This is a genomic window from Paraburkholderia sp. USG1 (genome assembly GCF_031570135.1).
In the GTDB taxonomy this organism is placed as follows: Bacteria; Pseudomonadota; Gammaproteobacteria; order Burkholderiales; family Burkholderiaceae; genus Paraburkholderia; species Paraburkholderia dioscoreae.
Genome location: NZ_JAMWXW010000014.1, coordinates 111,938 through 169,608, shown reverse-complemented (window position 1 = coordinate 169,608; position 57,671 = coordinate 111,938). Strand labels below are relative to the sequence as shown.

Below are 57,671 nucleotides of genomic sequence, written 5' to 3'. Positions count from 1 at the left end.
GGCCGCGGGATCGGCGGCCGGAGCGGGTGGTATGTCGAACTCGGGCAACCGCTGGGTGGCCCAGTGCCAGTCTTCGGTGAACACGAACTGGATGCTGGCGACCGCCGGGCCGCGCACTTCGATATGCGTATCGCGCCACGGCGAAAGCGGCGGCTTGCCGCCCAGATATTCCACGCCCACGTTGTGTCCGCCGACAAACGCGCGTTCGCCGTCCACCGAAACGATCTTGCGGTGATTGCGGAAATTCACTTGCAGACGGTTGACGAAGCGGCGATGGGTAGCGAACGGATGCGTCTCCACGCCCGCCGCGCGCAGTGCTGCCACATAGCGGTGGGGCAGATCGAAGCTGCCGATGCTGTCGTACAGGAAGTAGACGCGCACCCCTTGCTGTGCTTTTGCGATCAGCGTGTCTTTGAGCATTTCGCCGAGCGCGTCGTCGCGCACGATGAAGAACTGCACGATGACGTAGCGGCGCGCGCCCTCGATCGCCTGGAAGATGGCCTCGAAGGTTGCCGCGCCGTTGACCAGCGTGCGCACCGTGTTGCCGGGCAGAAACGGCATGCCGCCGAGGCGCGTGAGCGAATGCACGAGCCTGCCGCCGAGCTCCTGCGTGGGCAGCCTTTCCGACGAAGCCTGCGTGTCCCATTCCGGCGGATGCGCGCGCGTGCGCAGCAGTTCGTTCTCGACCCGGCGCGCGTCCGCGTAGCCGGCAAACTTGCTGCGGCCGAGGAACAGATACGGCACCAGCGTCAGATAAGGCATCGCGACCAGCGACACGGCCCACGCAATCGCACCTTGCGACGTGCGGGTGTTGAGAATCGCATGACACGCCGCGACCACGCCGAGAATGTGGCAGAGGGCGACCAGCGTGCCGATGTGAAGCAGGTCGAATTGCATAGGTGGACGAAGGGTTGGCGAAGCGCTACCCGGGCCGGTTCGATGAGCGCCGGGTAGCTGACCGCGCCTATCTTACCGAACGTGCGTGCTTTGGGGGCGCGTTCCGGTCAGGCTTCGTGGTTTCGTGCGCGAATGCAGCAAAACTTCAGACCGGCAAATCAGCCGCCTGGATCAGGAACACGTTGTCGTCGCCGGCACTGGTCGACAGCCAGACCAGATCGAGGCCGCCAAACGCCGCTTCCACGTGCTGACGCTCATTGCCGATTTCAACGACCAGCACGCCGTCGTCGGTGAGCCAGTTGCGCGCATCGGCGATGATCCGGCGCACGATGTCCATGCCGTCGGCGCCGCCCGCCAGCGCCATATCCGGCTCGTGCCGGTATTCGGCGGGCAGTTCCTGCATCGACGCCGCGTTCACGTACGGCGGATTGGTAATGATCACGTCGTAGCGGCGCTCGGCGAGCGGCGCGTACAGATCGCCTTCGAACAGCGCGATGCGGTCGTCGAGTTTGTAGTCCGTGACGTTGCGCATGGCGACTTCCAGCGCGGGCGCGGACAGATCCACCGCGTCGATGTCCGCGTTCGGAAACGCGTGGGCCGCGAGAATCGCGAGGCAGCCCGAGCCGGTGCACAACTCCAGCACGGCGCTTACCTGCTCGGGATCTTCCACGTAGGGCTGCAAACCGTCCTGCAGCAATTCGCCGATGAACGAGCGCGGCACGATCACGCGCTCATCCACATAGAAGCGGAAGCCGTGCATCCAGGCTTCCTGCGTGATGTAAGCGGCCGGCACGCGCTCGGTGGCGCGGCGCTCGATCACGTTCAGCACGGCGTCTATTTCAGCGGCGCTCAAACGCGCGTCGAGAAACGGCTCCAGCAGATCGAGCGGCAGATGCAGCGTGTGCAGGACCAGATAGGCGGCTTCGTCGTAAGCATTGGCCGAACCGTGGCCGAACGACAGATCGGCCTGGTTGAAGCGCGAGACCGCGAAACGCAGCAGGTCGCGAACGGTGGAAAACGGGAGCGTCATCGCAAATAGTCCTTGGGTCACGCAATCAGTTGTTCGAGCACGCGGCGATACACGTTTTTCAGCGGCTCGATGTGTGCGACTTCGATATGTTCGTCGATCTTGTGGATGCTGGCGTTCAGCGGGCCGAATTCGATCACCTGCGGGCAGATGCGCGCGATGAAGCGGCCGTCCGAGGTGCCGCCGGTGGTCGACAGTTCGGTGGTAACGCCGGTTTCGTCCTTGATCGCCGTGGCGAGCGCGTTCGACAGATCGCCGCGCGGCGTGAGGAACGGCAGGCCGCTCACGGTCCATTGCAGGTCGTAGTCGAGCTCGTGTTTGTCGAGGATCGCGTGGACGCGGGCCTGCAAACCTTCCACCGTGCTTGCCGTCGAGAAGCGGAAGTTGAACATCACGTCCGCATGGCCGGCAATCACGTTGGTCGCGCCGGTGCCGCTGTGAATGTTCGACACCTGCCACGTGGTGGGCGGGAAATATTCGTTGCCGTCGTCCCAGCGTTCGGCCACCAGTTCGGCGAGCGCTGGCGCGAGCAGATGCACCGGGTTTTTCGCCAGATGCGGGTAGGCGATATGGCCTTGCACGCCTTTGACGATCAGCTTGCCCGACATCGAACCGCGCCGGCCGTTCTTCACCATGTCGCCGAGCTGCGCGCTCGAAGTCGGTTCGCCGACGATGCAGTAGTCCATGCGCTCGCCGCGCGCCTGCAAGGCCTCGACGACCTTGATGGTGCCGTCGGTGGCGGGGCCTTCTTCGTCGCTCGTGATCAGGAAGGCGATCGAGCCGCGGTGCGCCGGGTGCGCGGCGACGAACTCCTCGCTCGCCACCACGAAGCCCGCGATCGACGCTTTCATGTCCGCCGCGCCGCGGCCGTACAGCTTGCCGTCACGATGGGTCGGCTCGAACGGCGCCGAGTGCCATTGTTCGAGCGGGCCGGTCGGCACCACGTCGGTATGGCCGGCGAACGCGAGCAGCTTGCCAGCAGTGCCGTCGACGCCGCGTTTGACGGCCCACAGGTTGGTGACGCCGTTCGATTCGATCGTCTCGTGCTCGAAGCCGAGCGCGGCCAGGCGTTCGATCAGGAGGCGCTGGCAATGCTGGTCGTCGGGCGTGACGGAGGCGCGCGCGATCAGTTGTTCGGTAAGGGCGAGGGTGCCGGACATGGATTCGATACAAGCCACTTTGAAATGAAAAAATGCCGGCTGGCGGTCGAACACCGCAGCCGGCAACTGCTTTTGAGCCACGCGGCCAAGGCCGCGTTTCACTGCGGTTTCACTACGTATTGCGTTTGCGTTTGCGGCGCCGGCGCCAGGATTCGCACCAGACGACTACCAGATCCGGCGCTGCGCTCTGCGCGCGCCGGATCTGACGAACCGTGCTGCTCTTACGCAAACAGCGCTGCGTACTCGTCCGCAGAAAAACCGAGCGACTTGACGCGCCCGTTGACCACCAGCACAGGCCGTTTGATCACCGACGGCTTGTGGATCATCAACGCGATCGCACCCGACTGCGTGTCCGCGGCCGCTTTCATGTCGTCGGACAAAGCGCGCCATGTGGTGCCGCGACGGTTCAGCAAGGTGTCGAGCTTCACGTCCTTCAGCCAGTCCTGCACGAGCGGTTCGGTCACGCCGTGTTTCTTGAAGTCGTGGAATTCGAACTCGACGCCGTGCTCTTCCAGCCACACGCGGGCTTTTTTCACGGTGTCGCAGTTCGGAATGCCGTAGACGACGGTTTTGGTGCCGCGTGCCATCAGTCGCCTCGCAGCAGCTCGTTCAGGCCGACCTTCGCACGCGTCTTGGCGTCCACCTTCTTGACGATCACGGCGCAGTACAGGCTGTGCGTGCCGTCTTTGGACGGCAGGTTGCCCGCCACCACCACCGAACCCGCCGGAATGCGGCCGTACGTGACTTCGCCGGTTTCGCGGTCGTAAATCCTGGTGCTCTGGCCGAGGTACACGCCCATCGAGATCACCGAGTTTTCTTCGACGATCACGCCTTCCACCACTTCCGAGCGCGCGCCGATAAAGCAGTTGTCTTCGATGATGACCGGGTTCGCCTGCAGCGGCTCCAGCACGCCGCCGATGCCCACGCCACCCGACAGGTGCACGTTCTTGCCGATCTGCGCGCACGAACCGACGGTGGCCCACGTGTCGACCATCGTGCCTTCGTCCACGTAGGCGCCGATGTTGGTGTACGACGGCATCAGCACGACGTTCTTCGCGATGAACGAGCCGCGGCGCGCAATGGCGGGCGGCACCACGCGGAAGCCGCCGGCGGCGAAGTCTTCAGCGGTGTAGCTGGCGAACTTCGACGGCACCTTGTCGTAGAACTGCGAGTAACCGCCGGCCGGCATCGGCGCGTTGTCTTCCAGGCGGAACGACAGCAGCACGGCTTTCTTCAGCCACTGATTGACGACCCAGTCGCCGTCTTTCTTCTCGGCGACGCGCAGCAGGCCCTTGTCCAGTTGCTCGATGGCGTGGGCGACGGCTTGGCGCACGTCGGCCGGAGCGGCCTTCGGCGACAGCTCGGCGCGGTTTTCCCAGGCGGTGTCAATGATCTGCTGAAGTTGTTGCGACATATGCGTGCTTTATCGAAGAGAGTTGAAGTCTGAAGAAGGGGATGCGGTGCGCAGCGGCCGTTGACGAACCCTAACCCGCCAGCGCATGGCAAAAATCGACGATCCGCTGCGCGCCCTGCGTGCATTCGTCGACGTCGGCGACCAGCGCCATGCGCACGAAATTGCGGCCGGGGTTCACGCCGTGCGCAGTGCGCGCGAGGAACGAGCCCGGCAGAACCGTCACATTATAGTCGGCGTAGAGGCGCTGGGCGAACACGGTATCCGTGAGGCCCGTGCGCGAGACGTCCGCCCACAGGTAGAACGCGGCGTCCGGCAGGCGCACGTCGAGTATCTCGGCGAGCATAGGCGTGACGGTGGAAAACTTCTGCAGGTACTTCGCGCGGTTCTCGCGCACGTGCGCTTCGTCGTTCCAGGCCGCGATGCTGGCATTCTGGAACACCGTCGACAAGGCCGTGCCGTGGTAGGTCCGGTAGAGCAGGAAGTCCTTGAGAATCGCCGCGTCGCCCGCGACGAAACCCGAGCGCATGCCCGGCACGTTCGAGCGCTTGGACAGGCTCGACAGCATGACGAGCCGCTCGAAACCGCGGCCGAGTTGGTGCGCCGCTTCCAGGCCGCCGAGCGGCGGGTTGGCCTCGTCGAAGTAAATTTCGGAGTAGCACTCGTCCGAGGCGATCACGAAGCCGTAGCGGTCCGACAGCGCGAACAGTTCGCGCCAGTCGTCGAGCGTGAGCACCGCGCCGGTCGGATTGCCGGGCGAGCAGACATAGAGCAGTTGCGTGCGCGCCCAGATGTCGGCCGGCACCGCCGAGTAGTCGCAGGCGAAGTTGCGCGCCGGGTCGCTATTCACGAAATACGGCTGCGCGCCGGCCAGAATCGCCGCGCCTTCGTAGATTTGGTAGAACGGGTTCGGACAGAGTACGATCGCAGGCTCGCCGCCGGCATTCTTTTTCGGGTCGAGCACCGTTTGGGCGAGGGAAAACAGCGCCTCGCGCGAACCCGATACCGGCAGCACCTGGGTGGCCGGATCGACCGGTGGCAGGTTGTAGCGCTGCGTGACCCACTTCGCGATCGACTCGCGCAAGGCGGGCGATCCGATCGTGGCCGGATACGCGGACAAGCCGCCGAGCGAGGCCACCACGGCGTCGCGGATCAGCGCGGGCGTGGGATGTTTCGGCTCGCCGATGCCGAAGCTGATATGCGCGTGGTCGGCGTTCGGCGTGACGTCCTTGAAAAGCGCGCGCAGCTTTTCGAACGGGTAGGGCTGAAGGGAGTCGAGTAGCGGGTTCACTGGGCGGATCGAGCCTGATCGAAGATGAGCGCTGATGGAAGCAGGAAAAGCGAAGCACGCATGCCGGCGTTGAGTGCACGAGGCGGACCAAGGCACCCAGGCAACAAAGGCGCCGGACAGACGGCAGCGGCGAGCAGATGATTATAGCGTGGTGAGCAGGGCGCGTCGGGCATGTCGCGGCGCGTAGCCACCCGCGCAATGGACCAGCAACAGCGCGCCGGCGAATCACGGCGCAACCCGCCAGGCGGCGCAGGCAATGCGCTGCAGCGGGAACAACGCGAACCGTAGGCGGTTCGCGCAAGAAAGTAGCAGGAGCAGCAATGTACGCAGCAGTCCTGGAGAAATCCGCACAGAACAGGCGCAGGAGCGCCGCAGTGCTCGGCCTGAACTTCGCCGGCGCTTTTGCGAGAGACGCCGCAGCCCTTGGTCTGAACTTCACCGGCGCTTTGGCGAGACACGCCGCGGTGCTCGGCCCGAACTTCACCAGCGCCTTTGCAACGAGCACCGCGGTCCGCGACGGAAACACGCCGAACGCCGCTGCAAGGAGCCCCGCACCATGACCAGCTGGCTTCGCAACAGTTGGCCGACGCTCGCGATCATGCTCGGCGCGTCCGTGTGGGGAATGATCTGGTATCCATTGCGTATGCTGGCGGCCCTCGGCGTGACCGGCACGGCCGCCAGTGCGCTGACGAGCGGCGCCGGCTGCCTGTTTGTGCTGCTGGTGCGCTATCGAACGCTCAGGACCGTGCGCTGGCACTGGCTGCTGCCGGCGCTCGCGCTGGCGGCGGGCATCACCAACCTCGGTTTCGTGTGGGGCTCGATTCACGGCCAGGTGATGCGCGTGCTCCTGCTGTTCTATCTCACCCCGGCGTGGACCGCGCTCTTCGCGCACTTCATCCTGCATGAGCGGCTCACCTGGGCGGGCGCGGGTCTCGCCGCGCTGTCGCTCGTCGGTGCGATGACCATGCTGTGGTCGCCGCAACTGGGCATTCCGGTGCCCGGCAATCTCGCCGAATGGGCGGGCCTCGCGGGCGGCATGGGCTTCGCCATGAGCAACGTGCTGATTCTCAAGACGAGCCGCGTGCTGCCTGACATGAAGCCGGAAATGCGCACCGCGACGATCTTCGGCGGCGCGGCGATTTTCAGCGCCTGTGCTTCGCTGTTCGAGGCGATGCCCGCGCCGCCCACCGGCGCGCATCTCGGCACGGCCGCGTGGCTGGTGCTCGGCCTCGGTTTTCTGCTGGCGTCGAACAATATGCTGGTGCAGTACGGGCTCGCGCGTGTGCCGGCCAACCGGGCGTCGATCATCATGCTGTTCGAGATCGTGGTCACGGCGTTGTCGGCCTGGCTCTTCGCCGGCGAGACGCCCGGGCCGCGCGAATGGGCGGGCGGCGTGTGCATCGTGCTGGCCTCGGCGCTCTCCAGTTGGGTGCATCGGACCAAGGCCATGCCGCCCGATCCGGCCATTCAGGACGCGAGCCTCGCCGGCGAGCGCGGTGCCGACCCCGGCGAGCGCGTGGACGGCAAGAACCGTCCACGCGCGATGGTATGATTGCCCCTCATTGGCCGACGCATGCTTCACCGCATGAAGCCGGCACCCGAGGCCCGAGGGTTCGCGGGCCGTGTCGCTCTATCGGCGAACGGCTGGCGCGGCCTTCACGAGCCACCCATTTTTTCCCTTTTCAAACAGCGAAATCGCCGTGCGTCTGACCTCGATCAAACTCGCTGGCTTCAAGTCATTCGTCGATCCCACGCATTTCCAGGTTCCGGGCCAGCTAGTCGGTGTGGTCGGACCGAACGGGTGCGGCAAGTCCAACATCATCGACGCCGTGCGCTGGGTGCTCGGCGAATCGCGCGCCTCCGAGCTGCGCGGCGAGTCGATGCAGGACGTGATCTTCAATGGCTCGACCGCGCGCAAGCCCGGTAGCCGCGCCAGCGTCGAACTGGTGTTCGACAACGCCGACGGCCGGGCCGCGGGCCAGTGGGGCCAGTATGCCGAAATCGCCGTGAAGCGCGTGCTCACGCGCGACGGCACCTCGAGCTACTACATCAACAATCTGCCGGCGCGCCGCCGCGACATTCAGGACATTTTTCTCGGCACCGGTCTTGGGCCGCGCGCGTACGCGATCATCGGGCAGGGCATGATCGCGCGCCTGATCGAGGCGAAGCCGGAAGAGCTGCGCGTGTTCCTCGAAGAAGCCGCGGGCGTATCGAAGTACAAGGAACGCCGCCGCGAAACCGAGAACCGTCTGCACGACACGCGCGAGAACCTGACGCGGGTCGAGGACATCGTCCGCGAACTGGGCGCGAACCTCGAGAAGCTGGAAACGCAGGCCGTGGTCGCCACGCGCTACAAGGAACTGCAGGCCGACGGCGAAGAAAAGCAGCGTCTCTTGTGGCTGTTGCGCAAGAACGAAGCCGGCGGCGAGCAGGAGCGCCAGCAACGCGCGATCGAACAGGCCCAGATCGACCTCGAAGCGCACACAGCGAAGCTGCGCGAAGTCGAGGCGCAACTCGAAACGCTGCGCGTCGCGCATTACTCCGCCAGCGACGCGATGCAGGGCGCGCAAGGCGCGCTCTACGAGGCGAATTCGGAAGTCAGCCGGCTCGAAGCCGAGATCAAGTTCATCGTCGAATCGCGCAATCGGGTTCAGGCGCAGATCGCCGCGCTGAATGCGCAGCGCGAGCAATGGCAGTCGCAGGCGCAAAAAGCGCAGGACGATCTCGCGGACGCTGAAGAACAACTGGCGGTGGCCGAAGAAAAAGCCGCGCTGGCCGAAGACGAAGCCGCCGCCAAACACGACGCCATGCCCGCGCTCGAAGCGCGCTGGCGCGACGCGCAGACGGAGCTGAACGCGGAGCGCGGCGGGATCGCGCAGACCGAACAGGCGCTCAAGCTTGAAGCTGCGCATCAGCGCAATGCCGACCAGCAGTTGCAGCAACTGCAGGCGCGTCATGAGCGCTTGAAATCGGAAGCGGGCGGTCTCGACGCACCCGACGAAGCGCAGCTCGAAGACTTGCGCATGCAACTCGCCGAGCATGAAGAAATTCTGCACGACGCGCAAACGCGTCTCGCCGACGCGCAGGAAACGCTGCCGCGCCTCGACGGCGAGCGCCGCGCCGCGCAGGAGCGCGTGCAGGCGGAAAGCTCGCAGATTCATCAGCTCGACGCGCGCCTTGCCGCGCTCAAGCAGTTGCAGGAAAACGTCCAGACTGAAGGCAAGATCCAGCCGTGGCTCGAAAAGCACGAGCTGAACGGCCTGCCGCGTCTGTGGAAGAAACTGCATGTCGAAGCCGGTTGGGAAGCCGCGCTCGAAGCCGTGCTGCGCGAGCGGCTCGCCGCGCTGGAAGTGTCGAACCTCGACTGGGTCAAGGCATTCGCCACCGACGCACCGCCCGCCAAGCTCGCCTTCTACGCGCCGCCCGCGGCCGGCCAGCCGGTTGCGACGCCGCCCGCGCTGCGGCCGCTGCTGTCGCTGGTGCGGATCGACGACGCGGGCATCCGCGCGGTGCTGAACGACTGGCTCGGCCTTTCGTTCGTCGCCGACGATCTGCAGCAGGCGCTCGCCATGCGCTCGCAGTTGCCGGACGGCGGCTCGTTCGTCGTCAAGGCGGGGCATGTGGTGACGCGCGTCGGCGTGCAACTGTATGCCGCCGACTCCGAACAGGCCGGCATGCTGGCCCGTCAGCAGGAAATCGAAAATCTGGCGCGTCAGGTTCGCGCGCAGGCCTTGCTCGCGGACGAAGCGAAAGCCGCCGCGATCCGCGCCGAAGCCGCGCATACGCAGGCCGCCCAGGCATTGACCGATGTGCGTCAGCAGGCGGAGCGCGCCACGCAGCGCGTGCACGCGTTGCAAATGGACGTGCTCAAGCTCACCCAGGCGCACGAGCGTTACACCCAGCGCAGTACACAGATTCGCGAGGAACTCGAAGAGATCACCGCGCAGATCGAAGAGCAGCGCGCCATGCGTGCGGAGTCGGAAGCGAACTTCGAGCGTCACGACGGCGAGCTTGCCGAATTGCAGGCGCGTTTCGAAGATCATCAACTGGCCTTCGAAGCGCTCGACGAAGAACTCACCGCCGCGCGCGGCCAGGCGCGCGATCTGGACCGCGCCGCTACCGACGCGCGCTTTGCCGCGCGCAACATGGCGAACCGCATCGACGAACTGAAGCGCAGCATTCAGGTCGCGCACGAGCAGAGCGAGCGTGTAGCGGCGTCGCTGGAAGATGCGCGCGCCGAGCTGGAAACCATCAACGAGCAGACCGCGCACACCGGCTTGCAGGACGCGCTCGACATCCGCGCGGTCAAGGAAGAAGCGCTGCACGCCGCGCGCCTCGAACTGGACGATCTCACCGCCAAGCTGCGTGCCGCCGACGAAACGCGTCTCACCGCCGAGCGCGCGTTGCAGCCGCTGCGCGACCGCATCAACGAATTGCAGCTGAAGGAACAGGCGGCGCGCCTGAACGGCGAGCAATTCATCGAGCAACTCGCCGCAGCCGGCGTCGATGAGGCGCAATTGCAAGCCAAGCTCACGCCGGACATGAAGCCGTCGTACCTGCAGGGCGAGGTCACGCGCATCAACAACGCCATTACCGCGCTCGGTCCGGTCAACATGGCCGCGCTCGACGAACTGAAGGCGGCGACCGAGCGCAAGTCGTTCCTCGACGCGCAATCCACCGACCTGAACAGCGCGATCGAAACGCTCGAAGACGCCATCCGCAAGATCGACGCGGAAACGCGCACACTGCTGCAAGGCACCTTCGACCAGGTGAACCAGCATTTCGGCGAACTGTTCCCGCGTCTCTTCGGCGGCGGCCAGGCACGGCTGATCATGACGGGCGACGAAATTCTCGACGCCGGCGTGCAGGTGATGGCGCAGCCGCCGGGTAAGAAGAATTCGACGATTCACCTGCTGTCGGGCGGCGAAAAAGCGCTGACGGCCACCGCACTGGTGTTCGCGATGTTCCAGCTGAATCCCGCGCCGTTCTGTCTGCTCGACGAAGTGGACGCGCCGCTCGACGACGCCAACACGGAACGTTTCGCGAACCTCGTGCGTGCGATGTCGGACAAAACCCAGTTCCTTTTCATCTCGCACAACAAGATCGCGATGGAAATGGCGCAGCAATTGATCGGCGTGACCATGCAGGAGCAGGGCGTGTCGCGCATCGTTGCCGTCGACATGGAAACGGCTGCGGGTTTCGCCCAGAATATCGTTTGAGTTTCGCTTGAGTTGAGTTTGAGTCGGGAATCGCGGGTGTCCGCGTTCAGCGCAGCGGCCGGTGGCCGCGCGACACGTGGGGCGGGCGCTAAGCCGCGCAGATAAAAGAATTGCTGATGGAGCATGCATGGACGAGTTGACACTCGGTTTGATCGGCGCGGGTGCCGTGGTGGTCGGGGGCGTGGTCGTGTACAACGCGTGGCAGGGCGCGAAGGTGCGTCGCAAGATGCCGCGGCCAATGCCGGCCGATGCCGCGGAAAACTTCGCGCGGGACGATCAGGAGGAACAGAGCCCGTTCATCGAGCCGGCCCGGCCCACCATGCGCCGCGAACCGGTGGTGGGCACCGAAGCGGCGGAGCAAACCACGGCGGCGCGCGTCGAGCCGACGTTCGGCAGCCCCGCGGCGACGGCTGCGCCACTCGATACGCCGGCCGATATCCAGGCCGAGACGACCACGCCGAACGGCTACCCGGAAGCCGAGGGCGTCGCTCAAGCCGAAGGCGGCGATCACGCGGAGGCCGGCAAGACCGCGCCAGCCGCCCGCCAGGACGACGAGCCGGTCGAACCGATTCTGCCTGCCGCCACGACGATTTCATCGGCGCCGCCGGCTATCGTCGATCGCCGCATCGACTGTATCGTGCCGATCCGCCTGAACGGCCCGGTCGCCGGCGACAAGGTGATTCCGCTCGCGCAGCGTCTGCGCCGCGCGGGCAGCAAGCCGGTGCATATTGAGGGCAAACTCGAAGGCGGCGCGTGGGAACTGCTGCAAAACGGCGCGCGTTATGAAGAGTTGCGCGCGGCCGCGCAATTGGCGAACCGCAGCGGCGCGCTCAACGAACTGGAGTTTTCCGAATTCGTGACCGGCGTGCAGCAATTTGCCGACGCGCTGGATGCATCGCCGGAATTCCCGGACATGCTCGAAACGGTCGCGATGGCGCGCGAACTCGACGGCTTTGCCGCGCAGTGCGACGCGCAGCTGTCGATCAACGTGCTCTCCGACGGTGCGCCGTGGTCCGCCAACTACGTGCAGGCAATCGCCTCGCAGGACGGCCTGCTGCTGTCGCGCGACGGTACGCGTTTCGTCAAGCTCGACGCGCGGCAAAGCCCGGTGTTCATGCTGCAATTCGGCGACACCAACTTCCTGCGCGACGACCTCACCTACAAGGGCGGCCAGATGATCACGCTGGTGCTCGACGTGCCGGTGGCCGACGAAGACATCCTGCCGTTCCGCTTGATGTGCGACTACGCGAAATCGTTGGCCGAGCGCATTGGCGGCCGGGTGGTCGACGACGGCCGCCGTCCGTTGCCGGAAACCGCGTTGCTCGCAATCGAAAAGCAACTGATGACCCTCTACGCGAAGCTCGAACAGGCGGGCATCCCGGCGGGTTCGCCGGCCACGCGCCGGTTGTTCAGCCAGTAATTTCTACGTTTTACCGGTGTCTGCAGCGGCCGCACGATGTGCGGCCGCTGTCGTTTCAGGCGGCGAGTTCGCGCGCACCTTTCGAGCGGACGCACAACGCGCCGAAACTGGCCATTCGGCCGATGTAAAGGGGCACGCTTCCTGCGATAATCCAATGTCTGAATTTCACTGAAGAACCTTCCGACAGCATGGCCCGAACCCCCGTCTCACCCCCCGCAACCAGCGCCCCGGCAGAGCGTGCCGCGTGGCTGCGCGCGGAACTCGAACGCGCCAATTACGCGTACTACGTGCTCGACCAGCCGGATCTGCCCGACGCGGAATACGACCGGCTGTTCAAGGAACTCGAGAGCATCGAGACGGAACATCCCGACCTGATCGTGCCGGATTCGCCCACCCAGCGGGTGGGCGGCGAGGCGGCAAGCGGTTTCGAGCCGGTCGTGCACGAGCAGCCCATGCTGTCGCTGAACAACGGTTTCGCGGACGAGGACATCGTCGCGTTCGACAAGCGCGTTGGCGACGCGCTCGGCAAGAATGCGAGCGAGCCCCCGGTGCCGGTCGAATACGCGGCCGAGCTGAAGTTCGACGGTCTCGCCATTTCGCTGCGTTATGTCGACGGCGTGTTCGTCCAGGCGTCCACGCGCGGCGACGGCACGACCGGCGAGAACGTTACCGAAAACGTCCGCACCATCCGCTCCATTCCGCTCAGGCTCAAAGGCAAACGCGTGCCGCAGGTGCTCGACGTGCGCGGCGAAGTGCTGATGTTCAAGCGCGATTTCGAACGCCTGAACGAACGCCAGCGGGCCGCGGAACAGAAGGAATTCGCCAATCCGCGCAATGCGGCGGCGGGCAGCTTGCGGCAGCTCGATTCGAAGATCACCGCGCAGCGGCCGCTGTCGTTTTTCTCTTACGGGATCGGCGTGCTCGAAGGCATGGACATGCCGGCCACGCATAGCGAACTGCTCGACTGGTACAAGGAACTCGGCTTGCCGGTGAATGGCGAACGGGCGGTGGTGCACGGCGCGGAGGGTTTGCTGGGCTTTTTCCACGCCGTGGGCGAAAAGCGCGAGAAGCTGCCGTACGACATCGACGGTGTGGTCTACAAGGTCAACCGGCGCGATGAGCAGGAGGCGCTCGGCTTCGTGTCGCGCGCGCCGCGTTTTGCGCTGGCGCACAAATTCCCCGCGCAGGAAGCGCTCACGCGGCTCGTCGCGATCGACGTGCAGGTCGGCCGCACCGGTGCGATCACGCCGGTGGCGCGGTTGGAACCGGTGTTCGTGGGCGGCGCGACGGTCACGAATGCCACGCTGCACAACGAAGACGAAGTGCGGCGCAAGGATATTCGCATCGGTGACACCGTGATCGTGCGGCGTGCCGGCGACGTGATTCCCGAAGTAGTGAGCGCGCTGCTCGACCGGCGTCCCGACGACGCCCGCGAATTCGTGATGCCCACGCATTGCCCGGTATGCGGCTCGAACATCGAGCGGCTGCCGGACGAGGCGATTGCGCGCTGTACCGGCGGCCTGTTCTGTCCCGCGCAGCGCAAGCAGGCCTTGTGGCATTTCGCGCAGCGGCGCGCGCTGGATATCGACGGCCTCGGCGAAAAGATCATCGATCAACTGGTCGAGCAGAATCTGGTGCGTACACCGGCCGATCTATTCAACCTCGGCTTTGCGACGCTCGCCGAACTCGACCGCTTTGCCGAGAAATCCGCGCAGAACCTGCTCGATTCGCTCGAAAAGGCCAAGCACACCACGTTGGCGCGCTTTATTTACGCGCTCGGCATTCGCCATGTGGGCGAGTCCACGGCGAAAGACCTGGCCAAACATTTCGGCTCGCTGGATCCGATCATGGAGGCTTCGGTGGAAGCCTTGCTGGAAGTCAACGACGTCGGGCCGGTAGTGGCCGAGTCGATTCATCAGTTCTTCGCCGAAGAGCACAACCGCACGGTGATCGAGCAACTGCGCGCGCCGGGCCGGGTTACGTGGCCGGAGGGTCCGCCCGCGCCTAGAGCGCCGCAAGGCGTGCTGGCCGGCAAGACGGTCGTGCTGACCGGCACCTTGCCGAGCCTCGCCCGCGAAGAAGCGAAGGAAATGCTGGAAGCCGCAGGCGCGAAAGTGGCGGGATCCGTGTCGAAGAAAACGGATTATGTGGTGGCGGGGGCCGAAGCCGGCAGCAAGTTGGCGAAGGCCGAGGAACTCGGCATCCCCGTACTCGACGAAGATGGTATGCGTAAGCTCCTGGAGGGGCAGTTATGATCCGCGAAATTCTCAAGATGGGCGATCCGCGCCTGTTGCGCATTGCCGATCCGGTCGATCACTTCGACACGCCCGAGCTGCATGAGCTCGTGAAGGACATGTTCGAGACCATGCACGACGCCAATGGCGCGGGCCTTGCCGCACCGCAGATCGGCGTCAATCTGCAGGTGGTGATCTTCGGTTTCGGCCACAACGAACGCTATCCGGACGCACCGCCGGTGCCCGAAACCGTGCTGATCAACCCGACCATCACGCCGGTCTCGCAGGACATGGAAGAGGGCTGGGAGGGCTGCCTGTCGGTGCCGGGCCTGCGCGGCGCGGTGAGCCGGTTTTCGATGATCAAGTATCACGGCTTCGACCAATACGGCAAACCGATCGATCGCGTTGCGGAAGGTTTTCACGCGCGCGTCGTGCAGCATGAATGCGATCACCTGATCGGCAAACTGTATCCAATGCGGATCAATGATTTCGCGAAGTTCGGCTTCACGGAAGTGCTGTTTCCGGATATGGATCCGAATAGCGACGACTGACTTCCTTCGTGCGGTCTGCGATGGGACGGTTGGCGAACGCGCGCATTGCCGTCGTCGTCGTTGCAGCCGCCAAGGCCCCCGCCGCCACCTTCCCCCGGTGGTGGGTTCTCCTGACATCCCGCCTCGATTTTCCCCGCATTTTGCCAAGCCGTGCCACCTTCTCTTAAAGGTAGTGCTGCGCGCCGCATTGTGCTCGTTTTTGCCTGTCGACGACCGTTCTTATTGGGACATTTCCTATCTTTAATTAGGATCGCGCCTTCTCAAATAGGCTTTCTAGATTATTACACTCGCGGCCTCGTGTTTTAATTCTGAAATGTGCAGGTCGCCTTGCGTTATCCAGCGTTCATCCGTTCCATCGTCCACATTGACCGGGCCAGTCAGCCGAGTCTCGCCAGAACAGGCCGCGTACGCAAGAATTTGCCGGCCGTTGCGTCACTAACCTCCGTCGGCACGCTTCTCACAGTTGCTGCCGCGCCGGTATGGGCTATCGAACTTAATACGCCAGTCGATCGGGCGCTGCAGGATCAGCAACAACAACGTCTGCTCGATCAGGCTCGCGAACAACGCGAAAACCTGAGTGCACACGATTCCCCTCCCATCACGCCGCCACGTGCAACTGTCGCGCAGGGGCCAATCGCGCCCGATGGTCAGGCGTGCATCTACGTGGACGGAGTCGAGTTTCGCGGCGCGATGCTTGTGCCCGACTCCATCAGGCAGCAGGTCGCGCGCGAGGTAACCGGACAATGTCTCGACAACGCCGCGCTCGCGCATCTGCTCGACGAAGTGAACGACTGGTACGTCGAAAACGGCTACATCACGAGCCATGCGTGGCTGCCGCAGCAGCAGGGCGCGGGTGGCCCGCTCGTGATTGCATCGGTCGAAGGCAAACTCGGCAAGGTCTCGTTCAAGGACGGTACGACCCGCTCGGATCGAGCGGCGCGCATGGCATTTCCGGTTTCACCCGGCGAGCCGCTCAATTTGCGCGACGTCGAACAGGGCGTCGACCAGCTTGACCGCGTCACGCCGGACGGCGTGAAAGTCGCGCTGCGCGCGGCGCCCGAGGAAGGTTACTCGGACGTGCTCGTGAGTGGCCGCACCGCGCCCTCCATTGGCGTCAACCTGAATGTCGACAACATGGGCGACAGCAACACGGGCGCGGATGAATTCGACGGCGCGGTGACGCTCAACAACCCGTTGGGCTTCGGCGAGCAACTGGGGATGTCGGCAAACAGCACGACGGCACTGCACGGCGACCGTTATCGACGGAGCTTTGGCGCGTCCGCGAGCGTGCCGCTTGGTTACTGGACTTTCAGCTATGCGGGGGCGGCCGGCAATTTCGCGGTACCGATCGATTTTTACGGCAATCTGCGCTACCACGGCAGCAATGTCCAGAATCTGATCAGCGTATCGCGCACGGTCTCGCGCGATTCAATGCGCAAGATCGATATCTTCGGTTCGATTTCCACCTATAACGGCAAGACTTATCTCGAAGATCTGCAACTCGACAGCGGCACCGAACGCGTGAGTGCGGCGCGAATCGGCATCAACTTCGCCAGCCGGGTTGGCAGCAGAAGCTATTTCACTTTCAGTCCGGTGCTCACCGGAGGACTGCCTTTCGCGAGCCGCGACAAGAGCCAGGCGGGCGGGCCTTCCGCAAGCTTTCGCAAGCTCTCGGCGAGTGCGAGTCTGTACACCCTGATTTCGCCCAGCGTGGCGCTCCTCTCGTCCGCTTACGCGCAAGCGAGCGCAAAGCCGCTTTATTCGACCGAGCGCGTGTCGGTCGGCGGCGACACCTCCGTGCGCGGCTTCAAGGACCGCTACCTGTATGGCAACACCGGCGGGTACCTGCGCAACGAGGCCGACTGGACGTTGTCCGCGCCCGTGTTCGGCAGCCGCGTCACGTTGATGGCCGCCATCGACGCCGGGCGCGTCGTGCCCGTTGCCGGTGAGCCGAATTCCGGCGGCAACGTCGTCGGTGCGGCGGTTGGTGCATCCGCAGCGATCAAGCACGTGTCCGCCTCTCTTTCAATTGGCGCTCCGCTGTTTGCTCCCAGGCAGTTGAACGCCGATCCCGTCGTGGTCAACCTCCGGTTGAGCATGGCCTTTTAAACCACTAGGACTCTTTATGATTAAACATCGACTCAAAGCTTTGAACCTCGCCGCCCTGACGGCAATGGCCACTGCCGGCAGCGCAATGGCAGCGGGTGTCGTGGCCAACGGCGGCCAGACCCAGGTCAATGCGGTCGGCAACACCCCCGTGGTCAACATTGCAGGTCCGAATGGCTCGGGTATTTCCCGTAACACCTTCAGCAACTTCGACGTCGACCGGAACGGCGTCGTATTCAATAACCTGACGGCGACGGGCGCGAGCCGCCTTGCCGGCCAGCTCGCCGCCAACGCGAACCTCCAGGGCAACGCTGCCAGAGTGATCGTCGCTGACGTAACCTCGGCTCAAGCTTCGAAGCTCAATGGCGCGATGGAAGTCGCCGGCGCGCCCGCGCACCTGCTGATCGCCAACGCGGCCGGCATCTCGGCCAATGGCGCGACCACCGTCAACGTTCCGATGCTGACGCTGGCTGCCGCCGGTTTCAACCCGCGCGCGGACAGTCCGCTTGCACTGAGCGTCGACAAGACGCGCGCCACGCCCGCGACGATCCAGATCGACGGCGATGGCATCGATGTCGGTGCCGGCCAGTTGAATCTGCTGTCTCGCGCTACCGTCGTGAACGGCGCGGTCAAGGGCTGGAGCATCAACTCGCAGAACGGCACGGATTTCGACGGCGACGCGAACGGCAATTTCGCCGGCAAGCTCACGTACACGTCGGCGACGCCAAGCCAGAAGCCCGGCGTTGCGCTCGATGTGTCGGCGCTCGGCGGGATGTATGCGAACAAGATCGTCCTCGAGGGATCGGAATTCGGTCTTGGCGTGAACAACGCCGGTTTGATCAAAGGCGGTGACGGCGGCGTCGCCATCCAGATGTTCGGCGCGGACATTCAGAATGCGCCGTACAGCGTGGTCGCGACTAATGGTTACAGCGCAGTCGGCCGCGTGAAGGGGAATGACGCATCCTATGTCCTGCAGGACGCTGATCACATGCAACGGGAAATGGTGAATTTCCAGCAACTGAAGCAAGTGTTGAAGACGGGCATGGACAACATGGACGCTGCGCGCGGTTGGACGCCTGAAGTTGAAGCAAAACTGACGGAGAGCCAGAAACTGGCGCGACTCGCGGATCTGGTGAAGCAAGGTCAGCAGCAGTTTGCCGACGAGCCGGCGCGAAACGCTGCTATTGGAGAGGAGCGCGCTAGAGCTGAGGCGGCACGTCAGGCCGCTGAAGCGCAGGCACGTGCGGAGCAGGAAGCGCGCGACCGCGCGCAGCAGCAGGCGGACGCACAGCGTCAGGCGGCTGAGCAGCAAGCTCGCGCGGAGTACGAGGCGCGCATGCAGCAGGAAGCACGCGACCGCGCCCAACAGCAGGCCGACGCAGCGCGCATGGAGCAGGAGGCACGCGACCGCGCGCAGCAGCAGGCGGACGCGCAGCGTCAGGCTGCCGAGCAACAGGCTCGCGCGGAGTACGAAGCACGCATGCAGCAGCAATGGTACGCGGACTATGAGACCCGCATGCTGCAGCAGGCGCGCGATTATGCTGACCAGCAGCAGGTGATGCGCGATAGCGCAGCCCTGTAGGCACAGGGGAATGTTCAGCCTGCGGTGGCAAACGGGCACAAGTTCTAAAAGTGTGTCTTGCCTGCCCGCTGGGCAGGAGGGGCGCGCCCGGTGTCGTCGGGCTGATACATGGCTGGGCGCCTGAAAGGCCGGTTAATTGGCAACAGCCCCACGTTTTCGAAAAAACGTGGGGCTGTTTTTTACGCGGCCAGCTTGCTAAGGACGACGCCGAATATCTGTCGCACCGTCGGCATCCGGCGCACAGCGTCAGAACGATTCATCGGCTGCGAGGTAGCGCCATTGGCCCGGCGGCAACGCGCCCAGCATCACATGGCCCATCCGCACACGCTTCAGGCCAATCACTTCGAGGCCGACCAGTTCGCACATGCGGCGAATCTGACGCTTCTTGCCTTCACGCAGCACAAAACGCAATTGCTCGCCGTTCTGCCAACTGACCTGTGCCGGCTTGAGCGGTACGTCGTCGAGCGAGAGGCCATGCCGCAGCAGCGCGAGGCTTTCCGGCGGGAAGTGGCTTTCGACCTCGGTCGTGTGCTCGCCGAATGCCACGCGCACGAGATACTCCTTGTCGATCTCCGAATGGCCGCCGATCAACTGCTTCGCGATACGGCCGTCCTGCGTCAGCACCAGCAGGCCCGTCGAGTCGATGTCCAGCCGCCCGGCCGGCGCAAGCTGGCGCAAATGCGCAACGGAGAAGCGGATGTTCGAGCGATCGCCTTCCCAGCGGTTTTCCGGCGTGACCAGTGTGATGGCCGGCTGGTAACCGTCTTCCGCCTGACCGGAGACGAAACCCACCGTCTTGTGGATCAGCACGGTCACCTGGCTGGCTTGAGCGGCTTCGGCGGCAGGGTCGATCTCGATACGCTGGTCCGGACGAACCTTGGTGCCGAGCGTGTCGATGCGCTCGCCGTCCACCAGCACCCAGCCTTTCTCGATCCATTCGTCGGCTTCGCGGCGCGAGCACAAGCCGAGTTCGGACATCAGCTTGGACAGGCGCAGGGTGCCGGGTGCGTCTTCGTAATCGCGACGCGGTGTGCGCGGAGCATCGCCGGCAGGGACGTCGCGTTTCTTTGTACGGGCGGCGGGCGATGTGCCGCGAGGCTTGTCGGCGCGTGCTGGCCGGTCGTCTCCGAAGCGGCGCGCGGCGGTCGGCAGCGATCTGTCGAAACTGCGTGCCGGCCGTTCGCCACGTTCCGCGCGCTCGCCGCTGCGGGCCGGGCGATCGCCGAACTCGCGTTTGGCAGACGCGCGTTCGCCACGGTCGTCGCGCGGGGCGCGTGCCGGACGGTCCGAGCGGTCGGCGTACCCGCCTTTGACGGGTTTTGCGAAACTGCGCTCACGGTGCTCCGACGAACCGCGGTCGTTCTCAAAACGGCGCGGCGCGGGATCGCCGCGCGAGCCCCGGTCGCCGCCAGAGCCGGCGCGCGGCCGATCGGTGCTTCCGCTCGCGCTGCGTGCCGGACGCTCGCCGCGGACTCCGCTTTCCGGCGGTCGGCCTGCACCGCCTTCGGCGCGGCGCGGTGCACGTTCGCTACGATCAGCGCTGCCTTCGAAACGACGTGGTGCGCGTTCGCTACGATCGCCGCCACCCTCGAACCGGCGCGGTGCGCGTTCGCTACGATCGCCGCCACCCTCGAACCGGCGCGGTGCACGCTCACCATCGTCCCGACGCGGACCACGATCACCCGCTCCCTCGAAACGCCGCGGCGCGCCGCCGCCACCCTCACGCCGCGGCGGCCGGTCCGACGACGCCCGGCGTGCTGTGCCCGCGCCGCCCGCATCACGCTCGCGTGAGAACGACCCTTCTGCGCGCGGCGCGCGCGCACCGGCACCTGTCGGCTTACCGCCGCTCGGCCGCTTGCCGCCGGCCGGAGCGGCACCAGCCCGCTTGCCCCGCGCGTCGCCGGAATCCGTCGCCGCGGACGGCTTCGGTCCCGCCGGGCGCGTCGGCTTACGCGCCGAGGTGCTTCCGGTACGGACAGGGGCGCGTTCGGACGAAGCCGGCCGCGGGTGCTTGGCTGTTAATTTGACTCGCATGAAATCTCACACTGCAATCGCGCGCAGCAGTTCGGTCTCGACCTGAATTTGCAGACGGCTGTCCGACAGGCCATGTCCATCCAGCAGAAACACGTCTTCGACGCGTTCGCCAAGTGTATTGATCCGCGCCGAAGCGACGCCGACCCGATGCTCGGCCAGCACACGCGCGATCGAATAAAGAAGGCCCGGCCGGTCGTTCGCCGACACGGACAGGATGTAATATTGGCCGCGCTCGTCGGCCCGGAGATCGACGCGCGGCGTAACAGGGAAGGTCCGCGACAGCCGCGACAGACGGCCTTTCGACGGTCCCGGAAGCAGGGTGCCGTCACCGGTGAGGCGGGCGGTCAGTTCCTGTTCGACCAGATTGGCAATATCGCGATAATGCACGTCTTCTTCGGTATGCGCGACGAGGAAATTATCGAGCGCGTACCCGTGACGGGTCGTGCTGACTCGCGCATCGAGCACCGACAGGCCATTGCGGTCGAAATACGCGCAAATGCCGGCGAACAGATCGGGCTGATCCTTCACATAGACCAGCACCTGGAGCGCCTCGCCGATCGGCGACGGGCGGGCCCGCACGATCGGTGTGGGCGTTTCGACGTGGCGATACAGCACGCGCGTTTGCCACGCGATATCCGCCGCGTCGTGACGCAGGAAATAGCCGATGTCGAGCTTGTCCCACAGCGCCTTTTGCGCGCCTTCCGGCACGGTTTCGAGACGCAGGAGCGCCAGCGCTTCTTCCTGGCGGGACTTCAGCTCCGAATGCGCATCCGGCCGCGCGCCGCCGAGTACGGCGAGCGTGGCGCGGTACAGGTCTTCGAGCAGCTTGCCTTTCCATGTGTTCCAGACTTTCGGGCTGGTGCCGCGAATGTCGGCCACGGTCAGCAGGTAGAGCGCCGTGAGGCAGCGCTCGGTGCCGACCAGTTCGGCGAACCGCTTGATGACTTCCGGGTCGCTCGTATCCTGCTTTTGCGCGACCTGGCTCATGGTCAGATGCTGCTGGACCAGCCACACGACCAGTTCGCCGTCTTCACCCAGGATGCCGTGATTGCGGCAGAAGCGCCGCGCGTCGGCCATGCCGAGCGTGGAGTGGTCGCCGCCGCGGCCTTTGGCGATGTCGTGAAACAGCGCCGCCACATACAGCACCCACGGCCGGTCGAAGTTCGCGATCAACTGGCTGCAGAACGGATATTCGTGCGCGTGCTCGGCCACGGCGAAGCGCCGCAGATTGCGCAGCACCATCAGAATGTGCTGATCGACCGTGTAGACGTGATACAGATCGTGCTGCATCTGTCCGACAATGCGCCGGAAGTTCAGCAGATAGCGCCCCAGCACGCTGGTCTGGTTCATCAGGCGCAGCGCATGGGTGATGCCGGCCGGCTGCTTCAGGATGTCCATGAAAAGGCGCCGGTTTTCCGGGTCGCGCCGCCAATGTTGATCCATGACGTCGCGGGCGTTGTAGATCGCGCGCAGCGTGCGCGCCGACAGACCTTTCACGCCGGGCGTCTGTTCATACAGCAGGAAGGCCTCGAGGATCGCGTTCGGCTCGCGCTGGAACACGTCGTCACTGGCGATTTCCAGCATGCCCTGCTTCTCGACGAAGCGGTCCGACAGCACACGCGTGATGCCGCTCGTGCTCGGAAAGAGCTGCGCCTCGATGTTCTGGATCAGGATCGTGGCGAGCTGCGTGACAGCCTTGGCGGACCAGTAATAGCGCCGCATGAGCTGCTCGCTCGCGCGTTTGGTGGCGGTCGGCTTGTAGCCGAAGCTCTCGGCCACCGGCGTTTGCAGGTCGAACACCATGATGTCCTGACGGCGCCCGGCGATCACATGCAGCCGCGCGCGCAGCGCTTTCAGGAATCCTTCGTTGCGGCGCAATTCGCGCGCTTCGCGCTCCGTGATCAGGCCGCGCGCTTCGAGTTCGCGCCAGCTGCTGCCGAAGCCGGCCGCCTGGGTGATCCATAGAATCAGTTGCAGATCGCGCAGGCCGCCCGGGCTTTCCTTGATGTTGGGCTCGAGCGAATAGGGGGTATCCTGGAACTTGGCGTGGCGCTGGCGCATTTCCAGCACTTTTGCCTGAAAAAAAGCCCTCGGGTCGAGCGCCTCGCGGTAACGCCTGGCGAAGTCGTCGAACAACTCGGCGCTGCCGGTAATGCGCCTCGCTTCGAGGAGCGAGGTGCGCACCGTGACGTCGTTGGCGGCTTCTTCTAGGCACTGCGACACGCTGCGTACGCTGCTGCCGAGTTCTAGTCCCAGATCCCAGGCCAGGCTGATAAAGCGCTCGATGCGGGTATCCAGATGTCCCATCGGCGTGTCGGGCAGCAAGACCAGAATGTCGATGTCCGAATGCGGCGCCAGTTCGCCGCGCCCGTAGCCGCCCACCGCGAGCAGGGCCAGTTCGGGCGGTAGCTCGCAGGTGTTCCAGGCGGCGCGCAGGGAGTCGTCCGTGGCGCGCGCGAGCGACGCCATCAACGCGTCGACGTTGGTGGCCGTCCTGAAGCGTTCCAGCAATTGGGCTTTGGCCACTTTGTACTCCGCCTTGAGCGACCTGGCAGGGGATTGGGCGAGGGCTGGAACACTACTCATTGGCAGGCGGGGCGGTGGTTTCGGAGATCGGTCAGGCGGTGGCCGCGACGATTGGCGGACGCGCGGGCGTGCCGGCGGAAACGGTCAGCACGTCATAGCCGGTCTCCGTGACGAGCACGGTATGCTCCCATTGCGCCGAGAGGCTGCGGTCTTTGGTTTTGACGGTCCACTGATCCGGCATGGTGCGGATGTCGCGGCGGCCGGCGTTGATCATCGGCTCGATCGTGAAGATCATGCCGGTCTGCAGTTCGAGCCCGGTGCCGGGACGGCCGTAGTGCAGGATCTGCGGGTCTTCATGGAACACCGTGCCGATGCCGTGGCCGCAGTATTCGCGCACCACGCTGTAGCCCTGGCCTTCCGCGTGCTTCTGGATTGCATAGCCGATATCGCCGAGATGCGCGCCCGGGCGCACCTGGTCGATGCCGAGCCACATGCATTCGAAGGTGGTCTGCACCAGACGTTTGGCCATGATCGAGCCTTCGCCGACGATGAACATGCGGCTGGTGTCGCCGAAATAGCCTTCCTTGATGACGGTGATGTCGATGTTCAGCGCGTCGCCGTTTTTCAGGGTCTTGTCGCCCGGAATGCCGTGGCAGATCACGTCATTGACGGAAATGCAGGTGGCTTTCGGATAGGGCGGGTAGCCGGGCGGCTGATAGTTCAGCGGCGCCGGAATCGTGCCCTGTTCTTTCAGCATGTATTCGTGGCACAGGCGGTCCAGTTCGCCGGTCGTGATGCCGGCCGTGACGAACGGCGTGATGTAGTCGAGCACTTCGCTCGCGAGTTTGCAGGCGACGCGCATCTGCGCGATATCGTGTTCGTTTTTGAGCGTAATAGCCATGAGTCGGGCCTGAAATGCGATTTATTGCGAGATTATCGCACCATATTCCCGCCGCCGCAGGCTTTTGCGCCAACGGAAGCAGCTGTTGTGGGCCCTTATGCGGGCGTGTTCCGGGCAACTGGCGCAAGCGTCGCTGGACATCGGGGGCGTGTCGCGCTGGCGCCGCGCCTTGTCTACTTTAGCCGCGACGGGCGGCCAGTTCGGGCTGGTGGCGAGCAGGCGGGTGCAACCCGGCGCCGGCGAGTGGAGCTACCGGAGCAGGTTGAGTCGTGCAATAGTCGCGTGCTATAATCTTTGGCTAAGTCGATCTCAGTCTTGTTTTGTTGCTTCATATGGGCTTCATATGAGTAAAAAAGCGGCGGGAATGGCTTCTCATGGCGCTGGTTGCCTGCGTCATGGGGTAGGAAAGTATCACAAGGCAGCAGACTCGCAAGCCGGCGCACCCAGGGTGTCCGCCGCGTTCAGCCAGGCAGATGGCGGCGCGGCCGATACGGCAGCCGGCTTAAGACCCAACCCTCGCGGAGATTTTCATGGCAGTTACCATGCGTCAAATGCTGGAAGCCGGTGTCCACTTCGGTCACCAAACGCGCTTCTGGAACCCGAAGATGGCTCCGTTCATTTTCGGTCATCGCAACAAGATTCACATCATCAACCTCGAAAAGACGCTGCCGATGTACAACGACGCGCTGAAGTACGCGCGTCAACTGGCAGCTAATCGCGGCACGATCCTGTTCGTGGGCACGAAGCGTCAATCGCGCGACACGATCGCCGAAGAAGCGCAACGCGCTGGCATGCCGTACGTCAACGCACGCTGGCTCGGCGGCATGCTGACCAACTTCAAGACGCTGAAGGTCTCGATCAAGCGCCTGAAGGACATGGAAGCAGCACTGGAAGCAGGCGAAACCGAGCGCATGAGCAAGAAGGAAGCGCTCCTGTTCGAACGCGAAATGGCCAAGCTGCAAAAGTCGATTGGCGGCGTGAAGGACATGGGCGGCATTCCGGACGCGATCTTCGTGGTCGACGTCGGCTACCACAAGATTGCCGTGACCGAAGCGAACAAGCTCGGCATTCCGGTCATCGCCGTGGTCGACACGAACCACTCGCCGGAAGGCATCGACTACGTGATCCCGGGTAACGACGACGCCTCCAAGGCTGTCGCTCTGTACACGGCTGGCGTGGCTGACGCGATCGTCGAAGGCCGTGCGAACGCGGTCAACGAAGTGGTGCAGGCTGCACGTGGCGGCGACGGCGACGAGTTCGTCGAGGTCAACGCGGAAGCGTAAAGCTGCCCCGTGTCCGGCAAAAAAGGGGGCTTTCTACAGGCCCCCTTTTTTTAAGTCGCGACATTGTAGTGGGGCGCGGCCGGCAGTCTCTCGAGCGGTGCCCCGAGCGTTGTCCGTAAAAAAACTACGCGCAACGCTGAAACGAATTCTTGCCGCCGGCATCGAAATGCGGGCGGCGTGTGACAGACGGAACTCAAGGAGCAAATGATGGCGGCAATTACCGCAAGCATGGTTGCAGAACTGCGCGCAAAGACCGACGCGCCGATGATGGAATGCAAGAAGGCGCTGACGGAAGCCGACGGCGACATGGCGCGCGCTGAAGAGCTGCTGCGCGTGAAGCTGGGCAACAAGGCCAGCAAGGCGGCGTCGCGCGTCACGGCTGAAGGCGTGGTCGCATCGTTCATCGGCGGCAACGCGGGTTCGCTGGTCGAGCTGAATTGCGAAACCGACTTCGTTTCGAAGAACGACGACTTCCTGGCTTTCTCGAAGAAGGTCGCGGAGCTGGTCGCTGCGCAAAACCCGGCTGACGTCGCCGCTCTGTCGGCGCTGCCGCTGGACGGCTCGACGGTCGACGCAGTGCGCCTCGCGCTGGTCGGCAAGATCGGCGAAAACCTGTCGATCCGCCGTTTCGTGCGTTTCGACACCGCCAACAAGCTGGCAGCCTACCTGCACGGCACGCGTATCGGCGTGCTGGTCGAGTACACGGGCGCCGACGAGCAGGTTGGTAAAGACGTGGCAATGCACATCGCCGCAATGAAGCCGGTTTCGCTGTCGTCGGAAGACGTGCCGGCGGAACTGATCGCGAAGGAACGCAGCATTGCCGAGCAGAAGGCCGCGGAATCGGGCAAGCCGGCTGAAATCGTCGCCAAGATGGTCGACGGTAGCGTGCAGAAGTACCTGAAGGAAGTCTCGCTGCTGAATCAGACGTTCGTTAAGAACGACAAGCAGACAATCGAACAGATGCTGAAGGCCGGCAACGCGAGCGTGCAGAAGTTCGCCCTGTTCGTGGTCGGTGAAGGCATCGAGAAAAAGCAGGACGACTTCGCAGCTGAAGTGGCCGCTCAAGTCGCTGCTGCAAAGCAACAATAAGCCTTGCCCAAGCATCACTGTTGTATCGTTGGACCCGCGGCGGAGCAAGACTTTGCCGCGGTCGGCAGTGCCGCAAGGTTGCGCTCGGGTTGACCCCCGCCGCGCAGCCGCCGCTGGCGAACCTGGGGTTCGTCAATTTGGCGACGCTTGCCCGAATCAGCATTTCACCCCTACATTAGTCCCTTGTTGTTGCCCTGTTCTGCGCGATCTGGATACCCCTATGCCCATTGCCTATAAACGCGTCCTGCTCAAACTCTCCGGCGAAGCTCTGATGGGCGACGATGCCTTTGGCATCAATCGCGCGACCATCGAACGAATGGTGGCGGACGTGGCCGAAGTGGTCCGTCTCGGAACGCAACTGGCCGTGGTGATCGGCGGCGGCAATATTTTCCGCGGCGTCGCGGGCGGCGCGGCGGGTATGGATCGCGCCACGGCCGACTACATGGGCATGCTGGCCACCATGATGAACGCCCTGGCGTTGCAGGACGCCATGCGCCACGCCGGCATCGAGGCGCGCGTGCAATCGGCGCTGCGCATGGACCAGGTGGTCGAGCCGTACATCCGGCCCCGCGCGATTCGCCAGCTCGAAGAAGGCAAAGTCGTGATTTTCGCGGCCGGCACAGGCAACCCGTTCTTCACGACCGACACGGCCGCCGCGCTGCGCGGCTCGGAAATCGGCGCGGAAGTCGTGCTGAAAGCCACCAAGGTGGACGGCGTCTATTCCGCCGACCCGAAGAAAGACCCGAGCGCGACCCGCTACACCACGATCAGCTTCGACGAGGCAATCGGCCGCAATCTGCAGGTCATGGACGCCACGGCGTTCGCACTGTGCCGCGACCAGAAGCTGCCGATCCGGGTGTTTTCGATCGTCAAGCCGGGCGCGCTCAAGCGCATCGTACAAGGTGAGGACGAAGGCACTCTCGTCCACGTGTAAACTCTCGTTCACATAACGTGGGCTTTGACGCGAGCCCGGGTCGCCGCATCTTGCGCGCGCCGGCCGGCTCGCACCGTTTTGAAGGTTCGGAGGTTTAAAAATGTCTGTGGCTGATATCAGAAAGGGCGCTGAACAAAAGATGCAGCGCTCCATCGACGCGTTCAAGAACGACCTGTCGAAGATCCGCACGGGCCGTGCGCACACGGGCCTGCTGGATCACATCCAGTGCGACTACTACGGTTCGCCGGTGCCGATTTCGCAAGTGGCGAACCTGACGCTGATCGACGCCCGCACGATCGGCGTGCAGCCGTGGGAAAAGAAGATGGTTCCGGTTGTCGAAAAGGCGATCCGCGAGTCGGATCTGGGCCTGAACCCGGCCACGCAAGGCGACGTGATCCGCGTACCGATGCCCGCGCTGACCGAAGAACGCCGCCGCGAACTGACCAAAGTGGTCAAGAGTGAAGCGGAAACGGCCAAGGTCGCCGTGCGCAACCTGCGCCGTGACGCCAACGAGCAACTGAAGAAGCTCGTGAAAGACAAGGAAATTTCGGAAGACGACGAGCGTCGTGCAGGTGACGACGTTCAGAAGCTGACGGACAGGTTCGTCGCCGAAATCGACAAACTCGTCGTGACGAAAGAAGCCGAGATCATGACGGTCTGAGGCCGGTCGCCTCAACACTGTCACGATTTCCACTTCTTTATTTGCAGTCACTGTCCCGACGGCCATGACCTATACCAGCTCAACCGTGCGCGTGCCTGATGTCGCCGCGGTGCCGCGACATATCGCGATCATCATGGACGGCAACGGCCGTTGGGCCACCCAGCGGCGCCTGCCGCGCGTGGCGGGCCATACACGCGGCGTCGACGCGGTGCGTGCGGCCGTCGAGGCGTGCGCCCTTCGGGGTGTCGAATATCTGACGCTGTTCGCCTTCAGCTCGGAAAACTGGCGCCGTCCCAACGACGAAGTGTCGTTTCTGATGCGCCTGTTCGTGACCGCGCTGGAGCGCGAGATCGGCAAATTGCACGCGAACGGTATCCGTTTGCGGGTGGTGGGCGATCTGTCGCGCTTCGATACGCGCATTCGCGATCTGATCAAGCGTGCGGAGACCAAGACCGCGCGCAATACCCGTCTTACGCTCACGATCGCCGCGAACTACGGCGGCCGCTGGGACATCATGCAGGCCACCCGCAAGCTCGCCGAACAGTCGGCGCTGGCGGGCAAGGCGGTCGAGGTGACCGAGGAATCGTTCGCCGAGCACCTCTCAATGGCTTATGCGCCGGAGCCGGATCTGTTCATCCGCACCGGCGGCGAGCGCCGCGTCAGCAACTTTCTGCTGTGGCAGCTGGCCTATACCGAGTTCTACTTCACCGACACGTTCTGGCCGGATTTCGACGCCGACGCGCTCGGCCACGCCATCGCTTCGTATGCGGAGCGCGAACGCCGCTTCGGCCGCACCAGTGCTCAGCTCGAGCCGCAATCGCAAAACGTCGATTCGCTTCCATGCTAAAAACCCGTGTCATCACGGCGATCATCCTGCTGGCGGTATTCCTGCCGGTCACGTTGTTCGCGCCGGTGGGCGCGTTCGGCGCGCTGATCGCCTTCGTCGTCGTGTTCGCCGCATGGGAATGGGCGCGTCTGCTCAAACTGGGCGGTGCGGGCCCGGTCATTTACGCGCTGGTGACGGCGGTGGCGCTGGTCGCCAGCACGCGCCTCGGCGCCGGCATCGAGCAGGCGAGGCCGCTCTTTCAGGCGGCCGCGATTTTCTGGGTGATCGCCGGTCCGTTCGTGCTGCTGCGCAAGCCCACGTTGTCGCAGGGCGCCTGGCGCTCCTTTCTGTTTCTTGCCGGCATTGTGATATTCGTCGCGTGCTGGCATGCTCTCGTCGCCGCCCGGATGCTGGGCGTGCCGTTCGTGCTGTCGTTGCTGCTATTGGTATGGCTGGCCGATATCGGCGCATACTTCTCCGGAAAAGCATTCGGAAAACACAAGCTGGCGCCTGCCATCAGTCCGGGTAAAACTTGGGAAGGCGCAATTGGCGGCTGGCTGGTGGTGATGATCGTCGCCGCGGCGGCGGTCTTTTTGCATGCGTTCGAGCCGACCCTGTATTCTGCGTTGCTGGCGCATTGGGGCGCCGTGCGCACATTGCTCGCCCTGACCCTGCTGGTCGCGTTCAGCGTGGTGGGCGACCTGTTCGAATCCATGATGAAACGCCAGGCCGGTGTGAAAGATTCAAGCGGCCTGTTGCCGGGGCACGGTGGCGTGCTCGACCGCATCGACGCATTGTTGCCGGTGCTGCCGCTTGCCATGCTGCTGCTCGGCTAGAGAAAGAGATATGCAAAAACGTCTGACACTGCTCGGTTCCACGGGCTCGATTGGAGACAGCACGCTCGACGTCGTCGCGCGTCATCCCGAGCGTTTTTCGGTTTATGCGTTGAGCGCGCATCGCAACGGCGACAAGCTAGTCGAGCAATGCCTGCGCTTTCAGCCCGAAGTCGCGGTGGTCGGCGACGCCGACACGGCCGCGCGCGTCGTGGCGAAACTGCGCGAGGCGGGTTGCAAGACCGAGGTCACATACGGGCCGCAGGCGCTCGTCGACGTGTCGGAGAGCGACGGCTGCGATACGGTGGTGGCGGCGATCGTCGGCGCGGCCGGTCTCGCGCCGAGTCTCGCCGCCGCGCGCGCCGGCAAACGCATCCTGCTCGCCAACAAGGAAGCGCTGGTCATGTCCGGCGCGATCTTCATGGACGCGGTGCGCGACAACGGCGCCGTGCTCCTGCCGGTGGACAGCGAGCACAACGCGATTTTCCAATGCCTGCCGCGCGAAGCCGCGCTGCACGGCGGCGTCTCCAAGATCATCCTGACCGCTTCGGGCGGTCCGTTTCGCACCCGCGAACCGGCCACGCTCGTCGACGTCACGCCGGAAGAAGCCTGTAAGCATCCGAACTGGGTCATGGGCCGCAAGATCTCGGTCGACTCGGCCACCATGATGAACAAGGGCCTCGAGGTGATCGAGGCTCACTGGCTGTTCGATCTGCCGGGCGAGCGCATCGACGTGCTGATTCACCCGCAAAGCGTGATTCACTCGCTGGTTTCTTATGCCGACGGTTCGGTGCTCGCGCAGCTCGGCAACCCCGACATGCGCACGCCGATCGCACATGCGCTGGCCTTCCCGGATCGCGTGGATTCGGGCGTCGCGCAACTCGATCTCGCGCAGATCGCATCGCTCTCGTTCGAAAAGCCGGATTACGCGCGCTTCCCGTGCCTCGCCCTCGCTATGAAGGCGCTGGCCGAGGGCGGTGTGGCGAGCGCGGCTCTGAACGCCGCGAACGAAATCGCGGTGGAAGCGTTCCTGTCGCGGCAGATCGGTTTCATGGCGATTGCCCAGGTGGTCGACGCCGTGCTGAACGCATTGCCGAACCGCAGCGCGCACGCACTCGAAGACGTGCTCGAAGCGGATGCCGCTGCGCGTCGCGCCGCTGCCGAATTCATCGCGCGTCTGCCCGACGGCGCCCGTCGCACGGAACGCGCCGTCCAGTGAGGCGCTCATGAACCTGCTGATCGAACTGCTCGCCTTCGCGGTCGCGATTGGCGTACTCGTGGTCGTTCACGAATACGGGCATTACAGCGTGGCACGCCTGTGCGGCGTCAAGGTGCTGCGCTTTTCGATCGGCTTCGGCAAGCCGCTGTTCCAATGGGTGAGCCCGAAGACGGGCACCGAATGGACCATTGCCGCGCTGCCGCTCGGCGGCTATGTGAAGATGCTCGACGAGCGCGAAACCGGTGCTGAGCCGATTCCCGCTGAAGCATTGCCGCATGCATTCAACCGGCAGTCCGTGTGGCGCCGTTTTGCGATTGTCGCAGCCGGTCCGGTCGCGAACTTTCTGCTGGCCATCGTGCTGTTCGCACTCGTCTTCGCCACCGGCGTGACCGAGCCGGCGGCCGTGGTCGCGGCGCCCGCGCCGAATACGCCCGCGGCGCTCGCCGGTTTCGACGGCGGCGAGACGATCGTTGCGGTGCGTGCCGAAAACGCCGGCGAATCCGAACCGGTGCGTTCGTGGTCCGACCTGCGCTGGAAGCTGCTGGGTGCGGCATTCGATCACAAGCGCGTCGTGCTGAGCGCGAAAGACACGCACGGTACGTCGGACTTTCAACTCGATCTGCGCGGCCTGACCGAGAAAGACCTCGACGACGACTTCATGTCGCATCTCGGTTTCGAGCCCGGTGGTGGCAAGCTGACGGTCGCGGGCGTGCAGCCGGGCAGCGCGGCGCAAAAGGCAGGCCTTGCCGCAGGCGATCGGCTGCGTGCGGTGGACGGCGTGCCGACCGACAACGCCACGGCCTTCATCGCCTATGTAAAGGCGCACGCCGGCAAACCGGTGACGCTGCAAGTCGAGCGTGGCGGGCCGGCCGCAGGCAAGCTCGAAGACATCAGCATCGTGCCGCAGTCGCAGCGTGACGAAACGACGGGCCAACAGGTCGGTCGCATCGGTGCGGAACTGGCCACTCAGGTGCCGTCCATCGACGTGCGTTACGGGGCGGTTGAAAGCTTGCAACTGGGTGCGCGCCGTACGTGGGATCTGGCGGTGTACTCGGTGCGCATGTTCGGCCGGATGATCGTGGGCGAGGCATCGCTGAAAAATCTTTCCGGTCCGGTGACGATCGCCGATTACGCAGGAAAGAGCGCACGTCTAGGTCCTTCTGCATTCCTGTCGTTCCTGGCCCTTGTCAGTATTAGCCTTGGCGTGCTGAACCTGTTACCAATTCCGGTATTGGACGGGGGGCATCTGTTATATTATTTGGTTGAAGCTGTTACCGGCAAAGTCGTCTCCGATCGCTGGCAACTCGTTTTTCAGAGGGCGGGTCTCGCCTGCATCGTCGCATTGTCGGCGATCGCGCTGTTCAACGATCTGGCTCGTTTAATCCATTTTTAAAGTGTCGGCGGCGTTCACGATGGCGACCGTCTGACCTGATGCAGCTATACACACTGGGGAAGCACGTTGTTTAAACCTCATCGCTTTGTTCCAAAGACGGTTATAGCCGCGGCGTTCGCCGCGCATGGGCTGGTTGCTCACGCAACGACGCCCTTCGTGGTGCAAGACATCCGGATCGAGGGATTGCAACGCGTCGAACCTGGTACCGTGTTTGCCTACCTGCCCATCAAGCAAGGCGACACCTTCAGCGACGACAAGGCATCGGAGGCCATTCGCGCCCTGTATGCCACGGGCTTTTTCAACGACGTCAAGATCGCGACCGAAGGCAACGTGGTCATCGTGCAGGTGCTGGAACGTCCGGCTATCGGCACGATCGACTTCGCCGGCATTCATGAGTTCGATAAGGAAAACCTGACCAAGGCGCTACGCGCCGTCGGTTTGTCGCAGGGCCGTTATTACGATAAGGCGCTGGTCGACAAGGCCGAGCAGGAGCTGAAGCGCCAATACCTGACGCGCGGCTACTACGCCGCCGAAGTCACCACCACGATCACGCCGATCGACCGCAACCGCGTGTCGGTGCTGTTCTCGGTGGCCGAAGGTCCGAGCGCGAAGATCCGTCAGATCAACTTTATCGGCAACAAGGCGTTCAGCACGGGTACGCTGCGCGACGAGATGCAGCTGTCCACGCCGAACTGGTTCTCGTGGTACACGAAGAACGACCTGTACGCGAAAGACAAGCTCACCGGCGACCTCGAAAATGTCCGCTCGTATTATCTGAATCGCGGCTACCTTGAGTTCAACATCGACTCCACTCAGGTGTCGATCTCGCCGGACAAGAAGGACATGTATCTCACGGTTACGCTGCATGAGGGCGAGCCGTACACGATTTCGAACATCAAGCTGGCGGGCAATCTGCTCGACCGCGAGCCGGAGCTGGCCAAGCTCATCAAGATCAAACCGGGTGACCGCTTCTCGGCTGAAAAGCTGCAAGCCACCACCAAAGCTATCGTCGACAAGCTCGGCGAATACGGCTATGCGTTCGCTACCGTCAATGCGCAGCCGCAGATCGATCAGTCCAACCACAAGGTCGACCTGACGCTGCAGGTGGACCCGAGCCGCCGCGTCTACGTGCGCCGCATCAACGTGGTGGGCAACACCCGTACGCGTGACGAAGTGGTGCGCCGCGAAATGCGCCAGCTCGAAAGCTCGTGGTTCGATTCGAATCGCCTCGCGCTGTCGAAAGACCGGATCAACCGTCTTGGCTACTTCACGGACGTGGACGTGACCACGGTGCCGGTGGAAGGCACGCCCGACCAGGTCGATGTGGACGTCAAGGTGGCCGAAAAGCCGACCGGCGCGATCACGCTGGGTGCGGGCTTCTCATCGACCGACAAGGTGGTGCTCTCGGCAGGCGTGTCGCAAGACAACGTGTTCGGTTCGGGTACGAGTCTCTCGGTGAACGTGAATACCGCGAAGACGTACCGTACGCTGACGGTCACGCAGGTCGACCCGTACTTCACGGTGGACGGCATCAAGCGTATTACCGACGTTTATTACCGCACGTATCAGCCGCTGTACTACTCGACGGATTCGAGCTTCAAGATCGTCACGATCGGTGGCGACCTGAAGTTCGGTATTCCGTTCTCCGAAGTCGACACCGTGTACTTCGGCGCCGGCCTCGAGCAGAACCAGTTGGACATCGACTCGAACACGCCGCAAAGCTATATCGACTACGTGCATGAATTCGGCCGCGTGTCGAACAACGTGCCGATCACGGTGGGCTGGTCGCGCGACGCGCGTGACAGCGCCCTGGTGCCGAGCCGCGGTTACTTCACGCAGGCGAACGCCGAATACGGCACGCCGATCGGTGGCACCCAGTACTACAAGGCCGACATCAACGCGCAGTACTATTACTCGTTCGCGCGCGGGTTCGTGCTGGGCTTCAACTTCCAGGGCGGCTACGGTAACGGCCTCGGCGGCAAGCCTTATCCGATTTTCAAGAACTACTATGCGGGCGGTATCGGTTCGGTGCGGGGCTACGAGCCGAGCTCGCTGGGTCCGCGCGACGCCAAGACGAACGATCCGATCGGCGGCTCGAAGCTGCTGGTGGGTAACATCGAATTGACGTTCCCGCTGCCGGGCACGGGCTACGACCGCACGCTGCGTGTCTTCACGTTCCTCGACGCCGGTAACGTGTGGGGCACGGAAGGTAACAGTATTGGCGCGAACGGTCTGCGTTACGGCTACGGTGTCGGTCTTGCGTGGATCTCGCCGATCGGCCCGCTCAAGCTCAGCCTGGGCTTCCCGCTCACGAAGCACACGGGCGACCAGTATCAGAAATTCCAGTTCCAGATCGGGACGGCGTTCTGATCCGGCGGCTGGCGGTTCGGCCAGAAACGGCCGGCCAAACTACAGTATCGAGAGGATGACTTTGCTAACCGGTATGTTTTCGAAACGTGTGGCGTGCGCGCTGGCGCTGGCAATGACCTTGGGTGTCGGGGTGGCGCATGGGCAGGAGGCGCGGATCGCGGCGGTGAATTCCGACCGTATCCTGCGCGAATCCGCTGCCGCGAAGGCCGCGCAGGTCAAGCTCGAGGCCGAGTTCGCCAAGCGTGACAAGGATCTTGCCGACATGGCGCAGAAGCTGAAATCGATGTCCGATTCCCTCGACAAGAACGGCGCGTCGATGTCGGCCGCCGATCGCGCGCAGAAGCAGCGCGACCTGTCGCAACTGGACACGGACTTCCAGCGCAAGCAGCGTGAGTTTCGCGAGGATCTGAACCAGCGCCGCAACGAAGAACTGGCGGCGGTGCTCGATCGCGCCAACAAGGTGATCAAGCAGATCGCCGAGGCGCAGCACTACGACCTGATCGTCCAGGAAGCGGTGTATGTGAGTCCGCGCATCGATATCACCGATCAGGTGCTCAAGGCGCTGGCGGCGTCGGGTAACTAACGCGGCAGCGGGGCCGCAGGGCCCGGTAGCTGAAGCTCTGACAAGTTGGACTGAACGGTAGGAGACAGGATAGGCATGGCATTTACGCTCGAGGACATCGTCCAACGGTTCGGCGGTGAAGTAGTCGGAAACGGTTCGCAGCGCGTCGGCAGTCTCGCGCCGCTCGACCAGGCAGGTCCGGACCAGCTGGCATTCCTCGCCAATCCGAAGTACCTGTCGCAGGTCGAAACGACCCGTGCGGGCGCCGTGTTGATTAACGCCGAAGACCTCGCCAGGCTCGCTTCCCGCGAGAATCGTAACTTCATCGTCACGCCGAATCCGTACGCTTACTTCGCGCGCGTCGCGCAAACTTTCATCGACCTCGCCGCGCCCAAGGCGGTGCCCGGCGTGCATCCGAGCGCAACCATCGACCCGTCGGCGCAGATTGCCGCGAGCGCGGTGATCGGCCCGCACGTCACGGTGGAGGCGGGTGCGGTGATCGGCGAAAACGTGCGGCTCGACGCCAATGTCGTGATCGGCCAAGGCACGCGCATCGGCGCGGACTCGCACCTTTATCCTAATGTCGCGGTGTACTACGGTTGCAAGCTCGGCGAGCGCGTGATCGTGCACGCGGGCGCGGTGATCGGCTCGGACGGTTTCGGCTTCGCGCCGGATTTCGTCGGCGAGGGTGACGCGCGTACCGGTAGCTGGGTGAAGATTCCGCAAGTCGGCGGCGTGTCGATCGCGGCAGACGTGGAAATCGGCGCGAACACCACCATCGACCGCGGCGCAATGGCCGATACCATCATCGAAGAGTGCGTGAAGATCGACAATCTCGTGCAGATCGGCCACAACTGCAAGGTCGGGGCTTATACGGTGATCGCCGGTTGCGCGGGCATCGCGGGCAGCACCACGATCGGCCGTCATTGCATGATCGGCGGCGCCGTCGGGATTGCCGGGCACGTCACGCTGGCCGATTACGTGATCGTTACGGCAAAGTCGGGCGTCTCGAAGTCGCTGTTGAAGCCTGGTATGTACACCAGTGCCTTCCCGGCCGTGAACCATGCAGACTGGAACAAAAGTGCAGCGTTGCTGCGCAATATCGACAAACTGCGCGATCGTATCAAGGCGCTCGAGAACGCTGCGGCCGGGCGGCAAGACGGCCCGGCGGCCGATGCAGCAAGCAGTTCCGCAGGCGACAAGGCCTGAGAAACCTCAGGACAACTTGAAGGACAACCCGCAGGCCGACTCAAAAGCCCGAGTCGAAGGCCGAGTCGAAGGCGGAGTTGCGGAACAATTCGCCAGGCAATTCGCAGGGCAACCTGCCGGCACCGCGTAAAATAGCGGGCGAGCATCAGGAAGCAAAGTCGGTTGCCGTGACCGGGTGGCACGGCCGCCGGGTCATGGCGAGCGCCGGCAGCATGCGTTATCAACCCACCTGCACCAGCATCCGCAGTCATCATCGCGCAGTCAATGCGTGAGTAGAAACACCATGAGCACCGAAAAAATCAATCTCGACATTCATAAGATTCTCACGCTGCTGCCACACCGTTACCCGATCCTGCTGGTGGACCGGGTGCTCGAACTTGAGCCGCACAAGAGCATAAAAGCGTTGAAGAACGTGTCGATCAACGAACCGTATTTCCAGGGCCACTTTCCGACCCGTCCGGTCATGCCGGGCGTGCTGATTCTCGAAGCGCTCGCGCAAACGGCGGCTTTGCTGACGTTTTCGGAAGAGCCGAGCGACCCGTCGAACACGCTGTATCTGTTCGTCGGCATCGACAATGCGCGCTTCAAGCGCGTGGTGGAACCGGGCGATCAGCTGATCCTGAACTGCACGTTCGAGCGTCATATGCGCGGCATCTGGAAGTTCAAGGCGCGCGCCGAAGTGGATGGCGTAGTAGCGGCGGAAGCCGACCTGATGTGCGCGGTGCGGCACACGGACAAGGACGCTTGACGCTTGAGTCAGCGTCCCGGCGGTCAGCGGCGTGACACACGCGCTAACCGCTCCGCCAGATGCCCACCCAGACAACGCAACAGAATCAGAAGCGAGGACGCATGAGCAGGATTCATCCCACTGCGATCGTCGAACCGGGCGCAAAACTCGACGAATCCGTCGAAGTCGGACCGTACGCCGTGATCGGCGCGCATGTGACGATCGGTGCGCGCACCACGGTCGGTTCGCACAGCGTGATCGAAGGTCACACCACGCTCGGCGAAGACAACCGGATCGGCCACTACGCATCGGTCGGCGGCCGTCCGCAGGACATGAAGTACAAGGACGAGCCGACCCGGCTCGTGATCGGCAGCCGCAACACGATCCGCGAGTTCACCACGATCCACACCGGCACGGTGCAGGACGCGGGCGTCACCACACTCGGCGACGACAACTGGATCATGGCGTACGTGCACATCGGGCACGATTGCCATGTCGGCAACAACGTCATTCTGTCGAGCAATGCGCAGATGGCCGGCCATGTCACGATCGGCGACCACGCGATCGTCGGCGGCATGTCGGGCGTCCACCAGTTCGTGCGCATCGGCGCGCATTCCATGCTGGGCGGCGCATCGGCGCTGGTGCAGGACATTCCGCCGTTCGTGATCGCCGCCGGCAACAAGGCCGAACCGCACGGCATCAACGTGGAAGGTTTGCGCCGCCGCGGCTTCTCGCCGGACGCGATCTCGGCGTTGCGCGCGGCTTATCGCGTGCTGTACAAGAACGGCCTGTCGCTAGAAGAGGCGAAGGTGCAGTTGGGTGAACTCGCGTCCGCCGGCGGCGACGGTGACGAACCGGTGCAGACACTGCTCGCGTTCGTCGAAGCGTCGCAACGCGGCATCATCCGCTAACCGATGGCATTGCAACCCAGTCCACTGCGGGTGGCGATGGTGGCCGGCGAGCCGTCCGGCGACCTGCTGGCGGCCTCGCTGCTCGACGGCCTCGCGAGCCGTTTGCCGGCCGGCACCCAGTACTACGGGATCGGCGGTCCGCGCATGATCGCCACGGGCTTCGACGCCCACTTCCCGATGGAAAAGCTCACGGTGCGCGGCTATGTCGAAGCGCTGAAGCACATTCCTGAAATCCTTGGCATTCGCAACGAACTGAAGCGCCAGTTGCTGGCCGAGCCGCCCTCGGTGTTCGTGGGCGTGGATGCGCCCGATTTCAACTTCGGGCTCGAGCATCCGTTGCGTGACGCGGGGATTCCGACTGTTCACTTCGTATGCCCGTCCATCTGGGCTTGGCGCGGCGGGCGCATCAAGAAGATCGCCAAGGCCGTCGACCACATGCTGTGCGTGTTCCCGTTCGAAACGGCGCTGCTGGAAAAGGCGGGCGTCGCGGCATCGTACGTCGGCCATCCGCTTGCCGATGAGATTCCGCTCGTACCGGACACGCTCGGCGCGCGCCGGGCGCTGGGTCTCGCGGAAGAAGGCCCGATCATCGCGGTGCTGCCGGGCAGCCGGCGCTCGGAGATCGATCTGATCGGCCCGACGTTCTTCGCCGCGATGGAGATGATGCAGCACCAGGAGCCGGGTGTGCGCTTCGTGATGCCGGCGGCTACGCCGACACTGCGCGAGATGCTGCGGCCACTGGTGGATTCGCACCCCGGTCTCGCGCTGACGATTACCGACGGCCAGTCGCAACTCGCCATGACCGCGGCTGACGCGATCCTCGTGAAGAGCGGCACCGTGACGCTGGAAGCCGCACTGCTGAAAAAGCCGATGGTGATCTCGTACAAGGTGCCCTGGCTGACCGGCCAGATCATGCGCCGCCAGGGCTATCTGCCCTATGTCGGGCTGCCGAATATCCTGGCGGGGCGCTTCGTGGTGCCCGAGATCCTGCAGCACTTCGCCACGCCCCAGGCACTGGCCGAAGCTACGCTGAAACAGTTGCGCGACGAGAACAACCGGCGCACGCTGACGGAAATCTTCACGGAGATGCATCACGTGCTGAAGCAGAACACCGCGCAGCGCGCGGCGGAAGTCGTGGCGAGCGTCATCGAAAAGCGGAAGGCGCGGCCGTGACCAGCGCACGCACGCCTCGCCGCAAGACCGTTGCCGGAGCGTCGGCGCAGCAGGTCGGCCTGAACTTCGAGACGCCGCACGACATTGTCTGCGGCGTCGACGAAGCGGGGCGCGGGCCGCTCGCCGGCCCGGTCGTGGCCGCGGCAGTGATTTTCGATCCGTCGAAGCCGATGATTCGCGGCCTCGACGATTCCAAAGTACTGAGCGCGAAAAAGCGCGACGAACTGTACGACAAGATCGTCGACCGGGCGCTGGCTTACTGCATCGCTTCGGCATCGGTTGAAGAAATCGATTCGCTCAATATCCTGCACGCCACCATGCTGGCCATGAAGCGTGCGGTGGAAGGTCTGTCTGTCGTGCCGACGCTCGTGAAGATCGACGGCAATCGCTGTCCGACGCTGAGCGTTCGCAGCGAGGCGGTGATCGGTGGCGACGCGCTCGTCAAAAGCATCTCGGCGGCCTCGATTCTTGCCAAGGTCACACGTGACCGGATGCTGCTCGAATTGCACCAGACGCACCCCGTCTACGGCTTCAATGCGCATGCCGGTTACGGCACGCCGCAACATCTTGCGGCACTGCGCGAACATGGGCCTTGTGAGCACCATCGGCGGTCGTTCGCGCCGGTGCGTGAAGCGCATCTGCGCTTCGGCACGGGCGTGAGGTTGCCGGCAGGCGACGTGATCGTGGTCCCCGGCGCGATGCTCGACGACGATGCCTTCGGCGAACCCGGCGGCGTATAAACATTGCAGGAGCGCTCTATGAGCGCCACATGCAGCTAGCCGTAGCGGCACCCCTTTCCCTATATTCTCACTGCCTTCGCTGCCTGTGAAAGCCATCACCTCGCGGGACAATCCGCTCTATAAACGTCTGAAGGCATTGGCCGGCTCGACGCATCAACAGCGCAAGAGCGGCCATGCGCTGCTCGAAGGGTTTCATCTCGCGAGTGCGTATCTCGACGTGGCCGGGCAGCCGGAAATGTGCATCGTCACCGACGGCGCGCTGCGCCATGACGAAGCGCAGGCGATCGTGTCGCGCATCGAGGATCATCGGCTCGTGACGCTGCCGGATGCGTTATTCGGTCAGTTGTCGAATGTCGTGCACGGAGTGGGTATTCTGCTGCTGGTCGAAAAGCTCGATACGCCGCTGCCCGACGAGGTCGCTCAAACCTGCCTCGTGCTCGACGGCGTGCAGGACGCGGGCAACGTCGGCTCGATTCTGCGCAGCGCGGCGGCCGCGGGCATTCAGCAAGTGTTCTGCGCGCCGGGCACGGCGTACGCGTGGTCGTCGAAAGTCCTGCGCTCGGGTATGGGCGCGCATTTCCTGCTGCAGATTCACGAGGACGTGGAAGCGCAGGCGTTGATCGAACGGCTCGCGGCGCCGATCGTCATTACGGATTCGCACGGCGCCGAGGCGATCTACGACTGCGATCTGAGCGGACCGCTCGCGTGGGTGTTCGGCAACGAAGGGGCGGGCGTCTCGCAGATCTGGCGCGATGCGGTCTCGTTGCGGGTGACGATTCCCCAGCCGGGCGGCATGGAGTCGCTGAATGTAGCGGCTGCGGCGGCCGTGTGTGTGTTCGAGCAGTGCCGCCAGCAGCGTGGGCGTGGTTGACACCGTTTTCTTGACACGCGCGCGGGCGCTGCCGCGCGCGTCTCTTCTTCAGGCCGCCTGCCTTATGCAGCGGCTCAATAGGCCGCGCGGTCCAGTCTGATTTCCTGCAGAATCGTCGTCGCGATTTCTTCGATCGACTTGTGTGTCGACGACAGCCACTTGATCCCTTCACGCCGCATCATCGCTTCAGCTTCGTTGATCTCGTAGCGGCAATTCTCCGGTGCGGCGTACTTGCTGCCGGGCCGGCGTTCGTTGCGAATCTCGGAAAGCCGCTGCGGATCGATCGATAACCCGAACATTTTCTGCCGATGCGCCAATAGCGGCGTGGGCAATTTGCCGCGCTCGAAATCTTCCGGAATCAGCGGATAGTTAGCCGCTTTCACGCCATACTGCATGGCCAGATAGAGGCTCGTTGGCGTCTTGCCGCTGCGCGATACGCCGACCAGAATCACGTCGGCATCGGCCAGATTGCGGTTCGATTGACCGTCGTCGTGAGCGAGTGAGAAATTGATCGCCTCGATCCGGTTCTTGTACTCCTCGGTGTCCGCATTCTGGTGGCCGCGGCCCATTGCATGGCTCGACTTCAGTTCCAGTTCCTGTTCGAGCGGCTCGACAAAGGTTTGAAACATGTCGAGCACGAGCGCATTCGAGCCTTTGACGATCTGATTCGACGCGCTGTCCACCAGCGTCGTGAAGACGATCGGGCGGCGGCCGTCCTGCAGGACGGCTTCGTTGATCTTTTCGAGCGTGACATACGCTTTTTCCGTCGAATCGACGAAAGGCACGCGAACCAGGCGGAATTTCTGGTCGAACTGGGAGAGGATCGAATGCGCGAAGGTTTCGGCAGTGATCCCGGTACCGTCGGAAACGATGAATACGGTGGGCGGCATCAGTGGGGTTGGGGAACGTGAGCGGGAAAAAAAGCTCGAAAGAAACATCGCTGCATTCACGCCGCTGCCCGGTGGCTGACCGGAGACTGCAGCGGCGTGCAATCAGCGCGCCGTGGGCACCGCAACTGCGCCCGGATGGCGGCGGAGCCTCGCAAGAGGCCGCCGGACGGTCCGGGGCGCGATTCGAGGCGCAATTCTCGTCCGACAGTCACATTTCGAGAGTCGGCACGGTAGAATAGCGGCAACCTGTTGGATAAGCAATTGCAGGCGATTGGCGTCTAACTCACCGTGAACGGTCGTTCAACGCCTCGCTTTCGGCCGGTATTTTAGTCGCGAAGTTGCGGCGAACGTGGTGGATCGATCGGTAAATTCGTCCATTCGCTTTCTTCGTCGTGCTTCTGGCGCTTCTGGCAATTTGCAGCGATTGCTTCTCCAACAGGTTGTGCAAGACGCGAGGTCACGCTTCCAATGGGCGTCTCGCGTTCGAGCCCACTTGCACAGCCGTGAATTTCTTTCACACTTAGGGGCTTGTATGACTAACGCAGTTACCGTCGCAAAGGATAAGGCGTATGTAGTTCCGTTCGAGCAGTTGCGGATGACCGATGTGGAGATTGTCGGCGGCAAGAACGCGTCGCTTGGTGAGATGATCAGTCAGCTCGCCGAAGCCGGCGTGCGCGTGCCGACCGGTTTCGCTACCACGGCGCTGGCTTTCCGTGACTTCCTGAATCACAACAATCTGACCGAACGCATCGCCAAACGTCTCGAAACGCTCGACGTCGACGACGTGAAATCGCTCGCCGAAGCGGGCAAGGAGATCCGTCAATGGATCGTCGAGGCGCCGCTGCAGCCGCAACTCGAGGCTGATATCCGCGCGGGTTTCGACACCCTGCAAAACAGCTCGCCTGAAGAGTTGTCGTTCGCCGTTCGTTCCTCGGCAACGGCCGAAGACTTGCCGGACGCTTCGTTCGCGGGTCAGCAGGAAAGCTATCTCAACGTGGTCGGCATCGACGACGTGCTCGATCGCATGAAGCACGTGTTCGCGTCGCTGTACAACGACCGCGCAATCTCGTATCGCGTCCACAAGGGCTTCACTCACGCTGAAGTCGCGCTGTCGGCGGGCGTGCAGCGCATGGTGCGCTCGGACGTGGGCGCGGCCGGCGTGATGTTCACGCTGGACACCGAGTCGGGTTTCAAGGACGCAGTCTTCATCACGTCGAGCTACGGTCTCGGCGAAACCGTGGTGCAAGGCGCGGTGAATCCGGACGAGTTCTACGTCTACAAGACGACGCTCGCGCAAGGCAAGTACCCGATCATCCGCCGCTCGATCGGCTCGAAGCTGATCAAGATGGAATTCACCAAGGCGGGCGAAGAAGGCCGCGTGAAGACCGTCGACGTGTCGCACGAGCAGCGCAACCGCTTCTCGATCACGGACGAAGACGTGATCGAACTGGCGAAATACGCGGTCATCATCGAAAAGCACTACGAGCGTCCGATGGACATCGAGTGGGGCAAAGACGGTCGCGACGGCAAGATCTTCATTCTGCAGGCGCGTCCGGAAACGGTGAAGAGCCAGGCGGCCGGCAAGGCCGAGCAGCGCTTCAAGCTGAAGGGCCAATCGAACGTGCTGGCCACGGGCCGCGCGATCGGTCAGAAGATCGGCGCGGGTCCGGTGCGCGTGATTCACGATCCGTCGGAAATGGACCGTGTGCAGCCGGGCGACGTGCTGGTCGCCGACATGACCGACCCGAACTGGGAACCGGTCATGAAGCGTGCGTCGGCAATCGTCACGAACCGCGGCGGGCGCACCTGCCACGCGGCGATCATCGCGCGTGAGCTGGGCGTGCCGGCGGTGGTCGGCTGCGGCGACGCGACCGACGTGCTGAAGGAAGGCGCGCTGGTTACGGTATCGTGCGCGGAAGGCGACGAAGGCAAGATCTACGACGGCCTGCTCGAAACTGAAATCACCGAAGTGCAGCGCGGCGAACTGCCGCCGATTCCGGTGAAGATCATGATGAACGTCGGCAACCCGCAACTGGCTTTCGACTTCTCGCAACTGCCGAACGCAGGCGTGGGTCTCGCGCGGCTCGAGTTCATCATCAACAACAACATCGGCGTTCACCCGAAGGCGATTCTCGAGTACCCGAACATCGATCAGGATCTGAAGAAGGCGGTGGAAAGCGTCGCTCGCGGTCACGCATCGCCGCGCGCGTTCTACGTCGACAAGCTGACCGAAGGTATCGCAACCATCGCGGCGGCGTTCTATCCGAAGCCCGTGATCGTGCGTCTGTCGGACTTCAAGTCGAACGAGTACAAGAAGCTGATCGGCGGTTCGCGCTACGAGCCGGACGAAGAAAACCCGATGCTCGGTTTCCGTGGCGCGTCGCGCTACATCGCCGAAGACTTCGCCGAAGCGTTCCAGATGGAATGCATCGCGCTGAAGAAAGTGCGTGAAGAGATGGGCCTCGACAACGTCGAGATCATGGTGCCGTTCGTGCGTACGCTGAAGCAGGCGGAGCGCGTGGTCGGGCTGCTGGCCAAGTACGGCCTGAAGCGCGGCGAGAACGGCCTGCGCCTGATCATGATGTGCGAAGTGCCGTCGAACGCGATTCTCGCTGAAGAATTCCTGCAGTTCTTCGACGGTTTCTCGATCGGCTCGAACGACCTGACGCAACTCACGCTCGGCCTCGACCGCGACTCGGGCATGGAACTGCTGGCGGTGGATTTCGACGAGCGCGATCCGGCGGTCAAGTTCCTGTTGAAGCGCGCGATCGACACATGTCTGCGACTGGACAAGTACGTCGGTATCTGCGGCCAGGGCCCGTCGGATCATCCGGACTTTGCGCAATGGCTGACCGATGAAGGCATCAAGTCGATCTCGCTGAACCCGGATACGATCATCGAGACGTGGCAGCAACTGGCGAAATCGACGAAGTAAAGCGAGGCAGCATGCCGTTTCCTAAGCGGCATGCATAACGCGCGATGCGGTATTTCAAACGTGAGCCTCATGCACGTTAAACCGTACTGCGCCGCCCGTTAAAATGCACCCGCTTCGTGCTATAAACACCCCGGTAGATCCGGGGTGTTTTGCTTTGTGGAGGTCGACGTGGCGCCAGGTGGATTGTTCTGGTGGATCGGGGCGGGCGTGCTGGTCGTGCTGGAGTTGCTGAGCGGCACGTTCTATCTATTGATGATCGCGCTCGGCTGCGTGGCGGCCGCCATCGCGCACCTCGCGGGCGCCGCGGCCGACGTTCAGTTCGCCACCGCGGCCGTGGTTGCGCTGGCGGCGGTGCTGCTGCTCAGGCGTTCGCGGTTTGGCCGCAGAACGCGCAAGGAGGCGTCGCGTAACCCCGACGTCAATCTCGACATCGGTCAGACGCTCACCGTGCCGGCCTGGCATGAGCGCCGGGCGCGCGCCGATTATCGCGGCGCGGCATGGGACGTCGAACTGGCCGCGGGCGAGCCCGAAGACGCGCAGCTTTACGAAATCACGGAATTGCGTGGCAGTTGCCTCGTCGTCGTGGCGGCCCGCCATTCAACCAGACGGGCCACCACGGCCTGAGCTCTCTCGCAGCACACAACTATTCCAACCAGGGACCGGAGGACAGTAATGGATTCGACCATCGTCGGGGCGGTGCTACTGATCATCGTGATCGTACTGGCGGCGCAGATCATCAAGATCGTGCCGCAACAGCATGCGTGGGTTCTGGAGCGGCTCGGCCGCTATCACCGTACGCTGACGCCGGGACTGAGCTTCGCGTTTCCGTTTGTCGACCGGATCGCTTATAAGCACATTCTCAAGGAAATTCCGCTCGAGGTGCCGAGCCAGGTCTGTATCACGCGCGACAACACGCAGTTGCAGGTGGACGGCGTGCTGTACTTTCAGGTTACCGATCCCATGAAGGCGTCGTACGGGTCGAGCAATTTCGTGTTCGCGATCACGCAGCTGTCGCAAACCACGCTGCGCTCGGTGATCGGCAAACTCGAACTCGACAAGACCTTCGAGGAGCGCGACTTCATCAATCACAGCATCGTGTCGTCGCTCGACGAAGCGGCGTCGAACTGGGGCGTGAAGGTGCTGCGCTACGAGATCAAGGATCTGACGCCGCCCAAGGAGATTCTCCACGCCATGCAGGCGCAGATCACCGCCGAGCGGGAAAAGCGCGCGCTGATCGCGGCGTCGGAAGGGCGCAAGCAGGAACAGATCAATATCGCGTCCGGCGGCCGTGAGGCGGCGATCCAGAAGTCGGAAGGCGAGCGGCAGGCAGCGATCAATCAGGCGCAGGGTCAGGCGTCGGCGATTCTGGCCGTGGCCGAGGCCAATTCGCAGGCGATTCAGAAAATCGCGGCTGCGATCCAGTCGAACGGCGGGATGGAAGCGGTCAACCTGAAGGTGGCCGAACAATATGTGAACGCGTTTGGCAACCTGGCGAAGCAGGGCACCACATTGATCGTGCCTGGCAACCTTGCGGACATGAGTTCGATGATCGCCTCGGCGCTGACGATCGTGAGCAAAGGGAAGGGCACGACCGACATGCGCTGAGCGTGTTCTGGCTGCTGGAAAAAGAAATGGCCCGCAGACTGTGCGGGCCAATTTCATTTGTGTGCTTGCAGGTTCGTTGCCGCGCGTTGGCGACGAATGAAGCGCGACATATCCGCGCAGCGTCTGTGCGGCCTGAGCCGCAGCATCAAGTCCGAACCGCCGCTTAACTCGGCGAGCGCATCAGGCGCGCTTTCTCACGTTCCCAATCGCGCTTCTTTTCGGTCTCACGTTTGTCGTGCTGCTTCTTGCCCTTGGCCAGACCGATCTCGCATTTGACGCGGCCGCCCTTGTAGTGGAAGTTCAGCGGCACGAGTGTGTAGCCGCGCTGCTCGACCTTGCCGATCAGTTTGCTGATTTCCTCGCTATGCAGGAGCAGCTTGCGCGTGCGCACCGGGTCGGGGTTGATATGGGTCGAGGCTTCGGGCAACGGGCTGATGTGCGTGCCGATCAGGAACAGTTCGTTATTGCGGATGACCACATAACCTTCCTTGATCTGGCCGCGCCCGGCGCGCAGCGCCTTGACCTCCCATCCTTCGAGCACGAGCCCTGCTTCATAGCGTTCTTCGACCGAGTAGTCGTAGAAGGCCTTTCTGTTGTCGATGATGCTCATGAATGGAAAGTGCCCAACTCGTTTAAAATCACGATTTTAGCAAAGCGGGGCAAGGAAAGCCCGCTGCGCTTGTCCACCCTTGCCACGCGCTGTTCAATTTATGGCAGATGTCCAGAAAACCGTGTTGATCCGCCATTCGGCGGAACAGATGTTCGACCTCGTCACCGACGTCGCCGATTACCCCAACTTCCTGCCCTGGTGCGGCGGCGTCGAAATCCGCCGCCGGGACGAAGCCGGCATGGAGGCAAGGATCGATATCAATTTCAAGGGCATCAAGCAGCACTTCGCCACGCGTAACAGCATGGAACGGCCCACGCGCATCGATATGGAGTTCGCGGACGGCCCGTTTCGCAAGTTCACCGGTTTCTGGCGCTTCACGCCGCTGCGCGCCGACGCCTGCAAGATCGAATTTGCGCTGCACTACGAATTCACCAACATCATTCTCGAGAAGATCATTGGGCCGGTGTTCAATCACATTGCCAACACCTTCGTCGAGTCGTTCGTGAAGCGCGCCGACCAGCGCTACGGTAAGGCATGAGCGCGCGCTTGTCGATTGAAGTCTGCTACGCGTCGGCTGGCGAGCAGGCGCTGATTGCCGTGGAGTTGCCGGAAGGCGCCACGCTGCAGCAGGCGCTGGACGCGAGCGGCATCTTGCGGCGTTTCCCGCAGATCGACCTGGGCACGCAGAAAGTGGGGGTGTTCGGCAAGCTCAAGCCGCTCGACGCGGTGCTGAACGATCACGACCGGGTGGAAATCTACCGGCCGCTACTGGTCGATCCCAAGGTATCGCGCCAGCGACGTGTCGAGAAGACCCGCAAGGCGGGCTCGATCGAAGGGCGCCGCTGGCTGAACAGGGATTCGCGGTAGGCGGACTTGAACAGGCGGGCGGAAGCCGCAACGATCCGCTGCTCCCGCGCGCCCGCCGTGCCCGTTGCGCCGAAGAGGCGGGCAGCGCGCCCTCAGGCAACCCCGGCGGCACTTCGCCTCAAGGCGCCGACACTTGCGGCTTGTCCTTGATTCGTGTCGCCCCGTCCGTATCGTCGTCCGCATGCCGGCGCACCGACCAGCACACGCCGGCCACCAGCAGCAGAATCGCCGCCAGTTCAAGCGGCCGCGGCATGCGCTCGTCATAAATGAATGCATAAAGCAGCGCGAACAGCGTCTCGAACACGATCATCTGGCCGGAGAGCGTCAGCGGCAGCCGTTTCGATGCGGCATTCCACAGCCCGTTGCCGAGCCACGACGCGCCGATCGCGAGGCCCAGATTGAGCATCCAGAAGCTATGCCAGCGGCCATCGGCCAGCTCGCCTTGTGGGCCGCCCGCCGGCAGCATGGCAACCACGAGCCACAACGCCGCGCCGAGCGCGCCGGTCACCACACCCCACAGAACCGACCACTCGTTGCCGCTGAAATGCGTCTGGCGCTGCAGGTAGCGGGCGTTTTCGACCGCGAACCATGTCCAGCAGCCCAGCGCGCCGACCGCGCAGGCGAGGCCGAGCAGCTTGGTGGCAACGCTTACCGGCGTGCTGTCGGCGACCGTAAACACGTCGATATTGATGCAGACGATGCCCGCCATCACCATCGCGAGCGGCCAGACGAGGCGGGCGAGCGGCACCGCGCCGTGGTCGCGCCGGCCGAGCAGTGTCACCGTGACGGGCAGCACGCCGACGATCAGCGACGCCGGCGCGATGCCGATCAGGTGGACGGCCGCTGTCAACAGGAGGTAGTAGAGGAGGTTGCCGGCCAGCGCCAGCTTCACCAGCGCGCCGAGATCCTCGCGGGTCAAGCGTTTGACGAGCGAGCGCGCCATAGGCAGCGCGGCGGCCAGCGAGACGGCGCCGTACATCGTGTAGCGGCCGGCGCACAGCAGCAGCGGCGAAAAATCGGGCAGCACGCGCGGCACCAGAAAAACCATGCCCCACAGGGCTCCGGCCAGAACTCCATATGCCACACCGCGCTGCATCGACTGCTCCTGCGAAAACTGGAATGGTCGGCAGAATAGCCGGTCGGCGGCCTCGGCGTCTTGTTTGATTCTGCATTCCGGCGCGACAACACCTCGTTGCACCCGAACGCGCAAACGAAACCGGATCGAACCCGAGGCGAACAGGCAAGCGAAATTCAGGCGGCCCGGCGGCGCGAAAAAACTACCCGAAATTCGCTAAGCTGCTGTTAGTGCAGTGAAAACCAGGGAGGTATCGCGTATAATTCGCTTTTGCGCCTATAGGATTTGCCATGCGTCTGATCCAAACAGCACTCACGTTCGATGACGTGCTCCTCGTCCCGGCTTTCTCCGATGTTCTGCCGCGCGACACCAGCCTCAAGACCCGGCTGACCCGCAACATTTCCCTGAATATGCCGCTCGTGTCCGCCGCGATGGACACGGTCACTGAAGCCCGCCTTGCCATCGCAATGGCGCAAATGGGTGGCGTGGGCATCATCCACAAGAATCTCACGCCGGCCGAACAGGCGCGTGAAGTCGCCAAGGTGAAGCGCTTCGAATCGGGCGTGGTACGTGATCCGATCACCGTGCCGCCGCAAATGAAGGTGCGCGACGTGATCGCACTGTCGCGCCAGCATGGCATTTCGGGCTTCCCGGTCGTCGAAGGCGCGCAGCTGGTGGGTATCGTCACGAACCGCGACTTGCGATTCGAGGAGCGCCTGGACGAACCGGTGCGCAACATCATGACGCCGCGCGAGCGCCTCGTCACCGTCAAGGAAGGCACGTCGCTTGCCGAAGCCAAGGCGCTGATGCACAGCCACCGCCTCGAACGCGTGCTGGTGATCAACGACGCATTCGAACTGCGCGGCCTGATGACGGTTAAGGACATCACCAAGCAGACCGAACACCCGGACGCCTGTAAAGACGAGCACGGCAAGCTGCGCGCAGGCGCGGCGGTCGGCGTGGGCGAAGACAACGAAGAGCGCGTGGAACTGCTGGTGCAGGCCGGTGTGGACGTGATCGTCGTCGACACGGCGCATGGCCATAGCAAAGGCGTGCTCGAGCGCGTCAAGTGGGTCAAGCAGAACTTCCCGCGGGTCGAAGTGATTGGCGGCAACATCGCCACCGCGGCGGCGGCCAAGGCGCTCGTCGAATATGGCGCAGACGGCGTGAAGGTCGGTATCGGCCCGGGCTCGATCTGCACGACGCGGATCGTTGCCGGTGTGGGCGTGCCGCAAGTCACCGCGATCTCGAATGTTTCCGAAGCGCTGAAGGGCACGGGCGTGCCGGTCATCGCCGACGGCGGCGTGCGTTTCTCCGGCGACGTCAGCAAGGCGCTGGCCGCCGGCGCGAACGCCGTGATGATGGGCAGCATGTTCGCCGGCACCGAAGAAGCGCCGGGCGACGTGTTCCTGTTCCAGGGCCGCCAGTACAAGTCGTACCGCGGCATGGGCTCGGTCGGCGCGATGAAAGACGGCGCTGCGGATCGCTACTTCCAGGACAACTCGGCGAACATCGACAAGCTGGTGCCGGAAGGTATCGAAGGCCGCGTCGCCTACAAGGGCTCGGTCAACGCGATCCTGTTCCAGCTGATCGGCGGCGTGCGCGCCAGCATGGGCTACTGCGGCTGCCGCACCATCGCCGAGATGAACGACAAGGCCGAGTTCGTGCAGATCACGGGCGCGGGCTTGCGCGAGTCGCACGTGCATGATGTGCAGATCACCAAGGAAGCGCCCAACTACCACGTGGACTAAACGCTAATGAAGCCATTGCTGCGCGGTGTACTCATCCTCGATGCCTTGCTGTTGCTTGCGTTCGGCCTGCTTTTTCTGCTGACGCCGTGGACTTCGTTGTACAACGCGCTGCTTCTGGTGCAGACCCAGCCGGCTCTGGTCGGCCAGGGGTTCGGCGTGGCGCTGATCGGGCTCGCGTGGCTGGCTCTGCACGCGTCGATCGACGGCGCGCTGACGACCGCGGTTGCGCGAGTGGTCGGCCATGTGAACTGGCTGACCGGCCTGCTGATGCTGGTGTGGCTGCTCGGTTTGCATACGCCGGCGCTGACCGGTTTCGGTCAGATCGTCGCGGTGCTGACGGGTGTCGTCTTGCTGGTGATCGGTCTGGGCGGCGTGCGGTTGTCGGGCGCGGTGCGGCGGCGTGAAAAGGTGCGGCTGGTTGAAGCCGCAGCCGCGGAGCGCGCCGAAAAACAGGCTGCCAAAGACGCGGCGAAAGACGCGGCCAACCGGCGCGAGCCGGGCCGCGTGACAGCGGGCTTTCCGGTCTATCACGCCGAGCCGGTGGTTGAGCCCGTCGTGCCGGTTACGCGTCCAGTCAGTCCCGCCAGTCCTGTTGCAGCGGCGCCGCTTCATCCGGTGGCCGACGAAGCCGGTCTGACGGATTCCGAACGCGCAGCGCGGGCGGAAGCCGCAGCTGCGCGGGACGAAGCCCGCGATGGCGCCGCCAACGCGCCCCGGCCGCCGTTTCATGGCTGACGCGCCGCGCGCCACGCCGTTTGCCGAAGCTACCGGATTCCGTTTGCGCTCGCCGCGAGCTACTGGCTGCGGCGGCGCTTGCGCGACGGCGCTGCATCGTTACGCTTCACGCTCCAATGTCCCCACGTGGACCGCTTTGAATTCAACGCCGCGCGCTGTGCGCGGCATTCCGTATCCGCTTACTCTTTGACTCCGTCCGCTGCCATGCACGACAAGATTCTGATCCTCGACTTCGGTTCGCAAGTCACCCAACTGATTGCACGTCGCGTTCGCGAAGCCAACGTGTATTCGGAAATTCATCCGTACGACGTCGATGCGTCGTTCATTCGCGACTTCGCGCCGAAGGGCGTGATCCTTTCCGGCGGCCCGAGCTCGGTCACTGAAACGGACACGCCGCGCGTGCCGCAGGCCGTGTTCGAACTCGGCGTGCCGGTGCTCGGCATCTGCTACGGCATGCAGGCGATGGCCGAGCAGCTGGGCGGCAAGGTCGATATCGGCCACCTGCGCGAGTTCGGTTATGCCGAAGTGCGCGCGCGTAACCACACGAGCCTGCTCGAAGGCATCAGCGATTTCACCACGGCGGAAGGCCACGGCATGTTGAAGGTGTGGATGAGCCACGGCGACAAGGTGCTGGAAATGCCGCCGGGCTTCGCGCTGATGGCGTCGACGGAATCGTGCCCGATCGCCGCGATGGCCGACGAAAAGCGCCATTTTTACGGCCTGCAATGGCACCCGGAAGTCACGCACACTGTGCAGGGCCGCGCCATGCTCGAACGCTTCGTGCTGAAGATCTGCGGCGCGCAGCCGGATTGGGAAATGGGCCACTATATCGACGAAGCCGTCGCGAAGATCCGCGAGCAGGTCGGTCAGGAACACGTGATTCTGGGGCTCTCGGGCGGCGTGGATTCGTCGGTGGCGGCGGCGCTGCTGCATCGCGCGATCGGCGATCAGCTGACCTGCGTGTTCGTCGATCATGGCCTGTTGCGCCTGAACGAAGCCGAGCAGGTGATGGCGACCTTCGCGGACCACCTGGGCGTGAAGGTGATTCACGTCGACGCGAGCGAAGTGTTCCTGCGCAAGCTGGCCGGTGTGACCGATCCGGAGGCGAAGCGCAAGATCATCGGCGCGGAATTCGTCGAGGTGTTCCAGACCGAAGCCGGCAAGCTGACCGATGCGAAGTGGCTGGCGCAAGGCACGATCTATCCGGACGTGATCGAATCGGCCGGCAAGGGCAAGAAAGCCACGCAGACCATCAAGAGCCACCACAACGTGGGCGGCCTGCCTGAGACGCTGAACCTGAAGCTGCTCGAGCCGCTGCGCGAACTGTTCAAGGACGAAGTGCGCGAACTCGGCGTCAAGCTCGGTTTGCCGCCGGCCATGGTGTACCGCCATCCGTTCCCGGGCCCGGGTCTGGGCGTGCGGATTCTCGGCGAAGTGAAGCGCGATTTCGCGGATCTTCTGCGTCGCGCGGACGCGATTTTCATCGAGACGCTGCGGACTTTCATCGACAAGGAAACCGGCAAGTCCTGGTACGATCTGACGAGCCAGGCGTTCGCGGTGTTTCTGCCGGTGAAGAGCGTTGGGGTGATGGGTGATGGGCGGACTTATGAGTATGTTGTCGCGCTGCGTGCCGTGCAGACGCTGGACTTCATGACTGCGCATTGGGCGCATCTGCCGCATGAGTTGCTGGGGCATGTGTCGAACCGGATCATCAATGAAGTGCGCGGGATCAACCGGGTGGTGTATGACATTTCGGGGAAGCCGCCGGCGACAATCGAGTGGGAGTAAGGAATTCTTGAAATCCCCTTTTTAACCAAGATCTTGCGATAGTCAATAAATCACGCGTGCCCGATTCCAGATTGCCGGGCGCAGGTCCATGAGTCCTTGATCGTCAGGGGAATTGTCAACCTGCGCCTGCGCTCGCCTGGAGGCCGAACAACCGTCATTTGACGGTATGTGCGGGCAGCATGCGGAAGGGCGTGCCGCGCGGGCTTCATGCGGCACGCCTGTTTTCGGGCTCGGAGATTTGCCGGCGGTGCCGACGAGATTCCTTACCGGCATCCTCGGCTCTGACCGTTCACGGGACACGCGCTCATTTATCGTGATGACCCGGCAATACTGCGCCAAGCACCTGTTTCGCCGTTTCCACGATCACATTGCCTTCGTTGGGATCGCCTTTCATCAAGGTCGACGCGAACGCCTTGGCCTGGGAAAGCGTGATGTGCGGCGGTAGCGGTGCAATGTTCGGGTCGGCCTTCACTTCGATCACCACGGGGCGGTCTGCTGCCAGCGCCTCGTCCCACGCGTGCGCCATCTGCTCCGCGTCATCCACATAAATGCCCTTCAGGCCGATCATTTCCGCGAACTTGTGATACGGAACGGATGGAATATCCTGCGATGCCTCGAACTTCGGATCACCTTCCATCGCACGCTGTTCCCACGTGACCTGGTTCAGATCCTGATTGTTGAGTACCATGCAGATCCAGCGCGGATCTTTCCAGCTTTGCCAGTACTTCGACACAGTGATCAGTTCGGCCATATTGTTCATCTGCATCGCGCCGTCGCCCACCAGCGCGAATACGGGACGCTCCGGATACGCGAACTTGGCGGCGATCGCATAGGGCACCGCCGCGCCCATCGACGCGAGTCTGCCCGACAACGAGCACATCATGCCGCGCTGCACCTTCAGGTCGCGCGCGTACCAGTTAGCCACCGAGCCCGAGTCGCTCGTCACGATCGAGTTGGCCGGAATGCGCTTGGACAATTCCCACACGGTACGCTGCGGATTGACCGCGTCCTTGCCGGACTCATGGGCGCGTTTTTCCAGCGTTTTCCACCAGTCCGCAGTCCAGCCCTCGATCCGCTTGCGCCATGCGCGATCCTTCTTCTCTTCGAGTAGCGGCAGCAGCGCGCGCAAGGTTTCGCCGCTGTCGCCGACCAGATTGACTTCCATCGGATATCGCAGGCTCAGCATGTCGGCCTTGATGTCGATCTGTACGCCGCGCGCGGCGCCCTCCTTGGGCAAAAACTCCGAATAGGGAAAGCCCGAGTCGATCATCAGCAACGTGTCGCATTCGGTCATCATGTCGTAGCTCGGCTTGGTGCCGAGCAGGCCGATGGAGCCCGTCACCCAAGGCAGATCGTCTGGCAACGCCGCTTTGCCGAGCAACGCCTTGGCGACGCCAGCACCGAGTTTGTCGGCGATGGCGAGCACTTCGTCCGTCGCCCGCAAGGCACCCGCGCCGACCAGAATGGCCACTTTCGTGCCGGCGTTCAGCACGTCGGCGGCTTTCTGAAGGTCGTCGGGGTAGGGCACGAGACGAGGCGCGTTGTAGCCGACGCCCGAATGCAGCGTGCCGTGTTTGCGGCCCGGCGCTTCATAGGGAAGATCCTGGAGATCGTTGGGCAGAATGATCGCGGTGACCTTGTGTTCGGCGAGTGCCGTGCGCACTGCGCGGTCGACCAGATGACGCACCTGAGCGGGCACGGTGGCCTGCTCGACGAAAGCGCCGGCGACGTCCTTGAACAGGGAGACGAGGTCGAGTTCCTGCTGATAATGGCCGCCGAGCCCGGCGCGCGCCTGCTGTCCAGCGAGGGCCAACACCGGCATGTGATCCATGCGCGCGTCGTAGAGGCCGGTGAGCAGATGCGACGCGCCGGGTCCGGAAGTGGCGATGCATACGCCGAGTTCGCCCGTGAACTTCGCGTGTGCCGACGCCATGAATGCCGCCATTTCTTCATGACGCACCTGCACGAATTCAATTGGCTCAATCGCCTGCCCGTTTTTTTCGGCGTTTTTGCTGTTCTTCTGCGCCTCGCTTTGCGCGCGGCTCAACGCGCCGAAAACACCGTTGATACCGTCGCCCGGATAACCGTAAATACGGCGCACGCCCCAGGCATGGAGCCTTTCAATGATGAAATCGCCAACGGTTTGAGACATGAGAGACTCCTTCGCAGTGGTCGTATGAGCATAGGTAGCGACGAATCCGCAGCAAGTGTCGTTCCCTCGGATTGATGGCGAGGCGCCTCGACGGTCCGCTGGTTCTGCAACCCTTCCTCGCCGGGCGTATGCGACGTCGGTCCCTCCACCACGCTCAGCGACATATGATCGATTTCGCGCGCGAACCGATCGGCCGGGTCGATGCCAATCTGTATCCGTGCGTTTTTGCCCTCGCTCAGCTGACCCTTGCGCAATTGCAGGCCGTTATAGCCAAACGCCGGATTCATCTCGGCCCAGTCGTCCGGCCTTCAGGTCGCGGCGAATACTTCGAAGGGTTCTTCGCCGCAAAAAAAACGCCCGGCATTCAGACAATAGAAATAGATGCCGGTGTCCGGCAGTGGGCCGCCGCCTGCCAGCGTATGTTTGAGGCGCTATTGAGTGGGAACGCCCACGTTTTCGCGCAACGTGTGTTGCTTGCATGGCGCTGAGCTGGCAAGCTGGATGTAATTCTGCGGCCCGGTTTTTGCTCAAGCGTCCTGATGATTGTTCCGTGATCGACAGGAGAGCTCAATGCGGATACGCCGGGCCGCGAAACGATGAGGAAGGCTGCCGTAGTCACCGGCGCTGGCGCCGGGGTTGGACGCGCGCCGACGTGGATATGACACGACGCAGCTGTCGCGCGATCAGGCCAGCATCGCGCGCGCCGTCGCTGCGTTGCAGGCGGACTACGGTGTGCGCGATTTCGGCATCCCGACAGAGCTCGCCGATTTCGATGCCGTCGACGCAACCGCTTCACGCCGGGCACGCCACGCCTTACGGACGTGCTCGGGACTCGCGGCTTTCTGCTGATTCATGCCGCTCTGCTCGACCTCTGTCTATGCCTTGTGCGGTTGAAAGCCTGCATCGATCTCCGGCCGCGACAGATGTGCCATCGTATTGACGAGCGTCTTGGCCGACGCGGCCAGGGCGATCGCAAGCACGGCCCGATGATCGAGTCCCGCCGCACGCAGCGCATGAACGTCGCTGTCGGATACCTGCGTGCGCTTCGAGGCAATGGCGGTGGCGAAACATCGCACAGCCTCCAGCTTCGGATCTTCGAGTGCATCGCCGTTACGCAGCGCCTTCACGACGTTGGCCGGCGCCCCGACTTTCTCCGCCAGCGTTGCATGAACCGCGACGCCATAATCAGCCGCGTTTGCGCGGCTGACCGCCGCCATTGCCACCTGTTGGGCGACAGGGCTGAGCGTGGTCTTGCCCAGCGCTTGTAGTGCTGAGATATACGCCTCGAGCACGGCCGGCTCCGCTGCCAGCGCGTATCCGAGATTCGGCACGAAGCCGAACACGCCGCTCATGCTGTCGAGCAGGGGCTTCGCCTCCGCCGGGACTGATGACGCTTCTAACGGTCCGAACAGTACGGCGCCCTGGGCGCGATCCAGCGTGCGAGCCAGGAACGATCGCACGATAGGTGAGACCTCGTCGAGATGCGTCTCGAGCGGGAAATGCCCCGCGTCGATCAGATGGACTTCCGCGTCCGGGAGATCGCGTCGATACGCTTCTGCGCCGGCCGGCAGAAAGAACGGATCGTTTTTGCCCCATACGGCCAGCGTAGGCGGACGGTGCGTGCGGAAATATTCGTGGAAACTCGGATACGCGGCCACGTTCGACTGGTAATCGCCGAACAGATCGAGCTGGATCTCGTCGTTGCCGGGCCGGTCGAGGAAATGCTGGTCGAGCGTATAGCTTTCCGGCGCGATTCGCGTCGCGTCCGATTCGCCGTGCGTGTACTGGAACTGCGTCGTCTCGCTTTTCAGGAGTGCGCGTAGCGCATTGCGATTCGTGTCGCTCGGCTCCTGCCAGTAGGCCCGGATCGGGTTCCAGCCATCGCTGAGCCCCTCCTCGTACGCATTGCCGTTCTGCGAGATCAGCGCGGAGACGCGTTCGGGTCGAGACACGGCCAGCCGGAAACCGACCGGCGCACCGTAATCGAATACGTACAGCGCGTAGCGCGTCAGGTTCAAAGCGTCGGTGAAGCTTTCGATTACCTCGGTGAGATGGTCGAAGGTATAGCCGAACGACTTTGCCTCGGGCGCATCCGAGAAACCG

Annotated in this window: 47 protein-coding genes (2 of these 47 running past the window's edge); 33 read left to right on the top strand and 14 right to left on the bottom strand. The window is 63.6% G+C overall.

Annotation, left to right across the window (positions count from 1 at the left end):
- The 6 genes from cls to dapC form a co-directional block, all read right to left on the bottom strand.
- Window positions 1-897, bottom strand: partial view of a cardiolipin synthase gene (gene cls, locus NE850_RS20090; RefSeq protein ID WP_007181415.1) — the 5' portion only. 555 nt of this gene lie to the left of the window's left edge; 897 of the gene's 1,452 nt are visible here — the first part of the coding sequence; the start codon lies at window positions 895-897; its stop codon lies beyond the left edge, outside the window.
- 145 nt (window positions 898-1,042) lie between these two features.
- The gene (prmB, locus tag NE850_RS20085; protein ID WP_165186271.1) at window positions 1,043-1,927 is read right to left on the bottom strand and encodes a 50S ribosomal protein L3 N(5)-glutamine methyltransferase; all 885 of its coding nucleotides are present in this window, start codon (window positions 1,925-1,927) and stop codon (window positions 1,043-1,045) included.
- 17 nt (window positions 1,928-1,944) lie between these two features.
- Complete coding sequence (dapE, locus tag NE850_RS20080; RefSeq protein ID WP_035518560.1) at window positions 1,945-3,084, bottom strand: succinyl-diaminopimelate desuccinylase; 1,140 nt, start codon at window positions 3,082-3,084, stop codon at window positions 1,945-1,947.
- 221 nt (window positions 3,085-3,305) lie between these two features.
- Window positions 3,306-3,671 (bottom strand): ArsC family reductase, encoded by a 366-nt coding sequence (locus tag NE850_RS20075; RefSeq protein WP_007181418.1) that lies wholly within the window; start codon window positions 3,669-3,671, stop codon window positions 3,306-3,308.
- Window positions 3,671-4,498, bottom strand: a complete 828-nt coding sequence (gene dapD / locus NE850_RS20070; protein ID WP_007181419.1) for a 2,3,4,5-tetrahydropyridine-2,6-dicarboxylate N-succinyltransferase — start codon at window positions 4,496-4,498, stop codon at window positions 3,671-3,673. Before dapD ends, NE850_RS20075 begins: the two co-directional genes overlap by 1 nt.
- Window positions 4,499-4,568: 70 nt before the next feature.
- Complete coding sequence (gene dapC, locus NE850_RS20065; RefSeq protein WP_007181420.1) at window positions 4,569-5,786, bottom strand: succinyldiaminopimelate transaminase; 1,218 nt, start codon at window positions 5,784-5,786, stop codon at window positions 4,569-4,571.
- A gap of 320 nt (window positions 5,787-6,106) precedes the next feature.
- On the opposite strand from dapC, the gene NE850_RS20060 reads away from it, so the two are divergent.
- From NE850_RS20060 to NE850_RS20025, 8 genes are all read left to right on the top strand, one after another.
- A complete protein-coding gene (locus NE850_RS20060) occupies window positions 6,107-6,346 on the top strand; it encodes a hypothetical protein (RefSeq protein WP_007181421.1) in 240 nt (79 codons plus the stop codon).
- Window positions 6,343-7,338: a DMT family transporter gene (locus NE850_RS20055; protein ID WP_310699297.1), complete on the top strand. Its 996-nt coding sequence runs from the start codon at window positions 6,343-6,345 to the stop codon at window positions 7,336-7,338. The genes NE850_RS20060 and NE850_RS20055 overlap by 4 nt, the downstream gene beginning before the upstream one ends.
- Window positions 7,339-7,486: 148 nt before the next feature.
- On the top strand, window positions 7,487-11,005 hold the full coding sequence (smc, locus tag NE850_RS20050) for a chromosome segregation protein SMC (protein ID WP_035518561.1): 3,519 nt from the start codon (window positions 7,487-7,489) through the stop codon (window positions 11,003-11,005).
- Between the two features lie 127 nt (window positions 11,006-11,132).
- Complete coding sequence (locus tag NE850_RS20045) at window positions 11,133-12,425, top strand: cell division protein ZipA C-terminal FtsZ-binding domain-containing protein (RefSeq protein ID WP_007181424.1); 1,293 nt, start codon at window positions 11,133-11,135, stop codon at window positions 12,423-12,425.
- 188 nt (window positions 12,426-12,613) lie between these two features.
- The gene (gene ligA / locus NE850_RS20040; RefSeq protein WP_007181425.1) at window positions 12,614-14,680 is read left to right on the top strand and encodes an NAD-dependent DNA ligase LigA; all 2,067 of its coding nucleotides are present in this window, start codon (window positions 12,614-12,616) and stop codon (window positions 14,678-14,680) included.
- Window positions 14,677-15,210, top strand: a complete 534-nt coding sequence (gene def / locus NE850_RS20035; protein ID WP_007181426.1) for a peptide deformylase — start codon at window positions 14,677-14,679, stop codon at window positions 15,208-15,210. Before ligA ends, def begins: the two co-directional genes overlap by 4 nt.
- A gap of 327 nt (window positions 15,211-15,537) precedes the next feature.
- Window positions 15,538-17,319 (top strand): ShlB/FhaC/HecB family hemolysin secretion/activation protein, encoded by a 1,782-nt coding sequence (locus NE850_RS20030; protein ID WP_007181427.1) that lies wholly within the window; start codon window positions 15,538-15,540, stop codon window positions 17,317-17,319.
- A gap of 16 nt (window positions 17,320-17,335) precedes the next feature.
- Window positions 17,336-18,898 (top strand): filamentous hemagglutinin N-terminal domain-containing protein, encoded by a 1,563-nt coding sequence (locus NE850_RS20025; protein WP_310699296.1) that lies wholly within the window; start codon window positions 17,336-17,338, stop codon window positions 18,896-18,898.
- A 246-nt stretch (window positions 18,899-19,144) separates the two neighbouring features.
- Here the strand turns inward: NE850_RS20025 and NE850_RS20020 are convergent, their stop codons facing one another.
- From NE850_RS20020 to map, 3 genes are read right to left on the bottom strand one after another with little or no spacing between them, the layout of a single operon-like run.
- Window positions 19,145-20,932, bottom strand: coding sequence for a pseudouridine synthase (locus NE850_RS20020; protein ID WP_165186260.1), 1,788 nt, complete (start codon window positions 20,930-20,932; stop codon window positions 19,145-19,147).
- Between the two features lie 6 nt (window positions 20,933-20,938).
- On the bottom strand, window positions 20,939-23,518 hold the full coding sequence (locus NE850_RS20015) for a [protein-PII] uridylyltransferase (RefSeq protein ID WP_007181430.1): 2,580 nt from the start codon (window positions 23,516-23,518) through the stop codon (window positions 20,939-20,941).
- 31 nt (window positions 23,519-23,549) lie between these two features.
- Entirely contained in the window at window positions 23,550-24,359 is an 810-nt protein-coding gene (gene map / locus NE850_RS20010) for a type I methionyl aminopeptidase (RefSeq protein WP_007181431.1), read from the bottom strand.
- Between the two features lie 530 nt (window positions 24,360-24,889).
- Between map and rpsB the strand changes: the two genes are divergently transcribed.
- From rpsB to NE850_RS19930, 16 genes are all read left to right on the top strand, one after another.
- The gene (gene rpsB, locus NE850_RS20005) at window positions 24,890-25,642 is read left to right on the top strand and encodes a 30S ribosomal protein S2 (protein ID WP_007181432.1); all 753 of its coding nucleotides are present in this window, start codon (window positions 24,890-24,892) and stop codon (window positions 25,640-25,642) included.
- Between the two features lie 207 nt (window positions 25,643-25,849).
- Window positions 25,850-26,731 carry a translation elongation factor Ts gene (gene tsf / locus NE850_RS20000; protein ID WP_165187465.1) on the top strand — a complete coding sequence of 294 codons (882 nt, stop codon included), beginning with the start codon at window positions 25,850-25,852 and terminating at the stop codon, window positions 26,729-26,731.
- 220 nt (window positions 26,732-26,951) lie between these two features.
- Window positions 26,952-27,665, top strand: a complete 714-nt coding sequence (gene pyrH / locus NE850_RS19995; protein WP_007181434.1) for a UMP kinase — start codon at window positions 26,952-26,954, stop codon at window positions 27,663-27,665.
- A 100-nt stretch (window positions 27,666-27,765) separates the two neighbouring features.
- On the top strand, window positions 27,766-28,326 hold the full coding sequence (gene frr, locus NE850_RS19990; protein ID WP_007181435.1) for a ribosome recycling factor: 561 nt from the start codon (window positions 27,766-27,768) through the stop codon (window positions 28,324-28,326).
- Between the two features lie 64 nt (window positions 28,327-28,390).
- A complete protein-coding gene (gene uppS, locus NE850_RS19985; RefSeq protein WP_007181436.1) occupies window positions 28,391-29,173 on the top strand; it encodes a polyprenyl diphosphate synthase in 783 nt (260 codons plus the stop codon).
- Complete coding sequence (locus NE850_RS19980) at window positions 29,167-29,988, top strand: CDP-archaeol synthase (RefSeq protein ID WP_165186257.1); 822 nt, start codon at window positions 29,167-29,169, stop codon at window positions 29,986-29,988. The genes uppS and NE850_RS19980 overlap by 7 nt, the downstream gene beginning before the upstream one ends.
- A gap of 10 nt (window positions 29,989-29,998) precedes the next feature.
- A complete protein-coding gene (locus NE850_RS19975) occupies window positions 29,999-31,204 on the top strand; it encodes a 1-deoxy-D-xylulose-5-phosphate reductoisomerase (protein ID WP_165186255.1) in 1,206 nt (401 codons plus the stop codon).
- Between the two features lie 7 nt (window positions 31,205-31,211).
- Complete coding sequence (gene rseP, locus NE850_RS19970) at window positions 31,212-32,597, top strand: RIP metalloprotease RseP (protein WP_007181439.1); 1,386 nt, start codon at window positions 31,212-31,214, stop codon at window positions 32,595-32,597.
- A gap of 66 nt (window positions 32,598-32,663) precedes the next feature.
- Entirely contained in the window at window positions 32,664-34,967 is a 2,304-nt protein-coding gene (gene bamA / locus NE850_RS19965) for an outer membrane protein assembly factor BamA (RefSeq protein WP_007181440.1), read from the top strand.
- A gap of 61 nt (window positions 34,968-35,028) precedes the next feature.
- A complete protein-coding gene (locus tag NE850_RS19960; protein WP_171915836.1) occupies window positions 35,029-35,550 on the top strand; it encodes an OmpH family outer membrane protein in 522 nt (173 codons plus the stop codon).
- A gap of 75 nt (window positions 35,551-35,625) precedes the next feature.
- A complete protein-coding gene (gene lpxD / locus NE850_RS19955) occupies window positions 35,626-36,738 on the top strand; it encodes a UDP-3-O-(3-hydroxymyristoyl)glucosamine N-acyltransferase (RefSeq protein WP_007181442.1) in 1,113 nt (370 codons plus the stop codon).
- Between the two features lie 283 nt (window positions 36,739-37,021).
- Window positions 37,022-37,486 carry a 3-hydroxyacyl-ACP dehydratase FabZ gene (gene fabZ / locus NE850_RS19950; protein ID WP_006048683.1) on the top strand — a complete coding sequence of 155 codons (465 nt, stop codon included), beginning with the start codon at window positions 37,022-37,024 and terminating at the stop codon, window positions 37,484-37,486.
- Window positions 37,487-37,587: 101 nt separating this feature from the next.
- Window positions 37,588-38,376, top strand: a complete 789-nt coding sequence (lpxA, locus tag NE850_RS19945; RefSeq protein ID WP_007181443.1) for an acyl-ACP--UDP-N-acetylglucosamine O-acyltransferase — start codon at window positions 37,588-37,590, stop codon at window positions 38,374-38,376.
- Between the two features lie 3 nt (window positions 38,377-38,379).
- Complete coding sequence (gene lpxB, locus NE850_RS19940) at window positions 38,380-39,549, top strand: lipid-A-disaccharide synthase (RefSeq protein ID WP_007181444.1); 1,170 nt, start codon at window positions 38,380-38,382, stop codon at window positions 39,547-39,549.
- Window positions 39,546-40,289: a ribonuclease HII gene (rnhB, locus tag NE850_RS19935; protein WP_007181445.1), complete on the top strand. Its 744-nt coding sequence runs from the start codon at window positions 39,546-39,548 to the stop codon at window positions 40,287-40,289. Before lpxB ends, rnhB begins: the two co-directional genes overlap by 4 nt.
- Window positions 40,290-40,374: 85 nt before the next feature.
- Window positions 40,375-41,160 carry an RNA methyltransferase gene (locus NE850_RS19930; RefSeq protein WP_007181446.1) on the top strand — a complete coding sequence of 262 codons (786 nt, stop codon included), beginning with the start codon at window positions 40,375-40,377 and terminating at the stop codon, window positions 41,158-41,160.
- A gap of 74 nt (window positions 41,161-41,234) precedes the next feature.
- Here the strand turns inward: NE850_RS19930 and NE850_RS19925 are convergent, their stop codons facing one another.
- Entirely contained in the window at window positions 41,235-42,050 is an 816-nt protein-coding gene (locus tag NE850_RS19925) for a pyruvate, water dikinase regulatory protein (RefSeq protein WP_007181447.1), read from the bottom strand.
- Between the two features lie 532 nt (window positions 42,051-42,582).
- Between NE850_RS19925 and ppsA the strand changes: the two genes are divergently transcribed.
- From ppsA to NE850_RS19910, 3 genes are all read left to right on the top strand, one after another.
- Window positions 42,583-44,985, top strand: a complete 2,403-nt coding sequence (gene ppsA, locus NE850_RS19920; RefSeq protein ID WP_007181448.1) for a phosphoenolpyruvate synthase — start codon at window positions 42,583-42,585, stop codon at window positions 44,983-44,985.
- A 168-nt stretch (window positions 44,986-45,153) separates the two neighbouring features.
- On the top strand, window positions 45,154-45,609 hold the full coding sequence (locus NE850_RS19915; RefSeq protein ID WP_007181449.1) for an NfeD family protein: 456 nt from the start codon (window positions 45,154-45,156) through the stop codon (window positions 45,607-45,609).
- A gap of 48 nt (window positions 45,610-45,657) precedes the next feature.
- Window positions 45,658-46,590: an SPFH domain-containing protein gene (locus tag NE850_RS19910; RefSeq protein ID WP_007181450.1), complete on the top strand. Its 933-nt coding sequence runs from the start codon at window positions 45,658-45,660 to the stop codon at window positions 46,588-46,590.
- 163 nt (window positions 46,591-46,753) lie between these two features.
- Here NE850_RS19910 and smpB read toward each other — a convergent pair whose 3' ends face one another.
- Window positions 46,754-47,200, bottom strand: a complete 447-nt coding sequence (gene smpB, locus NE850_RS19905; RefSeq protein WP_007181451.1) for an SsrA-binding protein SmpB — start codon at window positions 47,198-47,200, stop codon at window positions 46,754-46,756.
- A 100-nt stretch (window positions 47,201-47,300) separates the two neighbouring features.
- Here smpB and NE850_RS19900 point away from each other — a divergent pair, with 100 nt between their 5' ends.
- Together NE850_RS19900 and NE850_RS19895 are read left to right on the top strand one after the other, a co-directional pair.
- Window positions 47,301-47,738: a type II toxin-antitoxin system RatA family toxin gene (locus NE850_RS19900; RefSeq protein ID WP_007181452.1), complete on the top strand. Its 438-nt coding sequence runs from the start codon at window positions 47,301-47,303 to the stop codon at window positions 47,736-47,738.
- On the top strand, window positions 47,735-48,067 hold the full coding sequence (locus NE850_RS19895; RefSeq protein ID WP_007181453.1) for an RnfH family protein: 333 nt from the start codon (window positions 47,735-47,737) through the stop codon (window positions 48,065-48,067). Before NE850_RS19900 ends, NE850_RS19895 begins: the two co-directional genes overlap by 4 nt.
- 118 nt (window positions 48,068-48,185) lie before the next feature.
- On the opposite strand, the gene NE850_RS19890 is transcribed toward NE850_RS19895, so the two are convergent.
- Window positions 48,186-49,163, bottom strand: coding sequence for a DMT family transporter (locus tag NE850_RS19890; protein ID WP_007181454.1), 978 nt, complete (start codon window positions 49,161-49,163; stop codon window positions 48,186-48,188).
- Between the two features lie 269 nt (window positions 49,164-49,432).
- Between NE850_RS19890 and guaB the strand changes: the two genes are divergently transcribed.
- The 3 genes from guaB (at window position 49,433) to guaA (ending at window position 53,416) form a co-directional block, all read left to right on the top strand.
- Complete coding sequence (gene guaB / locus NE850_RS19885) at window positions 49,433-50,893, top strand: IMP dehydrogenase (protein ID WP_007181455.1); 1,461 nt, start codon at window positions 49,433-49,435, stop codon at window positions 50,891-50,893.
- Between the two features lie 6 nt (window positions 50,894-50,899).
- Window positions 50,900-51,628 carry a hypothetical protein gene (locus NE850_RS19880; RefSeq protein ID WP_007181456.1) on the top strand — a complete coding sequence of 243 codons (729 nt, stop codon included), beginning with the start codon at window positions 50,900-50,902 and terminating at the stop codon, window positions 51,626-51,628.
- Window positions 51,629-51,832: 204 nt separating this feature from the next.
- Entirely contained in the window at window positions 51,833-53,416 is a 1,584-nt protein-coding gene (gene guaA / locus NE850_RS19875) for a glutamine-hydrolyzing GMP synthase (protein ID WP_007181457.1), read from the top strand.
- A gap of 304 nt (window positions 53,417-53,720) precedes the next feature.
- Here guaA and NE850_RS19870 read toward each other — a convergent pair whose 3' ends face one another.
- Window positions 53,721-55,568 carry a thiamine pyrophosphate-requiring protein gene (locus NE850_RS19870; RefSeq protein ID WP_310699295.1) on the bottom strand — a complete coding sequence of 616 codons (1,848 nt, stop codon included), beginning with the start codon at window positions 55,566-55,568 and terminating at the stop codon, window positions 53,721-53,723.
- Window positions 55,569-55,732: 164 nt separating this feature from the next.
- On the opposite strand from NE850_RS19870, the gene NE850_RS19865 reads away from it, so the two are divergent.
- Window positions 55,733-56,056: a hypothetical protein gene (locus tag NE850_RS19865; protein WP_007181459.1), complete on the top strand. Its 324-nt coding sequence runs from the start codon at window positions 55,733-55,735 to the stop codon at window positions 56,054-56,056.
- Between the two features lie 387 nt (window positions 56,057-56,443).
- On the opposite strand, the gene NE850_RS19860 is transcribed toward NE850_RS19865, so the two are convergent.
- Window positions 56,444-57,671: the 3' portion of an alpha/beta fold hydrolase gene (locus tag NE850_RS19860; protein ID WP_007181460.1), read on the bottom strand. The gene runs 209 nt beyond the window's last position; 1,228 of the gene's 1,437 nt are visible here — the last part of the coding sequence; its start codon lies beyond the right edge, outside the window — the gene reads right to left on this strand; it ends in the stop codon at window positions 56,444-56,446.

What these genes read in the sequence shown, in the direction of transcription:
- prmB (WP_165186271.1), bottom strand. Translation starts at nt 1,927, where the DNA reads ATGACGCTCCCGTTTTCCACCGTTCGCGACCTGCTGCGTTTCGCGGTC.
- dapE (WP_035518560.1), bottom strand. Translation starts at nt 3,084, where the DNA reads ATGTCCGGCACCCTCGCCCTTACCGAACAACTGATCGCGCGCGCCTCC.
- NE850_RS20075 (WP_007181418.1), bottom strand. Translation starts at nt 3,671, where the DNA reads ATGGCACGCGGCACCAAAACCGTCGTCTACGGCATTCCGAACTGCGAC.
- dapD (WP_007181419.1), bottom strand. Translation starts at nt 4,498, where the DNA reads ATGTCGCAACAACTTCAGCAGATCATTGACACCGCCTGGGAAAACCGC.
- NE850_RS20060 (WP_007181421.1), top strand. Translation starts at nt 6,107, where the DNA reads ATGTACGCAGCAGTCCTGGAGAAATCCGCACAGAACAGGCGCAGGAGC.
- NE850_RS20055 (WP_310699297.1), top strand. Translation starts at nt 6,343, where the DNA reads ATGACCAGCTGGCTTCGCAACAGTTGGCCGACGCTCGCGATCATGCTC.
- NE850_RS20045 (WP_007181424.1), top strand. Translation starts at nt 11,133, where the DNA reads ATGGACGAGTTGACACTCGGTTTGATCGGCGCGGGTGCCGTGGTGGTC.
- ligA (WP_007181425.1), top strand. Translation starts at nt 12,614, where the DNA reads ATGGCCCGAACCCCCGTCTCACCCCCCGCAACCAGCGCCCCGGCAGAG.
- def (WP_007181426.1), top strand. Translation starts at nt 14,677, where the DNA reads ATGATCCGCGAAATTCTCAAGATGGGCGATCCGCGCCTGTTGCGCATT.
- NE850_RS20025 (WP_310699296.1), top strand. Translation starts at nt 17,336, where the DNA reads ATGATTAAACATCGACTCAAAGCTTTGAACCTCGCCGCCCTGACGGCA.
- NE850_RS20020 (WP_165186260.1), bottom strand. Translation starts at nt 20,932, where the DNA reads ATGCGAGTCAAATTAACAGCCAAGCACCCGCGGCCGGCTTCGTCCGAA.
- NE850_RS20015 (WP_007181430.1), bottom strand. Translation starts at nt 23,518, where the DNA reads ATGAGTAGTGTTCCAGCCCTCGCCCAATCCCCTGCCAGGTCGCTCAAG.
- map (WP_007181431.1), bottom strand. Translation starts at nt 24,359, where the DNA reads ATGGCTATTACGCTCAAAAACGAACACGATATCGCGCAGATGCGCGTC.
- rpsB (WP_007181432.1), top strand. Translation starts at nt 24,890, where the DNA reads ATGGCAGTTACCATGCGTCAAATGCTGGAAGCCGGTGTCCACTTCGGT.
- tsf (WP_165187465.1), top strand. Translation starts at nt 25,850, where the DNA reads ATGGCGGCAATTACCGCAAGCATGGTTGCAGAACTGCGCGCAAAGACC.
- pyrH (WP_007181434.1), top strand. Translation starts at nt 26,952, where the DNA reads ATGCCCATTGCCTATAAACGCGTCCTGCTCAAACTCTCCGGCGAAGCT.
- frr (WP_007181435.1), top strand. Translation starts at nt 27,766, where the DNA reads ATGTCTGTGGCTGATATCAGAAAGGGCGCTGAACAAAAGATGCAGCGC.
- uppS (WP_007181436.1), top strand. Translation starts at nt 28,391, where the DNA reads ATGACCTATACCAGCTCAACCGTGCGCGTGCCTGATGTCGCCGCGGTG.
- NE850_RS19980 (WP_165186257.1), top strand. Translation starts at nt 29,167, where the DNA reads ATGCTAAAAACCCGTGTCATCACGGCGATCATCCTGCTGGCGGTATTC.
- NE850_RS19975 (WP_165186255.1), top strand. Translation starts at nt 29,999, where the DNA reads ATGCAAAAACGTCTGACACTGCTCGGTTCCACGGGCTCGATTGGAGAC.
- rseP (WP_007181439.1), top strand. Translation starts at nt 31,212, where the DNA reads ATGAACCTGCTGATCGAACTGCTCGCCTTCGCGGTCGCGATTGGCGTA.
- lpxD (WP_007181442.1), top strand. Translation starts at nt 35,626, where the DNA reads ATGGCATTTACGCTCGAGGACATCGTCCAACGGTTCGGCGGTGAAGTA.
- fabZ (WP_006048683.1), top strand. Translation starts at nt 37,022, where the DNA reads ATGAGCACCGAAAAAATCAATCTCGACATTCATAAGATTCTCACGCTG.
- lpxA (WP_007181443.1), top strand. Translation starts at nt 37,588, where the DNA reads ATGAGCAGGATTCATCCCACTGCGATCGTCGAACCGGGCGCAAAACTC.
- lpxB (WP_007181444.1), top strand. Translation starts at nt 38,380, where the DNA reads ATGGCATTGCAACCCAGTCCACTGCGGGTGGCGATGGTGGCCGGCGAG.
- NE850_RS19925 (WP_007181447.1), bottom strand. Translation starts at nt 42,050, where the DNA reads ATGCCGCCCACCGTATTCATCGTTTCCGACGGTACCGGGATCACTGCC.
- ppsA (WP_007181448.1), top strand. Translation starts at nt 42,583, where the DNA reads ATGACTAACGCAGTTACCGTCGCAAAGGATAAGGCGTATGTAGTTCCG.
- NE850_RS19910 (WP_007181450.1), top strand. Translation starts at nt 45,658, where the DNA reads ATGGATTCGACCATCGTCGGGGCGGTGCTACTGATCATCGTGATCGTA.
- smpB (WP_007181451.1), bottom strand. Translation starts at nt 47,200, where the DNA reads ATGAGCATCATCGACAACAGAAAGGCCTTCTACGACTACTCGGTCGAA.
- NE850_RS19900 (WP_007181452.1), top strand. Translation starts at nt 47,301, where the DNA reads ATGGCAGATGTCCAGAAAACCGTGTTGATCCGCCATTCGGCGGAACAG.
- NE850_RS19895 (WP_007181453.1), top strand. Translation starts at nt 47,735, where the DNA reads ATGAGCGCGCGCTTGTCGATTGAAGTCTGCTACGCGTCGGCTGGCGAG.
- NE850_RS19890 (WP_007181454.1), bottom strand. Translation starts at nt 49,163, where the DNA reads ATGCAGCGCGGTGTGGCATATGGAGTTCTGGCCGGAGCCCTGTGGGGC.
- guaB (WP_007181455.1), top strand. Translation starts at nt 49,433, where the DNA reads ATGCGTCTGATCCAAACAGCACTCACGTTCGATGACGTGCTCCTCGTC.
- NE850_RS19880 (WP_007181456.1), top strand. Translation starts at nt 50,900, where the DNA reads ATGAAGCCATTGCTGCGCGGTGTACTCATCCTCGATGCCTTGCTGTTG.
- guaA (WP_007181457.1), top strand. Translation starts at nt 51,833, where the DNA reads ATGCACGACAAGATTCTGATCCTCGACTTCGGTTCGCAAGTCACCCAA.
- NE850_RS19870 (WP_310699295.1), bottom strand. Translation starts at nt 55,568, where the DNA reads ATGTCTCAAACCGTTGGCGATTTCATCATTGAAAGGCTCCATGCCTGG.
- NE850_RS19865 (WP_007181459.1), top strand. Translation starts at nt 55,733, where the DNA reads ATGATCGATTTCGCGCGCGAACCGATCGGCCGGGTCGATGCCAATCTG.